Annotated in this window: 53 protein-coding genes and 5 pseudogenes (1 of these 58 running past the window's edge); 31 read left to right on the plus strand and 27 right to left on the minus strand. The window is 72.9% G+C overall.

Features of this window, described 5'->3' with window-relative positions:
* The first annotated feature begins 194 nt into the window (after nt 1-194).
* Complete coding sequence (locus tag ACIBBH_RS16270; protein WP_399404979.1) at nt 195-1,190, plus strand: O-antigen ligase family protein; 996 nt, start codon at nt 195-197, stop codon at nt 1,188-1,190.
* Nucleotides 1,191-1,255: 65 nt separating this feature from the next.
* On the opposite strand, the gene ACIBBH_RS16275 is transcribed toward ACIBBH_RS16270, so the two are convergent.
* Both ACIBBH_RS16275 and ACIBBH_RS16280 read right to left on the minus strand, forming a co-directional pair.
* Nucleotides 1,256-1,801: a hypothetical protein gene (locus ACIBBH_RS16275; RefSeq protein ID WP_399404981.1), complete on the minus strand. Its 546-nt coding sequence runs from the start codon at nt 1,799-1,801 to the stop codon at nt 1,256-1,258.
* A 107-nt stretch (nt 1,802-1,908) separates the two neighbouring features.
* A complete protein-coding gene (locus ACIBBH_RS16280) occupies nt 1,909-2,679 on the minus strand; it encodes a glutamate racemase (RefSeq protein WP_399405126.1) in 771 nt (256 codons plus the stop codon).
* A 54-nt stretch (nt 2,680-2,733) separates the two neighbouring features.
* On the opposite strand from ACIBBH_RS16280, the gene ACIBBH_RS16285 reads away from it, so the two are divergent.
* On the plus strand, nt 2,734-3,927 hold the full coding sequence (locus ACIBBH_RS16285) for a glycosyltransferase (protein WP_399405128.1): 1,194 nt from the start codon (nt 2,734-2,736) through the stop codon (nt 3,925-3,927).
* 15 nt (nt 3,928-3,942) lie between these two features.
* On the opposite strand, the gene ACIBBH_RS16290 is transcribed toward ACIBBH_RS16285, so the two are convergent.
* Nucleotides 3,943-5,250, minus strand: a complete 1,308-nt coding sequence (locus ACIBBH_RS16290) for a TerD family protein (RefSeq protein WP_399404983.1) — start codon at nt 5,248-5,250, stop codon at nt 3,943-3,945.
* Between the two features lie 306 nt (nt 5,251-5,556).
* On the opposite strand from ACIBBH_RS16290, the gene ACIBBH_RS16295 reads away from it, so the two are divergent.
* The 4 genes from ACIBBH_RS16295 to ACIBBH_RS16310 all read left to right on the plus strand — a co-directional run bounded on the left by ACIBBH_RS16295 (nt 5,557) and on the right by ACIBBH_RS16310 (nt 10,244).
* On the plus strand, nt 5,557-5,988 hold the full coding sequence (locus ACIBBH_RS16295; protein ID WP_399404985.1) for a DUF6643 family protein: 432 nt from the start codon (nt 5,557-5,559) through the stop codon (nt 5,986-5,988).
* A gap of 42 nt (nt 5,989-6,030) precedes the next feature.
* Nucleotides 6,031-6,930, plus strand: a complete 900-nt coding sequence (locus ACIBBH_RS16300; RefSeq protein WP_399404987.1) for an MOSC domain-containing protein — start codon at nt 6,031-6,033, stop codon at nt 6,928-6,930.
* 117 nt (nt 6,931-7,047) lie between these two features.
* Complete coding sequence (locus tag ACIBBH_RS16305) at nt 7,048-7,650, plus strand: hypothetical protein (RefSeq protein WP_399404989.1); 603 nt, start codon at nt 7,048-7,050, stop codon at nt 7,648-7,650.
* Nucleotides 7,651-7,808: 158 nt separating this feature from the next.
* Nucleotides 7,809-10,244 (plus strand): right-handed parallel beta-helix repeat-containing protein, encoded by a 2,436-nt coding sequence (locus ACIBBH_RS16310; protein ID WP_399404991.1) that lies wholly within the window; start codon nt 7,809-7,811, stop codon nt 10,242-10,244.
* Here ACIBBH_RS16310 and ACIBBH_RS16315 read toward each other — a convergent pair.
* Complete coding sequence (locus ACIBBH_RS16315; RefSeq protein ID WP_399404992.1) at nt 10,214-12,577, minus strand: hypothetical protein; 2,364 nt, start codon at nt 12,575-12,577, stop codon at nt 10,214-10,216. The genes ACIBBH_RS16310 and ACIBBH_RS16315 overlap by 31 nt on opposite strands.
* A 284-nt stretch (nt 12,578-12,861) precedes the next feature.
* Between ACIBBH_RS16315 and ACIBBH_RS16320 the strand changes: the two genes are divergently transcribed.
* Together ACIBBH_RS16320 and ACIBBH_RS16325 are read left to right on the plus strand one after the other, a co-directional pair.
* A complete protein-coding gene (locus ACIBBH_RS16320; protein WP_399404994.1) occupies nt 12,862-13,692 on the plus strand; it encodes a DeoR/GlpR family DNA-binding transcription regulator in 831 nt (276 codons plus the stop codon).
* A gap of 70 nt (nt 13,693-13,762) precedes the next feature.
* A complete protein-coding gene (locus tag ACIBBH_RS16325; protein WP_399404996.1) occupies nt 13,763-14,227 on the plus strand; it encodes an SRPBCC family protein in 465 nt (154 codons plus the stop codon).
* A gap of 144 nt (nt 14,228-14,371) precedes the next feature.
* On the opposite strand, the pseudogene ACIBBH_RS16330 reads toward ACIBBH_RS16325, so the two are convergent.
* Nucleotides 14,372-14,623 (minus strand): annotated as a pseudogene (locus tag ACIBBH_RS16330) (Imm7 family immunity protein); the annotation flags it as partial.
* A 48-nt stretch (nt 14,624-14,671) separates the two neighbouring features.
* Complete coding sequence (locus ACIBBH_RS16335) at nt 14,672-15,796, minus strand: PLP-dependent cysteine synthase family protein (protein WP_399404998.1); 1,125 nt, start codon at nt 15,794-15,796, stop codon at nt 14,672-14,674.
* Between the two features lie 429 nt (nt 15,797-16,225).
* Here ACIBBH_RS16335 and ACIBBH_RS16340 point away from each other — a divergent pair, with 429 nt between their 5' ends.
* Together ACIBBH_RS16340 and ACIBBH_RS16345 are read left to right on the plus strand one after the other, a co-directional pair.
* Nucleotides 16,226-16,549, plus strand: coding sequence for a hypothetical protein (locus ACIBBH_RS16340; protein ID WP_399405000.1), 324 nt, complete (start codon nt 16,226-16,228; stop codon nt 16,547-16,549).
* Between the two features lie 192 nt (nt 16,550-16,741).
* Nucleotides 16,742-17,293, plus strand: a complete 552-nt coding sequence (locus ACIBBH_RS16345; RefSeq protein WP_399405002.1) for an ATP-binding protein — start codon at nt 16,742-16,744, stop codon at nt 17,291-17,293.
* Nucleotides 17,294-17,380: 87 nt separating this feature from the next.
* Here the strand turns inward: ACIBBH_RS16345 and ACIBBH_RS16350 are convergent, their stop codons facing one another.
* Both ACIBBH_RS16350 and ACIBBH_RS16355 read right to left on the minus strand, forming a co-directional pair.
* Nucleotides 17,381-17,905 carry a DinB family protein gene (locus tag ACIBBH_RS16350; RefSeq protein WP_399405004.1) on the minus strand — a complete coding sequence of 175 codons (525 nt, stop codon included), beginning with the start codon at nt 17,903-17,905 and terminating at the stop codon, nt 17,381-17,383.
* A gap of 167 nt (nt 17,906-18,072) precedes the next feature.
* On the minus strand, nt 18,073-18,363 hold the full coding sequence (locus tag ACIBBH_RS16355; RefSeq protein WP_399405006.1) for an SHOCT domain-containing protein: 291 nt from the start codon (nt 18,361-18,363) through the stop codon (nt 18,073-18,075).
* 152 nt (nt 18,364-18,515) lie between these two features.
* On the opposite strand from ACIBBH_RS16355, the gene ACIBBH_RS16360 reads away from it, so the two are divergent.
* The 4 genes and pseudogenes from ACIBBH_RS16360 (at nt 18,516) to ACIBBH_RS16375 (ending at nt 21,018) form a co-directional block, all read left to right on the plus strand.
* Complete coding sequence (locus ACIBBH_RS16360; protein WP_399405008.1) at nt 18,516-19,079, plus strand: TetR/AcrR family transcriptional regulator; 564 nt, start codon at nt 18,516-18,518, stop codon at nt 19,077-19,079.
* A gap of 37 nt (nt 19,080-19,116) precedes the next feature.
* Nucleotides 19,117-19,512: a cupin domain-containing protein gene (locus tag ACIBBH_RS16365; RefSeq protein ID WP_399405010.1), complete on the plus strand. Its 396-nt coding sequence runs from the start codon at nt 19,117-19,119 to the stop codon at nt 19,510-19,512.
* A gap of 14 nt (nt 19,513-19,526) precedes the next feature.
* Nucleotides 19,527-20,111 (plus strand): DUF4865 family protein, encoded by a 585-nt coding sequence (locus ACIBBH_RS16370; protein WP_399405012.1) that lies wholly within the window; start codon nt 19,527-19,529, stop codon nt 20,109-20,111.
* Nucleotides 20,108-21,018: pseudogene (locus tag ACIBBH_RS16375) on the plus strand (phosphotriesterase). The gene ACIBBH_RS16370 and the pseudogene ACIBBH_RS16375 overlap by 4 nt, the downstream one beginning before the upstream one ends.
* A 19-nt stretch (nt 21,019-21,037) precedes the next feature.
* Here the strand turns inward: ACIBBH_RS16375 and ACIBBH_RS16380 are convergent.
* From ACIBBH_RS16380 to ACIBBH_RS16390, 3 genes are read right to left on the minus strand one after another with little or no spacing between them, the layout of a single operon-like run.
* Nucleotides 21,038-21,775, minus strand: a complete 738-nt coding sequence (locus ACIBBH_RS16380; RefSeq protein ID WP_399405014.1) for an NUDIX hydrolase — start codon at nt 21,773-21,775, stop codon at nt 21,038-21,040.
* Entirely contained in the window at nt 21,772-23,010 is a 1,239-nt protein-coding gene (locus ACIBBH_RS16385; protein WP_399405016.1) for an ROK family protein, read from the minus strand. The genes ACIBBH_RS16380 and ACIBBH_RS16385 overlap by 4 nt, the downstream gene beginning before the upstream one ends.
* A 24-nt stretch (nt 23,011-23,034) precedes the next feature.
* Complete coding sequence (locus tag ACIBBH_RS16390) at nt 23,035-23,709, minus strand: alpha-ketoglutarate-dependent dioxygenase AlkB family protein (RefSeq protein ID WP_399405018.1); 675 nt, start codon at nt 23,707-23,709, stop codon at nt 23,035-23,037.
* Nucleotides 23,710-23,795: 86 nt separating this feature from the next.
* Here ACIBBH_RS16390 and ACIBBH_RS16395 point away from each other — a divergent pair, with 86 nt between their 5' ends.
* Complete coding sequence (locus tag ACIBBH_RS16395) at nt 23,796-24,932, plus strand: methyltransferase (RefSeq protein ID WP_399405019.1); 1,137 nt, start codon at nt 23,796-23,798, stop codon at nt 24,930-24,932.
* On the opposite strand, the gene ACIBBH_RS16400 is transcribed toward ACIBBH_RS16395, so the two are convergent.
* Together ACIBBH_RS16400 and ACIBBH_RS16405 are read right to left on the minus strand one after the other, a co-directional pair.
* Entirely contained in the window at nt 24,919-25,824 is a 906-nt protein-coding gene (locus ACIBBH_RS16400; RefSeq protein WP_399405021.1) for a ketose-bisphosphate aldolase, read from the minus strand. The two genes, ACIBBH_RS16395 and ACIBBH_RS16400, sit on opposite strands and share 14 nt — an antisense overlap.
* 16 nt (nt 25,825-25,840) lie before the next feature.
* A complete protein-coding gene (locus ACIBBH_RS16405) occupies nt 25,841-26,722 on the minus strand; it encodes an SIS domain-containing protein (RefSeq protein WP_399405023.1) in 882 nt (293 codons plus the stop codon).
* A 126-nt stretch (nt 26,723-26,848) separates the two neighbouring features.
* On the opposite strand from ACIBBH_RS16405, the gene ACIBBH_RS16410 reads away from it, so the two are divergent.
* Nucleotides 26,849-27,628 (plus strand): DeoR/GlpR family DNA-binding transcription regulator, encoded by a 780-nt coding sequence (locus ACIBBH_RS16410; protein ID WP_399405025.1) that lies wholly within the window; start codon nt 26,849-26,851, stop codon nt 27,626-27,628.
* A 36-nt stretch (nt 27,629-27,664) separates the two neighbouring features.
* On the opposite strand, the gene ACIBBH_RS16415 is transcribed toward ACIBBH_RS16410, so the two are convergent.
* On the minus strand, nt 27,665-28,060 hold the full coding sequence (locus tag ACIBBH_RS16415; protein ID WP_399405026.1) for a luciferase family protein: 396 nt from the start codon (nt 28,058-28,060) through the stop codon (nt 27,665-27,667).
* A 112-nt stretch (nt 28,061-28,172) separates the two neighbouring features.
* On the opposite strand from ACIBBH_RS16415, the gene ACIBBH_RS16420 reads away from it, so the two are divergent.
* Nucleotides 28,173-28,952 carry a hypothetical protein gene (locus ACIBBH_RS16420; protein ID WP_399405028.1) on the plus strand — a complete coding sequence of 260 codons (780 nt, stop codon included), beginning with the start codon at nt 28,173-28,175 and terminating at the stop codon, nt 28,950-28,952.
* Nucleotides 28,942-29,592 (plus strand): Fic family protein, encoded by a 651-nt coding sequence (locus tag ACIBBH_RS16425; protein WP_399405030.1) that lies wholly within the window; start codon nt 28,942-28,944, stop codon nt 29,590-29,592. Before ACIBBH_RS16420 ends, ACIBBH_RS16425 begins: the two co-directional genes overlap by 11 nt.
* A 96-nt stretch (nt 29,593-29,688) precedes the next feature.
* Here the strand turns inward: ACIBBH_RS16425 and ACIBBH_RS16430 are convergent, their stop codons facing one another.
* Nucleotides 29,689-29,838 carry a hypothetical protein gene (locus tag ACIBBH_RS16430; protein ID WP_399405032.1) on the minus strand — a complete coding sequence of 50 codons (150 nt, stop codon included), beginning with the start codon at nt 29,836-29,838 and terminating at the stop codon, nt 29,689-29,691.
* A gap of 188 nt (nt 29,839-30,026) precedes the next feature.
* Between ACIBBH_RS16430 and ACIBBH_RS16435 the strand changes: the two genes are divergently transcribed.
* From ACIBBH_RS16435 to ACIBBH_RS16445, 3 genes are all read left to right on the plus strand, one after another.
* Complete coding sequence (locus ACIBBH_RS16435; protein ID WP_399405034.1) at nt 30,027-31,232, plus strand: MFS transporter; 1,206 nt, start codon at nt 30,027-30,029, stop codon at nt 31,230-31,232.
* 94 nt (nt 31,233-31,326) lie between these two features.
* A complete protein-coding gene (locus tag ACIBBH_RS16440; protein ID WP_399405036.1) occupies nt 31,327-31,548 on the plus strand; it encodes a hypothetical protein in 222 nt (73 codons plus the stop codon).
* A 202-nt stretch (nt 31,549-31,750) separates the two neighbouring features.
* Nucleotides 31,751-32,485 (plus strand): maleylpyruvate isomerase family mycothiol-dependent enzyme, encoded by a 735-nt coding sequence (locus tag ACIBBH_RS16445; RefSeq protein WP_399405038.1) that lies wholly within the window; start codon nt 31,751-31,753, stop codon nt 32,483-32,485.
* 10 nt (nt 32,486-32,495) lie between these two features.
* On the opposite strand, the gene ACIBBH_RS16450 is transcribed toward ACIBBH_RS16445, so the two are convergent.
* Nucleotides 32,496-32,888, minus strand: a complete 393-nt coding sequence (locus ACIBBH_RS16450; RefSeq protein ID WP_399405040.1) for a MarR family winged helix-turn-helix transcriptional regulator — start codon at nt 32,886-32,888, stop codon at nt 32,496-32,498.
* A gap of 85 nt (nt 32,889-32,973) precedes the next feature.
* Between ACIBBH_RS16450 and ACIBBH_RS16455 the strand changes: the two are divergent.
* Together ACIBBH_RS16455 and ACIBBH_RS16460 are read left to right on the plus strand one after the other, a co-directional pair.
* Nucleotides 32,974-34,484: pseudogene (locus tag ACIBBH_RS16455) on the plus strand (MFS transporter).
* A gap of 72 nt (nt 34,485-34,556) precedes the next feature.
* Entirely contained in the window at nt 34,557-34,841 is a 285-nt protein-coding gene (locus tag ACIBBH_RS16460) for a DUF6332 family protein (RefSeq protein WP_399405042.1), read from the plus strand.
* Here ACIBBH_RS16460 and ACIBBH_RS16465 read toward each other — a convergent pair.
* Together ACIBBH_RS16465 and ACIBBH_RS16470 are read right to left on the minus strand one after the other, a co-directional pair.
* On the minus strand, nt 34,802-35,467 hold the full coding sequence (locus tag ACIBBH_RS16465) for a response regulator (protein WP_399405043.1): 666 nt from the start codon (nt 35,465-35,467) through the stop codon (nt 34,802-34,804). The two genes, ACIBBH_RS16460 and ACIBBH_RS16465, sit on opposite strands and share 40 nt — an antisense overlap.
* Nucleotides 35,464-36,717, minus strand: coding sequence for a sensor histidine kinase (locus ACIBBH_RS16470; protein ID WP_399405045.1), 1,254 nt, complete (start codon nt 36,715-36,717; stop codon nt 35,464-35,466). The genes ACIBBH_RS16465 and ACIBBH_RS16470 overlap by 4 nt, the downstream gene beginning before the upstream one ends.
* 409 nt (nt 36,718-37,126) lie before the next feature.
* On the opposite strand from ACIBBH_RS16470, the gene ACIBBH_RS16475 reads away from it, so the two are divergent.
* Nucleotides 37,127-38,221 carry an alpha/beta hydrolase gene (locus ACIBBH_RS16475; protein ID WP_399405047.1) on the plus strand — a complete coding sequence of 365 codons (1,095 nt, stop codon included), beginning with the start codon at nt 37,127-37,129 and terminating at the stop codon, nt 38,219-38,221.
* On the opposite strand, the gene ACIBBH_RS16480 is transcribed toward ACIBBH_RS16475, so the two are convergent.
* Nucleotides 38,185-39,486, minus strand: a complete 1,302-nt coding sequence (locus tag ACIBBH_RS16480; protein ID WP_399405130.1) for a glycosyltransferase — start codon at nt 39,484-39,486, stop codon at nt 38,185-38,187. The genes ACIBBH_RS16475 and ACIBBH_RS16480 overlap by 37 nt on opposite strands.
* 96 nt (nt 39,487-39,582) lie before the next feature.
* Entirely contained in the window at nt 39,583-40,278 is a 696-nt protein-coding gene (locus ACIBBH_RS16485) for a TetR/AcrR family transcriptional regulator (protein ID WP_399405049.1), read from the minus strand.
* A 127-nt stretch (nt 40,279-40,405) separates the two neighbouring features.
* On the opposite strand from ACIBBH_RS16485, the gene ACIBBH_RS16490 reads away from it, so the two are divergent.
* On the plus strand, nt 40,406-40,861 hold the full coding sequence (locus ACIBBH_RS16490; protein ID WP_399405052.1) for a nitroreductase/quinone reductase family protein: 456 nt from the start codon (nt 40,406-40,408) through the stop codon (nt 40,859-40,861).
* Here ACIBBH_RS16490 and ACIBBH_RS16495 read toward each other — a convergent pair.
* Entirely contained in the window at nt 40,851-42,104 is a 1,254-nt protein-coding gene (locus ACIBBH_RS16495) for a geranylgeranyl reductase family protein (RefSeq protein WP_399405054.1), read from the minus strand. The genes ACIBBH_RS16490 and ACIBBH_RS16495 overlap by 11 nt on opposite strands.
* A gap of 133 nt (nt 42,105-42,237) precedes the next feature.
* On the opposite strand from ACIBBH_RS16495, the gene ACIBBH_RS16500 reads away from it, so the two are divergent.
* On the plus strand, nt 42,238-43,593 hold the full coding sequence (locus tag ACIBBH_RS16500) for a dipeptidase (RefSeq protein WP_399405056.1): 1,356 nt from the start codon (nt 42,238-42,240) through the stop codon (nt 43,591-43,593).
* Nucleotides 43,594-43,655: 62 nt separating this feature from the next.
* A complete protein-coding gene (locus tag ACIBBH_RS16505) occupies nt 43,656-44,372 on the plus strand; it encodes an MBL fold metallo-hydrolase (RefSeq protein ID WP_399405058.1) in 717 nt (238 codons plus the stop codon).
* A 96-nt stretch (nt 44,373-44,468) separates the two neighbouring features.
* Here ACIBBH_RS16505 and ACIBBH_RS16510 read toward each other — a convergent pair whose 3' ends face one another.
* Both ACIBBH_RS16510 and ACIBBH_RS16515 read right to left on the minus strand, forming a co-directional pair.
* A complete protein-coding gene (locus tag ACIBBH_RS16510) occupies nt 44,469-45,509 on the minus strand; it encodes an NUDIX domain-containing protein (protein ID WP_399405060.1) in 1,041 nt (346 codons plus the stop codon).
* 142 nt (nt 45,510-45,651) lie between these two features.
* Nucleotides 45,652-45,843 (minus strand): hypothetical protein, encoded by a 192-nt coding sequence (locus ACIBBH_RS16515; RefSeq protein ID WP_399405062.1) that lies wholly within the window; start codon nt 45,841-45,843, stop codon nt 45,652-45,654.
* A 317-nt stretch (nt 45,844-46,160) separates the two neighbouring features.
* Here ACIBBH_RS16515 and ACIBBH_RS16520 point away from each other — a divergent pair, with 317 nt between their 5' ends.
* Nucleotides 46,161-48,182, plus strand: coding sequence for an NPCBM/NEW2 domain-containing protein (locus ACIBBH_RS16520; protein ID WP_399405064.1), 2,022 nt, complete (start codon nt 46,161-46,163; stop codon nt 48,180-48,182).
* Nucleotides 48,183-48,223: 41 nt separating this feature from the next.
* Here ACIBBH_RS16520 and ACIBBH_RS16525 read toward each other — a convergent pair whose 3' ends face one another.
* Nucleotides 48,224-49,177 carry an ROK family protein gene (locus tag ACIBBH_RS16525; RefSeq protein ID WP_399405066.1) on the minus strand — a complete coding sequence of 318 codons (954 nt, stop codon included), beginning with the start codon at nt 49,175-49,177 and terminating at the stop codon, nt 48,224-48,226.
* A 205-nt stretch (nt 49,178-49,382) separates the two neighbouring features.
* Between ACIBBH_RS16525 and ACIBBH_RS16530 the strand changes: the two genes are divergently transcribed.
* Together ACIBBH_RS16530 and ACIBBH_RS16535 are read left to right on the plus strand one after the other, a co-directional pair.
* The gene (locus tag ACIBBH_RS16530) at nt 49,383-50,420 is read left to right on the plus strand and encodes a LacI family DNA-binding transcriptional regulator (protein ID WP_399405068.1); all 1,038 of its coding nucleotides are present in this window, start codon (nt 49,383-49,385) and stop codon (nt 50,418-50,420) included.
* A gap of 64 nt (nt 50,421-50,484) precedes the next feature.
* A pseudogene (locus ACIBBH_RS16535) lies at nt 50,485-51,116 on the plus strand (hypothetical protein).
* An 18-nt stretch (nt 51,117-51,134) separates the two neighbouring features.
* On the opposite strand, the gene ACIBBH_RS16540 reads toward ACIBBH_RS16535, so the two are convergent.
* The gene (locus ACIBBH_RS16540) at nt 51,135-52,439 is read right to left on the minus strand and encodes a DUF6986 family protein (protein WP_399405070.1); all 1,305 of its coding nucleotides are present in this window, start codon (nt 52,437-52,439) and stop codon (nt 51,135-51,137) included.
* 211 nt (nt 52,440-52,650) lie between these two features.
* Here ACIBBH_RS16540 and ACIBBH_RS16545 point away from each other — a divergent pair.
* Nucleotides 52,651-53,527 (plus strand): annotated as a pseudogene (locus ACIBBH_RS16545) (endonuclease/exonuclease/phosphatase family protein).
* A gap of 55 nt (nt 53,528-53,582) precedes the next feature.
* On the opposite strand, the gene ACIBBH_RS16550 reads toward ACIBBH_RS16545, so the two are convergent.
* Together ACIBBH_RS16550 and ACIBBH_RS16555 are read right to left on the minus strand one after the other, a co-directional pair.
* Nucleotides 53,583-54,545 (minus strand): electron transfer flavoprotein subunit alpha/FixB family protein, encoded by a 963-nt coding sequence (locus tag ACIBBH_RS16550; RefSeq protein ID WP_399405072.1) that lies wholly within the window; start codon nt 54,543-54,545, stop codon nt 53,583-53,585.
* A gap of 51 nt (nt 54,546-54,596) precedes the next feature.
* Nucleotides 54,597-54,742, minus strand: the 3' end of a protein-coding gene (locus ACIBBH_RS16555) for an electron transfer flavoprotein subunit beta/FixA family protein (protein ID WP_399405073.1). Its footprint extends 640 nt past the window's final position; the window shows 146 of its 786 coding nt (coding positions 641-786); the start codon falls outside the window, past its right edge; the stop codon is at nt 54,597-54,599.

The following is a 54,742-nucleotide window of genomic DNA, read 5'->3' on the forward strand; positions in this document are numbered from 1 at the left end:
GCAACTCGTCCACAAAAGGGTCATGAACCGTTACGGTGTGCCCCAGCCTCTGTCGTGCGGCCGGTCAGTGCCCGGGCGGCCGGGGTCTGCCACAGGTCGGGGGACCGGGTAACGGGGAGCGACGGGTGGGATCCACGCAGACGGCGTCCGCGGCGCGAGCGGAGACGGACAGCGACAGACGAAACGTTTCTGACGTGACCGGCGTGATCGTGCTGGGGGCCTGCGCCGCCTGGTCCCTGATCAGCGCGGCCGCGCACGGAGGCCGCCCAGAGGGCGCCCTCCTCGCGGTGCTCGCGGTGGCCGCCGGCTACGCCTCGGGCCGGATCACCGGCGCGCTCCTGCCGGTCGCGGCGCCCTGTGCCGGAGCCCTGGCCGGGCTCGGCCTGGCGGTTGCCGTGCCGCACCTCGCCGCAGGCCCCGAGGCCGCCACCCCGCTCGGTCACGCCGGCGCCACCGCGGCACTGCTGACCCTCGCCGTCGGGGCCGCCTGCTGTGCGGCCTGGGCCACGCCCGCTCCGGCGCTGCGCCTCGCCCTGCGGCTGCTGGCCGTCGGGATCGCGGTGACCGGGGCCGCCGTGGGGTCGGCCACCGGATGTGCCATCGGCTGCGCCGTCCTGCTGTGCTCGCTCGCCGTCGGCCGGATGCGTCACCGGGGCCTCGGCATCGCGGGCCTGGCTCTGGCGACGGCCCTGGTGACCGGGACGGTCTGGACGGTCGCCGGGAACGTCCTGCCGGCCGGGCTCACCGCGTCCCTCGAAGGCCGGCTCACTCCGCGCCGCATCCAGCTGTGGCACGACGCCCTGCACCTGACCTACCGGGACCCGGCTCTCGGCGTCGGACCCGGCCGGTTCGGCGAGCTGAGCCCCACCGCGCCGCAGACGCTCTGGCCCGACGGCAAGCCGCACTCGGCGCCGTTGCAGCAGGCGGCGGAACAGGGGCTGGTCGGCGTGCTGCTGCTCGCGGCGGCGTTCTGCTGGGTCCTGCACGCCCTGTGGCGCTCACCCCGCTCCACACCGGTCGCGCTCACCGCGGGCGCGGCCCTGACCGGGCTGGCCGCGATCGCAGCGGCGGGTGACGCGCTGAGCTTCACCACGGTCTCGGCGGGCGCGGGGCTGCTGGCCGGGCTGGCCACGGCCCGGCCGCTCGGGACCGACGGTCCGGAAAGCGACGAGGACGCCCTCGTACGGTGATCAGGCGAGCAGCCGCCGGCCGCGAGGCGGTCGGCCGCGGTGCGCCGTACCGGAGAGGGCCGGCCTCAGTGCGCCGTACCAGGGGTGGCCCTGCCCAGCCGGTCGCGGATGACGCGTACCGCCGACTCCGCGTCGTCCACGGTGATCGTGAACGTGTGACCGTCCCACAGGCGCAGCACGATGCCCTCACCCCGGCGCACGACGACGGCGGTGCCCTTCTCGGGCCGCCAGCGGTACCCCCAGCCGCCCCAGTGGCGCGGGGTGACGTGCGGGTCGAACTCGGCGCCGGCCACCTGGGAGAGCGGGATGCGGCGGCGCGGCACGCCGATGTGGCCGCAGCGCACCTCGAGGCACTCCTTGTCGACCCTCAGGGCGACGTGCACGAACGCCAGGGTGCCGAAGAGGACCAGCAGCCCCGCGGCGATGCACCCGACGACGGACATGACCAGCGGGGCGATGCCGGACGTCCAGGCGGAGTCGACGGCCAGCTCGATGCCGAGTGCCAAGCAGGCCGCGCCGGCCAGCGCCAGCAGCCACTGGACGCGGTTGGTGGCCCGGCCGGTCCAAACGTCGGCGTGGGGGGCGCTGTCGTCGTGGGGGTGGTGCCTCATGTCTATAGAGACTACTCAGGTTTCGCTGCGCGGGTACCGCGTCGCGCAGCGTGACCGGATCACGCACCCGGGCGGCGGACCGGACGCGTCCGACCCGTCACGGCCGGTCAGCGAGCCGGGCTGACGGCCTGCAGGAGCCGCCCCTCGGCGTAGTTCAGCGCGGCTGCGGGAAGTTCGCCCTCCCGGCCGCTCAGCAGCACCGTCAGCGTGCCCTCGGCCGGGGCCTCGAAAGCGGGCTGGGCACCGATCCGGCGCAGGGCCTGGGCAGCCACCGCGCCGGCGGAGCCGTGCAGGACGAGCGGTGCGGCGCCGGGGCGCTGCACGGCGGCGCGGATGCGTTCCGCCACCAGTTCGTAGTGGGTGCAGCCCAGGACGACGGTCGTCACCTCGTGGGGGGTGAGCTCGGCGGCCGCGGCGACGGCGGCGTCGATGGCGGCCTCGTCCGCGCGTTCGACGGCCTCGGCGAGCCCCCAGCAGGGCACCTCGGTGACGGGTACGCCGTCGGCGAAGTCGTCGATGAGTCCCCGCTGGTAGGGGCTGCCCGTGGTGGCGGGCGTCGCCCAGATCGCGACGGGACCGCCGCCGGCGGCGGCCGGCTTGATCGCCGGGACCGTGCCGATGACCGGGATGCCGGGTTCCAGGCGGGCGCGCAGGGCGGGCAGGGCGTGCACGGTCGCCGTGTTGCAGCCGATGATGAGCGCCTCTGGCCGGTGCGCCGCGGCGGCCTCGGCGACGGCGAGCGCGCGCCGGGTGAGGTCCTCGGGGGTGCGCGGCCCCCAGGGCATGCCGTCCGGGTCCAGGGAGAGCACGAGGTCCGCGTCGGGTCGCAGGCGCCGTACCGCGGCGGTGGCCGCCAGCAGCCCGATTCCGGAGTCCATGAGCGCGATCTTCACCCGGCTACGATAGACGATGCGCCCTTGCCGGCCCCTCCGGTGGGGCAGACTGCGCGCGTGAGCGCCATCGTGTGGACCGCCGCCGTATCCCTCGCCGCCTGGCTGTGGTTGCTGCTCTGCCAGGGCTTCTTCTGGCGCACGGACGTCCGGCTGCCGCCGCGCCGGGACCCCGGGGAGTGGCCCTCGGTGTGTGTCGTCGTACCGGCCCGCGACGAGGCCGCGGTCCTGCCCGCGAGCCTGCCGTCGCTGCTGGCGCAGGACTATCCGGGACGGGCGGAGGTCTTCCTCGTCGACGACGGCAGTTCCGACGGTACCGGGGACCTGGCCCGCGAGCTGTCCCGGCACCGGGGCGGGCTGCCGCTGACCGTGGACTCCCCCGGTGAGCCGCCCGCGGGCTGGACGGGCAAGCTCTGGGCCGTACGCCACGGCATCGCCCTGGCACGCGCGCGTGACCCCGCATACCTGCTCCTGACGGACGCGGACATCGCGCACGCCCCGGACAGCCTGCGCCGGCTGGTCGCGGCGGCCCGCACCGGCGGCTTCGACGTCGTCTCCCAGATGGCCCGGCTGCGGGTGGAGAGCCTGTGGGAGCGGCTGGTGGTGCCCGCGTTCGTCTACTTCTTCGCACAGCTGTACCCCTTCCGCCGGATCGGCGTACGGGGGTCGCGTACCGCGGCCGCGGCGGGCGGCTGCGTCCTGCTGCGCGCCGAGACGGCCGAGCGGGCGCGGATCCCGGACGCCATCCGGCACGCGGTCATCGACGACGTGGCGCTCGCGCGGGCCGTGAAGGCGGGCGGCGGCCACATCTGGCTGGGCCTGGCCGACCGGGTGGACAGCGTGCGGCCCTATCCGCGGCTGCACGACCTGTGGCGGATGGTCTCGCGCAGCGCCTATGCGCAGTTGCGGCACAACCCGCTGCTGCTGCTCGGTACGGTCACCGGGCTCGTCCTTGTGTACCTGGTGCCCCCCGCGGCTGTGGTCGCCGGCGTGGCGGCGGGGAGTACGGCGGTCGGGGTGACCGGCGCGGCGGCGTGGCTGGTGATGACGGCCACGTACGTCCCGATGCTCCGCTACTACCGGCAGCCGCTGTGGCTCGCTCCCCTGCTCCCCTTCACCGCGTTGCTGTACCTCCTCATGACGGTCGACTCCGCGGTGCAGCACTACAGGGGGCGCGGGGCGGCCTGGAAGGGCCGTACGTACACCCGCCCGGACGCCGTGCCGGACGAGGGCTGACCTCCCCTCTGCCCCTTACTTCCGGCCCGGCGTCCAGTTCATGCCCCACCCGTAGGCGCGGTCGACGGTCCGCTGGGGGCTCACCCCGCGCTCCGGCACGAGGTAGCGGGCCTCGCGCCGGACGACCAGGTCGCCGCCCGTGTTGGTGATCAGGGCGAGCGCGCACACCGGCGACGGGACCGTGCACTCGTCGAGCGAGAAGTCGATCGGGGCGCCGTGCTGCGGCTGGAGGGTGACCGTGGCGTGCAGGTCGGCGAAGGAACTGGCGCCCTCGTAGATGGTCACGAAGACGAGGATGCGCCGGAAGTCGCGCTGGTGGTCGAGGTTGACGGTGAGGTTCTCACCGCTCGCGACGGCGCCGGTGCGGTCGTCGCCGTCGAGGTGGATGTACGGCGGCCGGTGCAGGGACCCGAAGGCGTTGCCGAGGGCCTGTACGACTCCCTTGCGGCCGTCGGCCAGTTCGTACAGGGCACACAGGTCGAGGTCGAGGTCGGCGCCGCGCCGCCCGGCCCAGCCGGAGAACTGCTTGCGCGTCTGCCAGTTGAGGTTGACCCGCATGGCACCGGACGTGCCGCCCTGCTTGGCCAGGGACACGGACGGGGCGGCCTTGGTGAGCGTCACCTTGCCGAGGCGGACGGGCTGGGACGGCGGAGCCGGAGGTGGTGGCGCGGTCACCCGTGACGTCACGGGCGGGGCGGAGGGCATCGGCGGGGCGGCGGGAGGCGCAGGAGCGGTCGGCAGAGCCGGAGTTGCGGCCGCAGCCGGCGCCGCGGGCCGGGCGGCCGCGGGTGACGCCGGACGCTGCGGCTCGTCCACCGTGATGCCGAAGTCCGTGGCCAGGCCTTCCAGTCCGCTGCTGTAGCCCTGCCCCACGGCACGGAACTTCCAGCCGCCCTGGCGCCGGTAGAACTCCCCGAGGACGAAGGCCGTCTCCACGGTCGCGCCCGGGCTGTCGAAGCGAGCGACCACCGTGTCCTGGGCGGCGTCCCGGACCTCGATGCAGAGGCCGGGCACCTGCCCGAAGGTCCCGCCGTCCGCGGAGGCGGCGAGGACCACCCGTTCGACCGCGCCCTCCACGCGCGCGAGGTCCACCAAGAGAGTGTCGGTCACCCGCCCGCCGGCATTCCGCTTGCCCTCGTGCCGCACCGCGCCGGAGGAGTGCGCGGGCTGGTTGTAGAACACGAAGTCCCCGTCCGAACGGACCTTTCCCGCCGCGAGAAGCAGCGCCGAGGCGTCCGCGTCCGGGACGCCCGGTCCGGAGCGCCAGCCCAATTCGACGCGCAGGGCCGTCGTGGGCACCGGCGCATTAGATCCTTTCGGCATTGACATGTCCGCCCCCATCATGGGTCGCCACCGGGCCGCGTCCCGGCCCGTCCTTGCATCCCTGGGCCATCCCTACCCGGCCAACCTATTTCCCAGGGACGGTGAACGCCCACGAGGAACACAGGAAGGCCGTGTCCAACCACCGGTAACCCGCCCGGAACTCGGCTTTTACAAGATCAAAGCCCTGAGGGACGCCCCATTTCGCCGAGTTCGCTCGGATTGGGGGTGCCCAGTCACCGCCGACACGGAAAACAACCCTCTTATCGGTCTCCCCAACCAGCACATCGTGGGCTTAACTTATGTGCCATGACCTCCCCCCGCTCCACTTATGGTGGCGGCTACTACTCCGCCTCCTTCCCGGACACTCCGATCTACGACTCGCTCGTGGCCGAGCGGGGCACCCCGCAGATCGCCCCGATCCGGGTCCCCGCCGCGTACGACTCGGGCAGCCACCTGCCCGCGCTTCCGTCGGCCCTGCCCGCGCTTCCGTCGGGCCCGTCCCCGCAGGCCCCCGCCTACGGCTATCCGCAGGCGCAGCAGCACGCCCCGCTGCAGCAGGCGCCCACGGCCTACATCCCGCAGCAGGCCGGCGCGCCACGGGGCTACCCCGGCCCGCACCCGCAGCAGCCGCGCCCGATGGCGCAGGGCACCGGCTACGAGGCGATGCGCCCCGCGGCCCCGCGGCCCGCCGCTCCCTACCAGGAGCCGTACAACAACCAGCAGTACCGCGGCTACTGACCGGCCTCCCCGGTTGTCGGTGCCGCCTGGCACGATGACTTCATGGGGAATGCCGAACTGCAGTCGATCCACGTTCATCCGGTCAAGGCGTTCCGGGGCTTCTCGCCCCGGGAGGCCGCGGTGGAGCCCTGGGGGCTGGCCGGAGACCGGCGCTGGACGCTGATCGACGACGGGGGAAAGGTCGTCACACAGCGCGAACAGCCGCGCCTCGCGCTGGCCGCCGCCGAGCTCGTGCCCGGCGGCGGCATTCGTCTGTCCGCGCCCGGTCGGGCGCCTCTCACGGTGTCCGTGCCACCGCCGGCGGCCACGGTGACGACGGACATCTTCGGCACCAAGGTGGAGGCCGTGCCGGCCGACGACGCCGCGCACGCCTGGTGCGCCGGCTATCTGGGGACCTCCGTCCGCCTGGTGCACATGGACGATCCGGCCACCCGCCGCCCGGTGGATCCGGACTACGCGCTGCCCGGCGAGACGGTGAGCTTCGCCGACGGCTTTCCGCTGCTGGTCACCACCACCGCTTCCCTCGACGCCCTGAACTCCCTCGTAGCGCGGGGCGACCACGCCCACGAGGGCCCGCTGCCCATGAACCGCTTCCGGCCGAACGTGGTCGTGGCGGGCACCGAGGCCTGGGCCGAGGACGACTGGTCGCGTATCTCCATCGGCGAGGTGGTGTTCCGGGTCACCAAGCCGTGCGGGCGGTGCGTCGTGACCACGACCGACCAGGGAACCGCCGAGCGGGGCCGGGAACCCCTGCGCACCCTGGGCCGGTACCGCCGGTTCGGCAACCAGCTGGTCTTCGGTCAGAACCTGGTGCCCCAGGCCCCCGGCACCATCCGTGTTGGCGACCCGGTGCGGATCCTCGACCAGGACTCGACCGGGACTCCGAGATCGGGCCGGCGGGCGGGAACCGCCGGGCCGATCCGGGTCGTTGAAGGGCCGTGAGAAGTTCGTGAGAGGTCCCGGTCGGGGGCAGAGGTGATTTCGCTCTCTCTTCGACCGGGCCCGCGGGTGAACGGCTCCGCCGGGGGTTATCACGGAGCGGGAAGGGGGTGCGGGACGGTGCGGGCAATCGGCGGACTCTGGCGCTGGCGGAACAATCCGCTGCGCCGTACGACCGATCTGATCGAGGCCTGGGTGGCCCTCGTGGCCCTGCTGCTGATCGCGGTGGCCGCACCCGTGATCGGTTCGCTCGTGGGCGCCGTGGCCCAGGACTCCCTCCAGCGGTCCGTCCGCGAGCAGCGCCACTCCCGTCACCTCGTGACGGCAACGGTGACACGGAAGCTGGACCGCGCCGCGCTGGAGCCCGACCCCGACACCACCGCGCACGACACCCGCACCCGTGTCCTGGCCGCCTGGACCGCCCCGGACGGCACCCGTCAGCACGGCACCGTACTGATACCCCTGAAGTCCCCGCACCCCGGCGACCACTTCGGACTCTGGACGGACCAGCACGGGCACATGGTCACCCGCCCGCTGGACTCGGCGACGGCGACGACGCACGCCGTGCTCGCCGGGTTCGGGGCGGCGATGCTGACCGCGGGCGCGGTCGAGGGCGGCAGACGGCTGATCGTCTGGCGCATGGTCCGCCGCCGGTACGCGCGTTGGGACCAGGCCTGGGACCGGGCGGGCCCGGACTGGGGCAAGGCCGGCACCGGCAGCTGACGCCCTTCCGGCTCTGGTCAACCCACCGCTCGCCCGCACGCTACGGTGGACCGGCCGAACCCTTCGGCAACAACCCGCGTGCGAGCGACCTGCAGGGGCTTTGGCGCCCCGACGGCGAACGAGCCATCAATACGACGAGGTGGGGGCACAGCAACGCCATGGCACAGGGCACGGTCCAGGTGACGCACACCGGCACATCGCGGTGGCGGCGCCGCACGGGTGAGTACGCGTCGCTCGCCGCCGCCCTGGAGGCCGCGGCCGACGGTGACGTCCTCACCGTCGCCCCCGGCACCTACCGGGAGAACCTCGTCGTCCAGCGGGCGGTGACGCTGCGCGGCCCCGAGGGCTCGCCCGGTTCCGTGCGCATCGCGCCACCGGACGGGGTGCCGCTGACCGTGCGCGCCTCGGCGGTGGTGCGGGACCTGCACGTGGAGGGCCAGGACGCGGCCTCGCCCGCGCTGCTCGTCGAGGAGGGCACGCCGGAGCTGATGGACGTCCGGGTCGTCACCCGGTCCGCCGCGGGGATCGAGGTGCGCGGCGGTGCCCGCCCGACCGTGCGCCGCTGCACCGTCGACAACCCCGCCGGCGTCGGCATCGCCGTACTGGACGGCGGAGGCGGGGTGTTCGAGGAGTGCGAGGTGGTCGCGGCCGGCCAGTCGGGCGTGTCGGTGCGCGGCGGCGGCCACCCCCGGCTGGAGCGCTGCCGGGTGCACCACTCCTCGGGCCCGGGCCTGACCGTGACGGGGGACAACTCCGCGCTGGAGGCGGTGGGGTGCGAGGTGTACGAGGTGCGCGGCTCCGGGGTGCAGGTGACGGCACGGGCCACCGCGCATCTGACCGACTGCGACGTGCACCGCACCACCGCGGACGGCGTCACGCTCGACACGGACGCCGTGCTCACGCTCGCCGACTGCCGGATCCACGACATCCCGGAGAACGCGGTCGACCTGCGCTCGCGTTCGGTGCTGACGCTCACCCGGACGACGGTGCGTCAGTTCGGGCGCAACGGCCTGTCGGTATGGGACCCGGGCACCCGTGTGGACGCCAACCAGTGCGAGATCTTCGACAGCACGGGCGACTACCCGGCGGTGTGGGTGAGCGACGGCGCCACCGCGGTGCTCGACTCGTGCCGGGTGCACGACGTGCCGGACGCGCTGTTCGTCCTTGACCGCGGCTCGCGCGCGGACGTGGTCGACAGCGACCTCACCCAGGTGCGCAACACGGCCGTGTCGGTGAGCGACGGGGCGACCGCGCAGCTCGACGACTGCCGGATCCGGGAGGCGGCGACCGGCGCCTGGTTCCGTGACCACGGCAGCGGCGGCACGCTCAACAACTGCACCGTGGACGGCACCCAGACGGGTGTGATCGTCACCAAGGGCGCCGACCCCGTCATCGAGCGCTGCACGGTCGACTCGCCCGCGGAGGCCGGGTTCTACGTGTCGGCCGGGGGCCGGGGCAGCTTCCTCGGCTGCCGGGTCACCGGCAGCGGCGGGTACGGCTTCCACGTCATCGACGGCTGCCGTACGACGCTGAAGAAGTGCCGCACGGAGAGGTGCGCGCGCGGCGGGTACGAGTTCGCGGACGGCGGGCCGGACGCCGTGCCCGGCAGCGGTCCGGTCGTGGAGGACTGCACCAGCGACGAGAGCGGCGGTCCGAGGCCGCCCGCGACGCGCGAGGCGGCCGTACAGGCGGCGGGCCAGTCCCCCGGCCTGCTGGGCCTGATCCCCGGGCAGCGCACCGGCGACCCGGAACCGCCGTCGGCCGCGGCATCGGAGCAGCCGGCCCGGACGTCCAAGGCCGTGCTCGGTGAACTCGACGCCCTGGTCGGCCTGGAGAGCGTCAAGCGGGAGGTCCGCGCCCTCACCGACATGATCGAGGTGGGCCGGCGCCGGCAGCAGGCGGGCCTGAAGGCGGCCTCGGTCAAGCGCCACCTGGTCTTCACCGGCTCCCCCGGCACCGGCAAGACCACGGTCGCCCGGCTCTACGGCGAGATCCTCGCCTCCCTCGGGGTGCTGGAAAAGGGCCACCTCGTCGAGGTGTCCCGGGTCGACCTGGTCGGCGAACACATCGGCTCCACGGCGATCCGCACCCAGGAGGCCTTCGAACGGGCCCGGGGCGGGGTGCTGTTCATCGACGAGGCGTACGCGCTGTCGCCGGAGGACGCCGGCCGTGACTTCGGCAAGGAGGCCATCGACACGCTGGTGAAGCTGATGGAGGACCACCGGGACGCGGTGGTGGTGATCGTCGCGGGCTACACGGCGGAGATGGAGCGGTTCCTCTCCGTCAACCCGGGTGTGGCCTCGCGTTTCTCTCGGACCATCACCTTCAGCGACTACGGCGCCGACGAGCTGCTGCGGATCGTGGAACAGCAGGCGGACGAGCACGAGTACCGGCTGGCCCCGGGCGCGCCGGAGGCCCTGCTGAAGTACTTCACCGCCCTCCCGAAGGGCCCCGCGTTCGGCAACGGCCGTACCGCGCGCCAGACCTTCGAGGCGATGGTGGAGCGGCACGCGAGCCGGGTCGCCCAGCTGGAGGAGCCGACCACCGACGACCTGACCCTGCTCTACGCGGAGGACCTGCCCGAGCTGCCCTGAGCTTCGCCGTCCACGTGCCGCGGGCCCGGCAGGTCGGGGCGCAGCCGGGCGAGCAGCCGCGCCCGTTCCTCGGCGAACACCGGGTCGGCCTGGTAGTCGGAGTGGCCGAGCAGGGGCGCGGGCAGTGGGTGCTCGGGGGTGCGGCCGTATGCCAGGGGGTCGTCGAGCGGGGTGTGATCCACCGCGGGGCCGCAGTCGCCGGGCAGGCGGATCGGGCCACCGATGGGGTCGGTGAGCCGGTAGAGGTTGCGCCAGCAGGCGACCTCGCGGTGCAGTGAGGCGAGCGCGGCCGGGCCGAACTGGGCCGGGAACCAGCGGCCGTACAGGCGCTCGAGCGGGGAGCCGTACGTGAGCAGGGCGACCCGCCCCCGGGCGGCGGGCGGGAGCTGCCAGGCCGCGGCGGCCGCGAGCACGCTGCCCTGGGAGTGCCCGGACAGCACCAGACGTCCGCCGGTGCGCCGCGTCCAGGTGTCCATCCGCCAGGTCAGGTCCGGTACGGCGCGCTCGGCGTAGCAGGGCGGTGCGAAGGGGTGGGCGGCGCGCGGCCAGAAGGTGCCGACGTCCCACAGGATGCCGATGGTGCGCCTGGCCGAGGCGTCCTTGTACGCGCGCCGTCCCCAGGTGACGAACAGGATGAAGCCGAGGCCGACCAGCCAGGAGCCCAGTGCCTGCGAGGTCTCGGCCGCGCCCCGGACCACGTCGTACGCCCGCCGCGCGGCCTCGCCGGGGGGCCGGTCGGTGACCTGGGCGCCGACCAGGGCCCCGGCGCCCAGTAACAGGGTGGCGGCGCAGAGGACGCCGACGATCAGGGGTGCCCGGTCGGTGAGGGCGGCCATCGCCCGGGCGCGGGCGATGCGGCGGGTGCGTGCCGTGTCCTCCGGCTCTCCCCGGTGCTCGCGCTCGACCCGGCCCCGCTCGGCGCGGGCGAACCGGCTGGTGCGCCGGGCCAGCCGGGCGGCCAGGGCCAGCAGCACCAGCAGGAGGGGCGGGATCACGGACGCCTGCCAGGTCAGCAGCACGGGTGGACCGTCGAGGGCGACGCCGGTGCCGTCCAGCCAGTCGGCCACGCGCTGGGCGACGCCGCCCGAGATCACGCCGCCCAGCGCACAGGCGAGCAGCGCGACCGCCGGTCCGCCGAGGCCGTGCATGGCCGCGCGGGGGTCGGGTGCCGTGCGGTGCAGCAGGTACGCCACCACGCCGAGGGCGACGACCAGCAGGCCCTGGGCCAGGGCGAGACCCGCGAAGGCCGTGTCGCCGGGCAGCCGGCCGGAGGAGTGCCAGTCGGGCCGGGACCAGCCGGCGTACAGCAGGGCGAAGCCGAGCAGGAGGAGGGCGCCGAGGGGCAGGCGTCGGACGAGGTGCTTGTCGAGCTCCTGGTCGAGGCGGTCCTCGCTGCGGCCACGGCGACAGACCACGGCCACCGTGGCGGCGGCCCAGGCGAGCAGCGCCACCGCCAGCAGCCGGCCCAGCGTGTCCAGGGCGGCGGGCCCGCCGGGCCGGTGGTCGAAGCGGGCCGCCGGGACCAGCACCGCCGTGGCGACCGTGAGCAGACCCGCGGCGGTGTGGGCGGCGCGCAGCCGGGCCACCAGGCGGCGCCCGTACCAGAAGCCGGGGCGGCCCAGCGAGGTGGGGCCGGTCTCCGCGTCGGGCTCGGGCGCGCGGTCGAGCGGCTTCTGGGACTCGTACGCGCTCCAGGTGCGGTGCGAGAGGTACCAGAGCAGGGTGGTCAGCGCGATCGGCACCAGGGCCGCCACGGCGAGCCGCCGCCCCGGTTCGCTCCACCAGCCTCCGCCGGAGACGGCGGGCGAGAGGAAGCCCAGCCAGGAGTGGCGCCGGGCGCAGGGGCCGACGCCCGCGCACTGCCAGGCCGCCAGGTCGAGGGCGACCTCGCAGGCCGCCGCGACCATCAGCACCGTCAGGGTGAGGCCGGCCAGCCGCACCAGCAGCCCGTACAGGCGCACCGTCCGGGTGCGGCCGGGTGCGGCGGGGCGCATCCAGTGGGCGAGGTTGGCCACCATGAAGGGGAGTAACAACAGCCACAGGGCGCGGGCGCCGTTGCCGGAGGTGAGGTTGCACCAGACGTACGCCTCCGGGACGGGTCCGCCCCGGCGGTCGTCGGGTCTCGCCTCCGCGTCGAGGTCCTGGGCGCGCCGGAAGACGGCCGCCGTGTCGTCGCCGGTGATCCGCACCGTGCGCGGATCGTCGAGCATCTTCCCGGGTGTGGTGCCCCCGACTCCGTGGACGAGGAGTTCCAGGGCGGCACCGGTGTCCTCGGGCCGCGCGGTGAGGCCGTTGCCCCCGCCCGCGGTGGCAGGTTCCTGTGCACGTTCCACTGTTCGCACTTCCCCCGTGACGCGCCGACGGCATGTGTCCGTGCGAGCACCAGGATCACCGTTTGCGCTGTGACGTACACCACTCCTCACGGAATCTCCCCGATCCGTGTGAATACGGCGGCACCCGCGGTGCCCGGACGGCATGTGCGCGTCCGTGCGGGCACTGGCGCGACCTGGGCCCTCCCGTGACAAGATGGGACGCCCCCGCATCGGGGACGGACGGAACATCCTGGTCGGAGCCGGTGCGAAGGGCGGACGGCTGACGCGAAAGGACCGGAGCGTACGTGAGCGAGAATCAGAACCTCCTCGCGGAGCAGCGGCGCGCCCTGATCCTCGACGAGGTCCGGCGCCGCGGCGGTGTGCGGGTCAACGAGCTGACCCGCAAGCTCGGCGTGTCGGACATGACCGTCCGCCGCGACCTGGACGCCCTGGCCCGCCAGGGGGTGCTGGAGAAGGTGCACGGCGGTGCGGTGCCGGTGGTCGAGGCGAGCACGCACGAGCCCGGCTTCGAGGCGAAGTCGGGTCTGGAGCTGACCGCCAAGGAGGACATCGCACGGGCCGCCGCCGAGCTGGTCACACCGGGTACGGCGATCGCGCTGTCGGGCGGTACGACGACCTACGCGCTGGCCCACCACCTGGTCGAGGTGCCCGATCTGACCGTGGTGACGAACTCGGTGCGGGTCGCGGACGTCTTCCACGCGGCGCAGCGCTCCTCGGGACAGAGGCAGGGGGCGGCCACGGTCGTGCTGACCGGCGGGGTGCGCACCCCGTCCGACTCGCTGGTGGGGCCGGTCGCCGACCAGGCGATCGCGGCGCTCCACTTCGACCTGCTGTTCCTGGGCGTGCACGGGATATCGGTGGAGGCCGGGCTGTCGACGCCGAACCTCGCGGAGGCCGAGACCAACCGGCGGCTGGTGCAGTCCGCGCGGCGGGTCGTGGTGGTCGCCGACCACACCAAGTGGGGGACGGTGGGCCTCAGTTCGTTCGCCGCGCTGGAGCAGGTCGACACGCTGGTGACCGACGCGGGCCTGCCCGCCGAGGCGCGGGCGGAGATCGCCGAGCACCTGCGGCGGCTGGTGGTGGCGGGCGAGCCCGACGAGGGTGCAGACATCTGACAGGTCGTCAGCTAGGGTGACGGGCCTACAGCCCGTTGCCTCTCGTGCTGTCACAGGGGGTTTGTCGTCCATGGCTCACCGTCTGCGCCCGGTGGGGACCGACTTCGTCGGGACCGCCCCCGTACGGCTGGTGTTCGCGCGGGAGATGGCCGCCGCGCCGGAGGCTGTTTTCCACGCGCTCGCCGAGGACGTCCCGGGCTGGGCGCAGTGGTTCTCGGCGGTGACGTCCGCCCGGCCCACCGAGGGCGGGCGGGAGATCCGGCTCAGGGGCGGCACGCGCTTCGAGGAGTCGGTGCTGGCCGCCAGGGCGCCCGAGGTGTACGCCTACCGCGTCGACGTGACGAACGTCCCGGGAGCCCGGGCCTGGGCCGAGGAGTGGCGGCTGGCCCCTGCCGGGGGCGGGACCCGGGTGCGGATGGCCTTCGCTCTGGACGGAACGGCCGCGTTCCGCCTCGTGTGCGTCCTCGCCCGCCCGGGCGTCGGCCGCGCCTTCCGCGACGCGGTCACGGCACTGGACCGTCGGCTGGCCGGCTAGGACCCGGTTCGCATACGAGGGGGTCCTCGAGCGTGGGGACGCACGGTGACAGCAGCGTTTCCGTGTGCTCGGTGACCCTGCCCCGGCGAGTCGGAGGACGCGGACCTCGTTGCCGTGACCCGGATCCTCGTCGTCGCGGATGTGGACGAGCCCGTAGGACCCGGATGCCACCGCTCCCACGTGCGCCAGGAGGTCACCGACGTCGCCGGAGCGGTGGTTGGCGTGGCCTCCCAGGTGGATGAACACCTCTCCGTTCATCCACCGCAGGTCGAGGAGGTAGGGGCTGGCGAGCTCGGCCACGTGGGCCCGGAGCCCGTCGACGATCCGCCGCAGCCGGACCTCGTCGTCGTCGCCGGTGCTCTCCCGGACGGTGATCCAGCCGTGGTATTCGAACACGTGGTGATCCTACGGCGTCGTCCTTCCTGCCCCGGGGCGGCGGACGGGTCAGTCCGGCCACACGCCCGTCAGCAGCAGCGATTCGATCACCGCGGCGTACGGCGTGATGTCCAGGCCCTGCTCCGCCAGCCAGGCGTCCGAGTAGTACTTGTCGAGGTAGCGGTCCCCGGGGTCGCACAGCAGGGTGACCACGCTGCCCGTGCGGCCCTCGGCCACCATCTCGGAGACGATCTTCAGGGCGCTCCACAGGCCGGTGCCGGTGGAGCCGCCCGCCTTACGGCCGATGGCCCGCTCCAGGGCCCGTACGGCGGCGACGCTGGCGGCGTCCGGGACCTTCATCATGCGGTCGATGGCGCCGGGCACGAAGCTCGGTTCCATGCGGGGCCGGCCGATGCCCTCGATGCGCGAGCCGCAGTCGCAGGTGACGTCCGGATCGCCGGTGGTCCAGCCCTCGAAGAAACACGAGTTCTCCGGATCGGCGACACAAATGCGGGTGTCATATTGCATGTAGTGGACGTAGCGCGCGAGCGTCGCCGAGGTGCCGCCGGTACCCGCGGTGGCGACGATCCACGCCGGCTCCGGGAACCGCTCCAACTCCAGCTGGCGGAAAGTGGATTCGGCGATGTTGTTGTTGCCGCGCCAGTCCGTGGCCCGCTCGGCGTAGGTGAACTGGTCCATGTAGTGGCCGCCGGTGTCCGCCGCCAGGCGGGCGGACTCCTCGTACATCGTGCGCGGGTCGTCGACGAAGTGGCACCGCCCACCATGGAACTCGATCAGGCGGATCTTCTCGGCGCTCGTCGTGCGTGGCATCACCGCGATGAAGGGCACGCCGATCAGCTTGGCGAAGTACGCCTCGGAGACGGCCGTCGAGCCGCTGGACGCCTCGATCACCGGGCGGCCCGGACGGATCCAGCCATTGCACAGGCCGTAGAGGAACAGGGAGCGGGCGAGGCGGTGCTTGAGGCTGCCGGTCGGGTGGGTCGACTCGTCCTTCAGGTACAGGTCGATGCCCCACTGCTCGGGCAGCGGGAAGCGCAGCAGGTGCGTGTCGGCCGAGCGGTTGGCGTCGGCCTGGACCTTGCGGACGGCCTCTTTCAGCCAGTCGCGGTAAGCGACATCGCTCCGGTCGACGTCGAGGGTGGCGCCGGTCCGGGTACGTGGGGTGGTGCTCACGGCGGGGCTCCTTACGCTTCGCGCCGACGGCGCCTCGCGCGGCCGGTACACCGATCATAGGCACCTTCCGCACCGCTTCCCACCTGCATAAACGCATCTTTGAGCCGCCCAAAGGGAGCCCTGGGGCAGGCCCGTCGAACGTTTGCGAGCCGATGGGGGCGCATTCACGCGAGTGCTCCGGGCGCCGGTCGCACGCGCCCCGTGCGTACTGGTGCTCAGCGCCGCACGCGGGCAGACTGCACCGGACGGAACGGGCCTGTCGGGCATGCGGCGAGCCGGGCGCCGCCGGAAGGCGGGAACCCGACGACAGGCCGAGGTCCCGGACGGGGGCACACTGGCTCACACGGATGCACGAAGGGCAGGGCTGGATTCACGACCCGGTGGGACGGGGGTCCGGCCCGAGCGACGCGCACAAGGGGGCGGCGAAGGATGGCGGAGCCGGAGTTCACGGCCACGGGCGTGCGGATCGGGAAGCGGCTGCGTTCGCTCACCCGGGCCGGACAGGTCCGGATCAGCGACGGCAGGCTCGAGTTGCTCACCAGTTACGGCAGCGAGATCGACAGCGCGCCGGTACAGGCGGTGCGCGCCTCCAAGCCCTGGTTCGCCCCGGACGACCGGGCCCTGGCCGACCTCAACGGCAAGCGGTACCTGCTGACCCTCGGCGAGCACGACCCCGCTCCGGGCGAGACGGGGCCGCCCGCGGCACGCCGGTTCATCGAGGCCGTACGCCGGGCCGCCGGGCACGGCGGCTGAGCCGCGGCGAGTTGCGGGACCACGCCCCCTGGGTCACTCTGGTTCCACGTCACTCTGGGTTTACCGGCGATAACGCTGCGAACCAGCCCGCCGGCCACGACAGCAGGCGGACGTTTGGACGCAAGCACCCTGCTGGATCCGTTCTCCGTGTTCTCCGGGTTCCTCCGGACCTCACATCGGGGAGTCGCAGCCGTGATCAGTCAGCCAAGGCACTGCACGGTGGAGCTCCAAGCCCTGCCGTCGCGGATCGGCCAGGTCCGCAGAATCGTATCTGCGCAGTTGCGCTACTGGCATCTGGACCCGTTGATAGACCGAGCCGCGCTCGGTGTGACGGAGCTGCTGAGCAACGTTCACCGGCATGCCCAGCCCGACAAGACGTGCACGGTGGAGATGGAGTTGCTCCTCGACCGGCTCATGGTGTCGGTGCGCGACCACGATCCGCGCCTGCCCGTTGTGGGGGACATGAAGGACATCGGGCCGCTCGCCACCTGCGGGCGTGGGCTCGCGATGGTGGCCGCGGTGAGCGAGAGCTGGGGGGTGCGGCCGGACGGCGACAAGGGCAAGGTCGTGTGGTTCACGCTGCCGGCGCCGTCACCGGCCGACAAGCAGCCGGCCCGTCCGCCCCGACGCGCGACCACCGAGGTGACCGCGCGCCGCTTCGAGGAGATCGAAGTGGAGCCCGCGGCCTGTGCGCCCGCACCCGCTCCGGCCCGCAGCCCCGCCCGGTCGGCCGTTGCCGGGTGACCGGGCGGGGCGGGGCGCCGGCGGGCGGCTCGGGCGGGGCTCTGCTCGGGGCAGCGGTGGGCAGCGGGACGCAGGCGCCGAGGGCGGTCAGCGTTGAGCCGTGGTGCTGGCCCCGTCCAGTGCCTCACGGATGATGTCCGCGTGCCCGGCGTGCTGGGCCGTCTCTCTGATCAGGTGCAGCAGGATCCGTCGTGCCGGCCAGTAGACCGTCTCCGGCGGGGACCAGGGAGTCCTGGGAAGAGGCACGCTCGTGTCCAGGTCCGGCAGGGCGCTCACGGCCTCTTCGGTCGCCCGCGCCGCGATCGCGTACTGCTCCAGCAACCCCGGGAGCGTTTCCCCCTCGGCCATGCGGTACTGCCCCGTGTCGAGCATGCCTTCCGGCAGCTCACCGTCTCCCTCGGCAAGGATCCGCGTCCACACCTGCTCACCCCGGGCCATGTGCTTGACGATCCCGCCCAGGGTGAGCTCGCTCACGGTCGTGCGCTGCCCAGCCTGTGCGCTGGTGATACCGCGGACGGTGATGAGCAGCAGTTCCCGCTGCTCGGCGAGTGCGCGCAGCAGTTCACCGCGCTCGCCCGGAAGAGATAAGGAGCTTTCCTGAGAAGTGGTCATGCACGCAGCGTAGGGGCCATGTAGGCCAGCTCGCGTCCTCAATGACCAGAAGGCAAAGGCGAAGTCCGCGCCCACCCCGTCCAGGGCTCGTACGGCGATGTCGCCGGCGCCGTACACCCTCACGGCGTCGACGACCCGCGCGGCGGCCCGTACCGCGGTCGCGGTGCTCACGCGGCACCGCCCTTGCCGATCCGGCCGAACTGCTCCTCCAGGACGGACAGCCGGCGCCAGTACTCGTCCTCGTCGATCTCGCCGGAGGCGAAGCGGCGGCCGAGGACGGCGATCGGCGAGTCGCCCGCCGGGCGTGGGCCGTTCATCGCCCGCCAGGGTCCGCCGCGCCCGCGCCAGGCGGCGCGGCGCAGGAGGGTCACGGCGCCGATGACGACGACCGCCCAGATCAGCGGGAAGAACAGGATCCACGGGCCGGGGCCGCCGTCCCAGTTCGCCAGGGTCTGCATCTCGGTTCATCTCCCAGTCGGAAAACGTGTCGTGCGGTGATGCTTCGAGACTGGCGCCGGGGAGGGGTCCGGGTCGTCGTACGGGCAGCGGCAGTGGGCGTACCTCCCCCGTAGTACTCGCGTGTGTAACTACTAGTATGTACAGTGGGTGCATGAGCACCTCGGAGCGACTGATCGAGTCCACCCGCGAGCTGCTGTGGGAGCGCGGGTACGTGGGCACGAGCCCCAAGGCGATCCTCGAGCGCGCGGGCGCCGGCCAGGGCAGCATGTACCACCACTTCAAGGGCAAGCCGGACCTGGCCCTCGCCGCCATCAGGCGGACGGCCGAGGAGTTGCGGGCCACCGTCGAGGGAGTACTCGGCGGCCCCGGCACGCCGTACGAGCGCATCGAGGCGTATCTGCTCCGCGAGCGCGACGTGCTGCGCGGCTGCCCGCTCGGCCGGCTGACGATGGACCCGGACGTGATCGCCAGCGACGAACTGCGCGCCCCGGTCGACGAGACGCTGGACCGGATCCGCGGGCGGATCGCCGGAATCGTCGAAGAGGGCAAGGAGCAGGGCCAGTTCGCGTCCTCGCTGGACGGCGCGGAGATCGCCGCGGCCGTCATCGCGACCGTGCAGGGCGGATACGTCCTGGCCCGCGCCTCCGGCTCCCCCGCCGCCTTCGACACGGCGGTGCGCGGGCTGCTGGCCCTGCTGGCCCCGCAGTCCCCGTGAGCCTCAACCACCTTTCCACGTAGAGGAGTTCGAGTACGTGCACATTACGAGAAGGCGCCCCGACACCCTGCCGGGCCCGGCGGAGAACTTCACCGGCACGGTGTGGCTCGACGAGGTGGCCGCCCCCGGGCCCCCGTCCCAGCTGCGGATGTTCAACGTGCACTTCGCGCCCGGCGCGCACACCGCCTGGCACCGCCACCCGCACGGCCAGGTCCTGCACGTCCTGGAGGGCGAGGGACTGGTCCAGCGCAGGGGCGGGGCGGTGGAGTCGATCCGCGCGGGCGACACCGTGTGGATCGAACCCGGCGAGTGGCACTGGCACGGTGCGGCGCCCCGCGCCTTCATGACGCACCTGGCGGTCGTGGAGGCAGCGCAGGACGGCACCACGACCGAGTGGGACGCGCACGTGGCCCCCGGCGACTACCCGGCCTGAGGAAGGATCCCGGCATGCACGCGCTGCAGTACGAAGTGACGTTCCCCGCAGACTACGACATGGACATCATCCGCGCCCGGGTGGCCCGCATCGGGCACCTGCTCGACGACTGGGAGGGCCTCGGCTTCAAGGCGTACCTGATGCGCGAACGCGGTGCGCACGGCTCGCCGGTGAACCAGTACGCGCCCTTCTACCTCTGGAACACCGTGGAGGGCATGAACCGCTTCCTGTGGGGCGGTGCCTTCCAGGGGCTCGTCAACGACTTCGGGCGGCCGGCGGCACGGCAGTGGTCGGGGCTGGCGTACGAGGAGGGCGGCGCCGCGGGTGCCCGGCCGGCCGTCGCCGTGCGCCGGCGTGAGCCGGTGCCGGACGGGGCGGAGTTGTCCGGCGTGGCGGAGGAAGCGGTGCGCGAGGCCGGGCGGCTGGCCGCCGAGGACGGTGCCGTGCTGGCGGCGGCCGCCGTGGACACGCACCACTGGGAGCTGGTCCACTTCTCGCTCTGGGAGCACGACACGCCCAAGGCGGAGGGGGACGTGTTCCAGGTGCTGCACCTCTCGGCCCCCGGACGGCACCGGCTGCCGCGCGGGCGGCAGTGGTGAGCGCCGCCGTCCGGACGGTGCTCGGAGACTTACGCCCCGAGGAGCTCGGCGTGTGCGACGCGCACGACCACCTCTTCTTCCGCAGCCCCCGACTCGCCGGGCAGGAGCTGAACGACGGTGCCGCCGCGCGCGCCGAGTTGGAGGCGTTCCGCGCGGCGGGCGGTGCGGGCGTGGTGCAGTGGACGCCGTACGGGCTGGGGCGCCGGGCCGCGGATCTGCCGCCGCTGTCCCGGACCGCCGGGGTGCACGTGGTCTGCGCGAGGGACTGCACCAAGCGGCGCACTACGCCCCGCAGTTGCTGGACCGACTGCGCGGCAGGCTCGCCGAGGTCTTCGTCACCGAACTGACCGAGGGCATCGGCACGTCCGGGGTCCGCGCCGGGCTGATCAAGGTGGCGGGCGGCTTCCATGCCCTCGACGCGCACGCCCGCTGGACGATGGCCGCCGCGGCCGAGGCCCACCACGCGACGGGCGCGCCGATCGCCGTACACCTGGAGCTGGGCACGGGCGCGCTGGACGTACTGGACCTGTTGTGCGGCGAGTTGGGCGTCCCCCCGCACCGGGTGATCCTCGGGCACCTCAACCGCTCCCCCGACTCCCTGGCCCAGCGGCAGGCGGCGGAGTCCGGGTGCTGGCTGGCGTTCGACGGGCCGTCCCGGGCCCACCACGCCACCGACTGGCGCATGCCGGACGCCGTACGCGCCCTGGCCGAGGCGGGGTTCGGGCACCGGCTGCTGCTCGGCGGGGACACCGTGGTGGCCGGGGCGCGCTCGGTCGACGGCGGTCCCGGGATACCGTATCTGCTGCGCCGGGTGAGGCCGCGGCTGGAGGCGGTGCTCGGCGCGGAGTCGGTGACGCGGATCCTCACCGACAACCCGGGGTGTGCCTTCGCCGTCGACTGGCGGTGAGTGCCTCGCCCCCGACGGGTCAGGCTCTCGCCTCCGCGAAGTGCCGGACGACCGGCTCCAGGTAGTCCACGTGCGGGCCGTCGAGGGCCGCCAGGTCGCCCGGTGAGCCGACCAGGGCGATCCGGTCGAACTCGGGGTCACCTCCCTGAGCCGTCTCCATGGCCACCAGTGCCGCGTACCGCTCGTGCAGCACGGACGCCGGGCGGGGTGGGGCCAGGAACAGGACGCCCACGGATCCGTGGTTGCCGCGGGTGGCGAGCCGCAGGGTCAGCGCGTCCGGCGCGGTGTCCGCGCCGGTCTCCTCGGCCAGTTCGCGCGCCGCGTGGAGGCGCAGAGCGGACAGGTCCAAGCCGACGTGGACGTCCGGCGGTTCGACGGTGCCGCCGGGCAGCTGCCAGCGGCCCGGGGCGGCCGTCCACGGTGCCATGCGGCCCACCAGCAGGCGCCCGTCGTCGGTCGGCTGCGCGACGGAGACGAACAGGGACGGCAGCCAGGAGGTGGCGCCCGGGACCCGGCGCAGGGCGCGCAGCCGGTAGGTGGTGCGGGTCCAGGACAGGACCAGGCCGTACGGCTCTTCCCGTCGCACTCCCGTGAGCGCGGCCATGGGGCCGTCGAACAGGGCCGGGTTGGCCCGGACCGCCTCGTCCCAGGCGCGGTTCATCGCCGACCGCTCATCCAGGGTGAGCTCGGGCGGGGGCGTCTCGACCAGGCGGACGCGGTGCGCCCGCAGGAGTTCGACGGCCGGCGGCACCGTCACCGCAGCGCCCCCAGCGGATCGTCCAGCACCGGCTGCCAGGCCAACTCGGCCGCGCCGACGAGGCTGTTGTGGTCGAGGGTGCACGGCAGGATGGGGACGCCCCCGCTCTGGCCCCACAGGCTGCGGTCGGCGACGACCGCTCGGAGCCGGGCCGGGTCGGCGTCGAGCAGGGTGCGGTGCAGGCCGCCGAGGATGATGCGGTCGGGGTTGAGGATGTTCACCAGGCCCGCCAGGCCCAGGCCGAGGCGGTCGATCAGGGCCTCGGCGGCGGCGCGGACGGTCGGGTCGGCGTAGTGGTTGCGGATCAGGTCGTTGGCCTGCTGGAGCAGGGACACCTCGGGCCCGGGGTCGCGGCCCGCCTCGCTGAGCAGCGCCAGTGGGTCCGCCTCGACGTCGAGGCAGCCGCGGCTGCCGCAGTGGCAGGGGCGGCCCTCGGGGTTGACGGTGAGGTGGCCGACTTCGAGGGCGAGACCCGAACTGCCCGTGTGCAGGCGCCCGTCCAGCACCAGGGCGCCGCCCACGCCCCGGTGCCCGGTGGCCACGCACAGCAGGTCCCGGGCGCCCCGGCCCGCGCCGTGCCGGTGCTCGGCGAGCGCGGCGAGGTTGACGTCGTTGCCCGCGAAGGCGGGCCCGGTGATGCCGGCCGCGCGCACGCACTCGGCGAAGATCCGGCGGACCGGCGCGCCAACGGGCCAGGCCAGGTGGAGGGGGTTGAGGGCCAGGCCGTCCGGTTCGGCCACCGCGGACGGCACGGCGAGGCCGGCGCCGACACAGCGCCGGCCGGTGTCGCGCAGCAGCCCGGCGCCTGCCTCGACGACGGAGCCGAGCACCTTCGCGGGGTCGGCGTCGACGGTCTCGCAACCGGGCGCGGTCGCCACCATCCGGCCGCCGAGGCCGACCAGCGCCGCCCGGAAGCCGTCGGCGTGCACCTGCGCGGCCAGCGCGACGGGCCCGTCATCGGCGACCTCCAGCCGGTGCGATGGGCGCCCCTGGGAACCGGCCGCCGCGCCGGGCCGGGCGTCGACCCGGATCAGGCCCAGCGCCTCCAGTTCCGCGGCCACCGCACCGGCGGTCGCCCGGGTGACGCCCAGTTCGGCGGTGAGCACCGCCCGGGTCGGGGCCCGTCCGGTGTGCACGAGCTCCAACGCGGGCCCGAGCGCACCGCGCCCCCGGTCCAACCGCGTCCTCGAGGTGGTCCCTTCCCCCGCCGTCCGGGGGTCCGCCTTGCCGCTCATGAGGGCGAGTCTCCCATGATCCGTTCACCGGGTGACCGGCGCCGCGAGCGGGAAGCCGCCCACGCGCAGGGTGATGTTCAGCCGCCCGGTCAGTCCCAGCGCGGACGGCGCCGTGCCCGCGTACACCCGCGGTACGCCGTGGTACGCGAGCCGGGCCGGCCCGCCGAAGACGAACAGGTCGCCGCTGCGCAGCTCGACGTCCGCGTAGGGCCTGCTCCGGGTCTCGGTGTTGCCGAAGCGGAACACGCACGTGTCGCCGAGGCTGAGCGAGACCACCGGCGCGTCGGACTTCTCGTCGCTGTCCCGGTGCATGCCCATCCGGGCGTCGCCGTCGTAGAAGTTGATCAGCGCGATGTCGTACGAGGCGCCCGTGGCCGCCTCCGGGCCGAGCGCGTCGGCCACCGCGCGCCGGCCCAGCTCGCCCAGCCACGCCGGGAAGGGCTTCACGGGGGCGCCGTCGCCGTCGACGGCCGTGCGGGCATAGGCGTACGGGTACCAGTGCCGGCCCAGGCAGACCTGCCGGGCGGTCATCGTGCCGCCGCCGGGCGTGCGGACGGTGCGCAGGCCGGCCGGTGGGCGCGCCCACCGGCGGCAGGCCGCCAGCAGCTCGCGCTGCGCGTCGGGGTCCAGCCAGTCCGGGACGTGCACGGCGCCCGGCACTACCTGGGTGCGCCCCCTGGGGAACAGCTCCGCCTCCATGCCCTCATCCTGCCCGACCGTGCCGGACCGGGCGTGAGCTGCGGCCCGGGCGGGCCCTATAGCCTGGACGCACGATGAACGACCGTATGACGACTCCCTGGGGCGAGCTCGAGCTGTCCCGCTTCCCCGAGGATCCGCGCGACCGGCTGCGGGCCTGGGACGCCTCCGACGTGTACCTGCTCCGGCACCTGGCCGAGGAGCGGATCCCCCTGTCCGGCACGGTCGTGGTCGTCGGGGACCGCTGGGGTGCCCTGGTCACGGCGCTCGCGGCGCACCGGCCGACGCAGATCACCGACTCGTACCTCGGCCAGGAGGCGACCCGGGCGAACCTGGCGCGGGCCGGCGTGGAGCCCGGCGCGGTGCCTCTCCTGACCACCCAGGACCCGCCGCCGGGGCGCGTCGACGTCCTCCTGGTCCGGGTGCCGAAGAGCCTGGCGCTCCTGGAGGACCAGCTGCTCCGGCTGGCCCCCGCGGTGCACGAGGGCACGGTCGTCGTCGGCACCGGCATGGTGAAGGAGATCCACACCTCGACCCTCCAGCTGTTCGAGCGGATCCTCGGCCCGACCCGCACCTCTCTGGCCCAGCAGAAGGCCCGGCTGATCTTCTGCACTCCGGACCCGTCGCTGGAGCGGCCCGCCAACCCGTGGCCGTACACCTACGCCCTCCCCGACGGCATCGGCGCGGCCTCCGGTCGCACGGTCGTCAACCACGCGGGCGTGTTCTGCGCCGACCGGCTCGACATCGGCACCCGGTTCCTCCTCCAGCACCTGCCGGCCGCCGACGGGCCGCGCCGGGTGGTGGATCTCGGCTGCGGCAACGGCGTCGTCGGTACGGCGGTGGCGCTGGCCGAACCGGCCGCCGAGGTGCTGTTCGTGGACGAGTCGTTCCAGGCCGTGGCCTCGGCGGAGGCGACCTACAAGGCCAACGGGGTGTCCGGGCACGCCGAGTTCCGGGTCGGGGACGTGCTGACCGGGGTGGCGCCGGGCAGCGTGGACCTCGTCCTCAACAACCCGCCGTTCCACTCCCACCAGGCGACGACCGACGCGACGGCCCGGCGGATGTTCACCGGTGCGCGCCGCGCGCTGCGGACGGGCGGCGAGCTGTGGGTGATCGGCAACCGGCACCTGGGATACCACGTGACGCTGCGGCGGCTGTTCGGCAACAGCGAACTGGTCGCCAATGACCCGAAGTTCGTGGTGCTCAGGGCGGTCAAGCGGGGTTAGCAGATCGCGGCTCGCCCGGCCGGGTGAGGACGCCGATGAGCCGCGCGACCTCCCGGGCCATCGCCTCCCGGCCCACGCTGAGGTACTCGCGGGAGTCGACGGCCTCCGGGTGGGCGGCGAGAAAGTCCCGGATCGCCCCCGTCATCGCCATGTTCAGGGCGGTGCCGACGTTCACCTTGGCGATGCCGCCCCCGACCGCCGCGACCAGGCCCTCGTCCGGTACTCCGGAGGAGCCGTGCAGCACGAGCGGGACGGGCACGGCGGCCGACAGCCGCTTGAGGAGGTCGTGGTCGAGAGCGGCGGTGCGGGTGGTCATGGCGTGGACGCTGCCGATGGCGACGGCCAGCGCGTCCACGCCGGTGCCGGCGACGAAGGAACGGGCCTCGACGGGGTCGGTGCGGGCGCCGGGCGCGTGGGCGTCCAGCGGCGGCCCGGCGGCCCTCTCCCGCCCGCCCTGCCCGGGCTTGCCGCCGATGGATCCCAACTCGGCCTCGATCCAGAGTCCTTGGGTGTGTGCCCAGTCGACGGCCGCGCGGGTCGCGGCGAGGTTCTCGGCGTACGGCAGCCGCGCCGCGTCGTACATCACGGAGCTGAACCCGGCGCCCTGTGCCTGCCGCAGCAGGTCGTCGCTCTGCACGTGGTCGAGGTGCAGGGCGACCGGTACGCGGGCGCGGTCGGCGGCGACGGCGGCGGCGCGGGCCAGCGGGAGCAGCCGTCCGTAGCGGAACTTGACGGCGTTCTCGCTGACTTGCAGGACCACGGGCGCGTCGGCCGACTCGGCGCCGGCGATGACGGCCTCGACGTGTTCCAGGGTGATGATGTTGAAGGCGGCGACGGCGGAGTGCGTGGCGGCGGCACGGGTGACCAGCTCACCGGTGGCTGCGAGGGGCACGGGCTGCCCTTTCCGTTCAGGGGGCGAGGATCACCGAGCGGGTGAGGTGGCGGGGCCGGTCCGGGTCGAGGCCGCGGGCCGCGGCGACGGCGACGGCGAGGCGCTGGGCGCGGACCAGTTCGGCGAGCGGGTCGAGACGGCCCTCGATCCACAGTCCGCCGGCGGCGCGCACCTGTTCGGCGAGCCCGTCGGGTGCCGTGCCGAGCATCCAGGCGGCCGTACCCCCGGTGGTGATGCTGATGGGGCCGTGCCGGTACTCCATCGCCGGGTAGGCCTCGGTCCAGGACAGGGAGGCCTCGCGCATCTTCAGCGCGGCCTCGCTGGCCAGTCCGACGGTCCAGCCACGGCCCAGGAAGGTGAACTGCGTGCACTCGGCGAGCCCCGGCGGCAGGGGAGTCGACAGGGCGGTACGGCCGTCGGCGACGACCGTACCGGTGTGCAGGCCGAGGTGGGCGCGGAACAGGGTGAGCGCGCTGGTGGCGAACCGGGTCTGGACGACGGACCGTTCGTCCGCGAAGTCCAGCACGACGACGTCGCCGGCCACCGACGTCACGGGTGCGTCCGGGTCGGCGGTGATCGCGGTCGCGCGGACGCGGCCCCTCAACTGTCCCAGCAGATCGAGTACCTCGGTGGTGGTGCCGGACCGGGTGAGGGCCACGACGCGGTCGTACCGGCGTGCGTGCGGGAACTCGGACGCGGCGAAGGCGTCCGTCTCGCCCGCTCCCGCACCCTCGCGCAGGGCGGCGGCCGCCTGCGCCATGAAGTAGGAGGTGCCGCAGCCGACGATCGCCACCCGCTCCCCCGGCACCGGCAGCGCCCCGCCGTGCCGCGCCGCCTCCTCGGCCGCCCGTATCCAGCACTCGGGCTGGCTGTTCAGCTCGTCCTCGACATGGGTCATGCCGCACCCCTCCGGACCGCTTGATTGTTCTTGCAAGATAGAGGCTTGTTTCGAGCATAATCAAGCATTAAGGGGCCAAGCGTGCTGCGTTAAGGTCGCGGAGGGACTGAGGAACGGAGGCCGCTGATGTCGCGCGACGCCCGCTGGCAGGCGCTGCTGGAACTGCTCGTCGAACGCGGTCGCCTGGAGGTCGAGGATGCGGCGGCCGAGCTGGAGGTGTCGGCCGCGACGATCCGCCGGGACTTCGACCAGCTCGCCGAGCAGCAGATGCTGGTGCGCACGCGTGGTGGCGCGGTGGTGCACGGGGTGTCGTACGAACTGCCGTTGCGCTACAAGACGGCCCGGCGCGCCTCCGAGAAGCAGCGCATCGCCAAGGCCGTCGCGGACCTCGTCGCGCCGGGCGAGGTGGTGGGCCTGACCGGCGGCACGACCACCACGGAGGTGGCACGCGCCCTGGCCGTACGCGGCGACCTCGCCTCCGGCTCGCCGGCGTTGACCGTCGTGACCAACGCGCTCAACATCGCCAACGAGCTCGCCGTACGGCCCCAGTTCAAGATCGTGGTGACCGGCGGGGTCGCCCGCGCGCAGTCGTACGAGCTCGTCGGCCCGCTCGCCGACGGTGTGCTCGGCCAGATCACCCTCGACGTGGCGGTGCTCGGGGTGGTGGCCTTCGACGTCACGCACGGCGCGGCGGCGCACGACGAGGCGGAGGCCGCGATCAACCGGCTGCTGTGCGAGCGCGCCGAGCGGGTGGTCGCCGCCGCCGACTCCAGCAAGCTCGGTCAGCGGGCCTTCGCCCGCATCTGCGCGGCCGAGTCGGTGGACACGCTGGTCACGGACACGGGGGTGGGGCAGGACGCCGTGCGCCGGTTCGAGGAGGCGGGGGTACGGGTCGTCGCCGTGTGACCCCGGGCCCGCTCCGTGTGACCACCCGGTACGCCGTCAGCTCCCGCCCGTGCTCGCCCGTACGAACCCGGCGCCCCGCTGGTCGTTGCAGCCGACCGTCGGCCGGTCGGCGGGATCCTGCCAGGTCTGCTGGGCCTGGAGGGCGACGCTCACCAGGGTCAGCAGGAGGTCGACGTCGCTCGCGGCGTCGAGCCGTATCGTCACCCACTGCGAGCCCGGCACGACACGGATCGCCCCCGAGCCCCTGAGGTCCTTGTCGAAACGCCGGATGGCACGGTCCGTCAGACGCAGGTCGACATCCCGGTCCGAGTGGAAGTGGGCGATCTCGCCCCGGGCCGAACTCACCGCCTGCCCCAGGCCGCAGCTCGGCGCGGCCTGTCGCAGGTCCGGCCAGGTCGCCAGTTGCGCGAACGCGCGCGAGGCCAACGTCATGGACCCATCATGGCGCGCTCACTCTGCCGCAACCAGCTCGTGAGCAAGCATTAACCGGTTTGTATCGGTGATTTGTCCGCGCTCGGGGTCTTTTCCGCCGAGGGAAATGCGGATGACAACGCCGCCCGAGTCGGCGATCATCGGCCGGCCGCACCCGCCCGCCGCTTCCCCCCGGAGGTATGTCACGTCCCGCAATCCCGAGCTGTACCCCTACCGGCTCACCTGGTCCGCCGTGGATCCGGACCGCCATCCCCTTGCCTGGGACGCGGAGGAGGAGGCGGAACTGACGGCGCTGATCGCCTCGATGGCGACCGCCGCACAGGCCGAGGCGGACACCAACGCCGAGGGAAACCCGAAGTGGCGCTTCTACCACGAGGTCACCGAACTGCTGGCGGCCCGGTACGGCCGCTGGACCTGTGGCTGGCACTGGGCGATCGGCGAGGGTGGTGGGGGCGGCGTGGTCAGCAGCTGGTGCTGCGTGTCCCACTCGGTGAACGAGCCCGGGGCGACTGCCGCTCGGATCGTGGCCTCGCTGCTGGAATGGCGCGACTGGCTGGAGGAGCTGGCCGAGCGGTTCGCCCGGCTCGCCCCGCCGCCCGGCGCCTCGACGGAAGACCGCAGCTGGCACCTGGAGCGGGCGGCTACCCGGCTGGTGACCCTGGTCGTGGACCGGACGGGCACCGAGTGCGGCTGGTACGGCATGTGCAGCAAGGTGCTCACCTGGTTCCTCACCTCGGCCGGACTGTCACCCCAGGAGGCCGAGCAGGCGGTTGACGCGGCGATCGGCGGGCGGTTCGCCAGCTGGACGATGCCGAGGCAGACCCTGGTGGACTCGGTGGCCGAGGACCTGGCGGCCGGCCTCACGGGTCGGCGGCCCTACCGTGACGTCTGAGCCGTACGAGCCCTCCGACGCGCTGCTGACCTGGTGCCGCATCCGGCGGCAGGTGGACTGGTCCTCGGCGGTCCGCGGCGAACCGGCGGCCCCCGTACAGCCGTACGTCGACGGTCTCACCGCCTGGTACGACGGCCCGGTCCGCCGCCGCGGCCCCGAGCGCGCCGGCCGTCTGCTCGCGGCGCTGGACCGCGCCCGATGCGACGCCGCCCGGGGAGAGCCCCTCGGCCCGGACCTCCTGGCCGCCTGGCAGCGGCTCGTCCTCGGCGTGCCCGAGGCGCCGCCCCTGCGTGACGGCGACGCCTTCGCCAAGGGCGGCCGGGAGCGCTACGGTCTGACCCCGCACACCTGGCAGGACTTCGCGGCCTGTCTCCGCCAGAGCGCCGACCCGGCCGTCCCCCTCGCCGCCCGCGCGGCCCGTGCGTACCTGGACGTCGCCTTCTTCCATCCCTTCGCGGACGGCAACGCCCGGCTGGCCCTGCTCGCCCTCGCGCACGTGCTGGACCTGGAGGGCGTACGGCTGGACGAGGTCGGGCCGCTGCAGACGACGCGGTACGCGGACGACCCCGAGGGTGCGCTGGACCTGGCGGTGCTGGTGGCGGTGCTCATTCGTGCGACGCGGCGCCGGGGGATCCGGTGAGCGGCCGGCAGCGGCTCCGCCGCCCTGACCCGGCCGCGCGGGGCACGGCCGGTCGCGGGGTGCGGGCACCGCGGCCGGCCGGTCTCGAAGGACGGCTCAGGGCCTGACGGGCTTGCCGCGCCCCCAGCCCCAGGCGAGCCGGCAGGCGCCGGACTGGCTGGTGGTGGCCGGCCAGGGCCGTGCGGCGTCGCCGGTCAGGGGCTGGAGCGAGTAGGTGTCGTCGGTGCGCAGGCCGGGCCAGTACACGAACCCCTCCCGAGCTTGCGGAAGGTGTCGGTGTCGACCCGGATGTATGGGGTTGTTGTCGGGAGCCGGCTTGTCGTGGTCGAGGCCCGTGGTCATCGGGGCGCCGCCGGGCCGACGGAGGAGCGGGTGACCTCCGCCCCTCGCCGAACCCCCTTGCCCGGCCTCTCACACCCCCCTACGCTGCATTTGTGCCGCTAATAAACAAAACCCGAACGCACAACGCCGTGCCGGGCTACGGCAACCCCCTCACCCGACTCCGCGTCGCCCTCACCACCTTCTTCGCCCTCGACGGCTTCGTCTTCGCCGGCTGGGTCGTCCGCATCCCGGCGATCAAGCACCAGACCCACGCCTCCGCCGGCGCCCTTGGCCTCGCCCTCCTCGGCGTCTCCGCGGGAGCGGTCGTCACCATGACGCTCGTCGGACGCCTGTGCCGCCGCTACGGAAGCCACCCCGTCACCGTGGTCTGCGCCGTCCTGCTCTCCCTCAGCGTCGCCCTGCCCCCGCTCACCCACTCGGCACTGGCCCTCGGCACCGCCCTCCTGATCTTCGGCGCCGCCTACGGAGGGATGAACGTCGCGTTCAACAGCGCGGCGGTCGACCTGGTGAGAGCCCTGCGTCGGCCCATCATGCCCGGCTTCCACGCCGCGTTCAGCCTCGGCGGCATGATCGGCGCCGGCCTCGGCGGACTCGTCGCCGGGGTACTGTCCCCGACGCGGCACCTGCTCGGCCTCACCGTGATCGGCCTGCTCGTCACCGCCGTGGCCGGCCGTACCCTGCTGCGCCTCCAGCCCCCGGGATCACCCGAGAGCTCACCGGACGAGGAGACCGCGCCCCGCCGCCCGGACACCCGCACCCGCGGTCTCGTCGTCACGTTCGGTCTCATCGCCCTCTGCACGGCATACGGCGAGGGAGCCCTGGCCGACTGGAGCGCCCTGCACCTGGAGCAGGACCTCGACGCCGCACCGGGCGCGGCGGCCATCGGCTACTCCTGCTTCGCGCTCGCCATGACCATCGGCCGGGTCACCGGCACCAGGCTGCTCGAGCGCCTGGGCCAAACCCGCACCTTGACATCCGGCGGCACGACCGCCGCGGCCGGCATGCTGCTCGGCGCACTCGCTCCCTCTCTGTGGGCGGCGCTCCTCGGCTTCGTGATCACCGGGCTCGGTCTCGCCAACCTCTTCCCCGTCGCCGTCGAGCGCGCCGGCGCGCTGGCCGGCCCCGACGGAGTCGCGATCGCGTCCACCCTCGGCTACGGCGGCATGCTCCTGGGACCACCCGCCATCGGCTTCATGGCGGACTGGTTCTCCCTTCCCGCCGCCCTCACCAGCGTGGCGGCACTGGCCGCCACGGCAGCCGTCATCGGATTCGTCACACGACGTGCGACAGAGCGCTGATTCCCGGCCCCTGGCACCGCCTCCGGGCCTGAGCCGAACAGCGGAAGCGGACGGCCCGCCGCCAACGGCCACGCGCTGGCGCATACTGGTGGCAATGACAAAGCCAGCCGCACCTAAGCGCCATTTGCCCACCAGCCCCTTCAGGGCCCCGGTCACGCCGCCTCCCAAGCACTTCGCCCTGGGCGACCGGGTCACACACGACATGTACGGCCTCGGCCGGGTCATCGGCATCGAGGACGGGATCGCGGTCCTCGTGGATTTCGGTTCGAAGCAAGCGCGGATCATGAGCCCGTACGGCAAGATGAGCAAACTGTAGGACCGCCGTGCCCGGCCGGAGAACGAGACCTTCCTGCTCAAGGATGCGCAGGCACCCGTCTCGGGCATGGGCACGGCTCAACCCAGGGCAAGCGGGCTCCGACTCCCCGGCCCGGGGCAGGCCAACCGCTCTACTACGAAGTACCCGATGCCGGCGTTGCCGCCGGTGACCAGGAGCCCGCCCCATCCGGCACACTCAGCCCATGGACACTGCCGAGTACCTTCGAACGCTGGACAGGGAAGGCCGCCTGCTCGCCGCGGCCGCCGCCGAGGCCGGCACCGCCGCCAAGGTGCCCACCTGCCCGGAGTGGCAGGTACGCGACCTGCTGCGGCACACCGGCGCGGTGCACCGCTGGGCGGCAGGCTTCATCGCCGACGGGCTCACCGAGCCACGCCCGATCGGGGACGCCCCCGACCTCGACGGGGACCAGCTCGTGACCTGGTACCGGGACGGTCACCGCCGCCTCGTCGACGCCCTGGCCGACGCGTCGCCCGACACGGCGTGCTGGACCTTCCACCCGGCACCCTGTCCCTCGCCCCTGGTCTTCTGGACCCGGCGGCAGGCGCACGAGACGACCGTCCACCGGTACGACGCGGAGTCGGCGCGCGACGGTACGGCGTCCCCCATCGCCACCGAGTTCGCCGTCGACGGCATCGACGAGTTGCTGCGCGGCTTCCACGCCCGCCCCAGGAGCAGGGTCCGTACCGAGGCGCCGCGCGTCCTGCGGGCGCGCGCCCTGGACGCGAACGCGGTGTGGACCGTCCGGCTGTCCGAGCGGCCGCCCGCGACCAGCCGGGACGAGTCCGGCGAGGCGGAGACCGAACTGGCAGGTCCGGCCGACCGCTTGTACCTCGCCCTGTGGAACCGGCTTCCCGTGCCCACCGTCACCGGCGACACCGCGCTCGGCGCGCTGTGGCGCGAGAAGTCGGCGATCTGAGCCCCCGGGCTCAGCCGGCCAGCATCCGGGTCAGCACCGCGCGCTGCACCGGCAGCACCTCCCCGTGCAGCGCGCGCCCCTTTCCGGTGAGGGCCACGCGTACGCCCCGCCGGTCCTCCGCGCACATGGCGCGCTCGACGAGGCCGTCCTTCTCCAGGCGGGCGATCAGGCGGGACAGGGCGCTCTGGCTGAGGTGGACGCGGTCGGCGATCTCCTGGACGCGGTAGGCGCAGCCGCCGTCCGCCGCGGAGTCCTCGGCGAGAAGGTCGAGGACCTCGAAGTCGCTGGCGCACAGGCCGTGTCCGTGCAGGGCGCGGTCGAGTTCGCACTGGGTACGGGCGTGCAACGCCAGGATGTCCCGCCACTGGTTCACGAGCTCCTGCTCGGCCTTCTTCGCCGCCATGTCGGCACCGTAGCAGAGGAACGGCTTTGTTGCATCGTAATTAAATGCACTTGCATCTCATGCAGACGCATGTAGTGTTTGCGGCATGACCTCTCCGCTCACCACCCCTGCCTCCGAAGGGCGTTGGACTCCCCGGCTGTGGGGCACCCTGCTGGTGCTCTGCGCCGCGATGTTCCTGGACGCGCTGGATGTGTCGATGGTCGGTGTCGCCCTGCCGTCCATCGGCTCCGACCTCGACCTGTCCACCTCGACGCTGCAATGGATCGTCAGCGGCTACATCCTGGGATACGGCGGGCTGCTCCTCCTCGGCGGCCGGACCGCCGACCTGCTCGGCCGGCGCCAGGTGTTCCTGGTCGCCCTGGGCGTGTTCGCGCTCGCCTCGCTGCTCGGCGGGCTCGTCGACTCAGGGCCGCTGCTGGTCGCCAGCCGGTTCATCAAGGGGCTGAGTGCGGCCTTCACCGCCCCGGCCGGCCTGTCCATCATCACCACCACCTTCGCCGAGGGACCGCTGCGCAACCGCGCCTGTCCATCTACACCACCTGCGCGGCCACCGGCTTCTCGATGGGTCTGGTGCTCTCCGGTCTGCTCACGGAGGCCAGCTGGCGCCTGACCATGCTGCTGCCGGCGCCCATCGCGCTGATCGCGCTGCTCGCCGGACTGAAGCTGCTGCCGCGCAGCCCACGCGAGAAGGACCACCACGGGTACGACATCCCGGGCGCCGTCCTCGGCACCGCCTCGATGCTGCTGCTGGTCTTCACCGTCGTACAGGCGCCGGAGGCCGGCTGGGCGTCGGCCCGTACGCTGCTGTCCTTCCTGGCCGTCGCTGTGCTGCTGACCGTCTTCGTCGTCGTCGAGCGGCACTCGCCCGGACCGCTGATCCGGCTCGGCGTGCTGCGCTCCGGCCACCAGGTGCGGGCCCAGCTCGGCGCGATGGCGTTCTTCGGCTCGTACGTCGGCTTCCAGTTCCTGGTCACCTTGTACATGCAGTCGCTGCTCGGCTGGTCGGCCCTGCACACCGCGCTCGCCTTCCTGCCCGCCGGCGCCCTGGTGGCGGTGTCCTCCACGAAGGTCGGCTCGGTCGTCGACCGGTTCGGCACCCCGCGGCTGATCGCGGTGGGCTTCGCGCTGATGGTCGCCGGGTACGCGCTGTTCCTGCGCGTCGACCTCGACCCGGGGTACGCGGCGGTCATCCTGCCGTCGATGCTGCTGATCGGCGCGGCCTGCGCGCTGATCTTCCCCTCGCTCAACATCCAGGCCACCAACGGGGTCGAGGACCACGAGCAGGGCATGGTCTCCGGACTGCTCAACACCTCGGTCCAGGTGGGCGGCGCGATCTTCCTGGCCGTCGTCACGGCGGTGGTCACCGCCCACGCCCCGGCCCACGCGGCCCCGCAGGCCGTCCTCGACAGCTACCGTCCCGGGCTGCTCGTGGTGACGGGTATCGCCCTCGCCGGGCTTCTCATCACCCTCACGGGACTGCGCGGCCGTCGTACCGACCGGCGCACCGTCGTGGTCGCCCGGTCCACCGTGGAGACGCAGACCCAGGCAGCGACAGAGACGGAGGCGGACGTGGAGCGCGTCGCGGTCCACGACTAGGGGAGCGCCTCCCCGCGTGCGCCCGGCCGGAGTCGGTTGCTCCGCCGGGCGCACGCCTGTGACACTGGGCGCATGGATGGGTACGGGGGACGGCGGACCAAGGCCGAGCAGGACGCCATGACCGTCGAGATCGGGTACGCGCTGGTCAGCGCGGTGTTCGCGGCGGCGGTCGTGTTCGGGGCGGTCGGCGGACCGGCGTTGCTGTTCGATCTGCCGCGTCTGCTGTCGGCGGCGCTGCTGCGCGTGGGCGGCTCGCTCGCGGCCGTCGTCTTCGTTGCCCGGGTGGTGAGCGTGCTGCTGCGCTTCCGCCAGGCGGATCAGCCCAGCCAGCCCGGCCGGACCAGCCCCGACTCGTAGGCCAGGACCACCAGTTGGGCCCGGTCCCGGGCGCCGAGCTTCACCATGGTGCGGCTCACGTGGGTCTTCGCGGTGAGCGGGCTGACCACCAGGCGGCGGGCGATCTCCCCGTTGGACAGGCCGATACCGACCAGGGCCATCACCTCCCGCTCCCGTTCGGTGAGCGCGGCGAGGGCGTCGGCGGCCGCCGGCTCCTTGGAGCGGGCCGCGAACTCGGCGATGAGGCGGCGGGTCACACCCGGCGAGAGCAGCGCGTCGCCCTCGACCACCGCCCGTACCGCGCGCAGGAGTTCCTCCGGCTCGGTGTCCTTCACCAGGAAGCCCGAGGCGCCGGAGCGGATCGCCTCGAAGACGTACTCGTCCAGTTCGAAGGTGGTGAGCATGACCACCTTGACGTCCTTCAGCTCCGCGTCGGCGGTGATGCCCCGGGTCGCGGCCAGGCCGTCCAGCAGGGGCATCCGGATGTCCATCAGGACGACGTCGGGGCGCAGTTCGCGCACCCTGCGCAGGGCCTCCTCGCCGTCCGCCGCTTCCCCGGCCACCTCGATGTCCGGCTGCGCGTCGAGCAGCGCCTTGAAGCCGGCCCGTACGAGCGACTGATCGTCGGCGAGCAGTACACGGATCACCGGTCCTCCTTGGCCTGTGACGTGCCCTGCGACTCGACCCGCGTCCCGGACCGTGACGGCAGTACGGCGAGCACCCCGAAGCCGCCGTCGGGGCGCGGGCCCGCCTCGATCGTGCCACCCAGCGCGGCGGCCCGCTCCCGCATTCCCGCCAGCCCGTTACCGCTGCCGCCCGCGTCCGCGCCGGTCGCGGGACCGTCGTCGTCGATCCGCAGCCGCAGTACGCCGCCCTCGTGTTCGAGGCGCACGCGCGCGTGCCGCGAACCCGAGTGCCGTATGACGTTGGTGAGGGCCTCCTGCACGATGCGGAAGGCGGCGAGGTCGGCGCCCGGCGGCAGGCGCGGGGGCTCGCCCTCGACCTCGATGGTGAGGCCGGCGCTCGCCGCCTGTTCCACCAGTTCCGGCAGCCGGTCCAGGCCGGGCGCCGGGGCGCGCGGTGCCTCCCCGGGGGCGCGCAGGGTGTCGAGGACCTGGCGCACCTCGCCGAGCGCCTCCTTGCTGGCGGCCTTGATGGTGGTGAGCGCCGCGCGCGCCTGCTCGGGGTCGCTGTCCAGGAGCGCGAGGCCCACGCCTGCCTGCACGTTGATGACGGAGATGCTGTGCGCGAGGACGTCGTGCAGCTCCCGCGCGATGCGCAGCCGCTCCTCGTCCGCGCGCCTGCGGGCCGCCTGGGCCCGGTCGGCCCGCTCCCGGGCCCACTGCTCGCGCCGTACCCGGCCCAGCTCCGACAGCGCGACGATGGCCAGCACCCAGGTGGCGACGACGATCTCCTGGCCGACGCCCGCCCCCTTGTCGTGCGGCGGCGGCAGCCAGCGGTACAGCCAGAGCGCGACCAGGACGTGCCCGGCCCACAGCAGCCCCAGGGACGCCCAGGCGGCCCGGCGGTGCCCGGTGACGACCGCGCTGAAGCAGCTCACGACGACGGCCAGGAGCACCGGTCCGTACGGGTAGCCGGCGGCCAGGTAGACCAGGGTGGCCGTCGCGGTGCCGAACGCCACGAACACCGGGTGCCGCTGCCGCCACAGCAGCAGCGCCAGGGCCACGAGCAGCAGCACGCGCGCGGGGACGTCCAGCGGCTCGCGGCCCGGCTGCTGGTGTCCGGCGAAGTTGGAGGCGATCAGTGCGAAGGCGGTGAGCACAACGGTCGAACGCCACGGCAGGCGCTCTCCCCGCGCCTCGGTGCCGTCCAGGGGTTCCCACCGCCCGCGCCCGCTCCGCCGCCGCGACCGGACGCGCCCGCACTGCTCTTCCATGACGGCCACGCTAGACGCCGGCGAACCGCGAGGGCGTCAGCCGGGCGCGGTGATCACGCGTACTCCCCTGGGAGTACGCCCGGGAGTACGCCCGCCGGCGCCTTCAGCGGCCGCCCGACAGCTCGTGCGCCTCGGCGCCGGACAACCGCCGGCTTGGTGGCAGTCGGCGTGGGATCCTCGCTTGCACCGACCGGGCGAACCGCCGCCGAACGAGTCAATTCTGTGATTGTCGGCAAAATCGACAGAGCTGTGGGGTCAGGTGGTGCGACGATGCCCTCTGAGGCCTCCGTGACGGAAACCCGGCCAGCATGATCAGGCAATGGGGGCTCTCGTTCCGTCCGCACAGGGGTGAGGAGCAAACCTGTACCCCTTTTTTGGTTTGCTGACATTCCAAGGCGGTCCTCAGCCCATGCCATACGTCAAAAGAAGCGTTGGCCGAGCAAAGCTGATCAGCTATTGCACTCTTGTCCTGATCCTTGTCACGTTGCCGTTCGTCGCCGGGCCGACCGCGTCCGCCTCCGGCCACTGGCCCCCGCCGGTCACCGGCGCCCGGATCACGGCCGTGACAAGACTCGATGACCGGATGCTGGATCTGGCCGTGCGGTCACCGGCCATGCGTGGCACGGTGCCTGTCCGGGTCATCCTGCCCAGGAGCTGGAGCGCCTGGAGAAGGCCTGGCTACCCCACGCTCTACGTGCTCCACGGCGGGGAGGACGACTACACCTCCTGGACCCGCGAGACGGACATCGAGGATCTCGCGAAGGATTCCGAAGCGCTGATCGTGATGCCTGACGGCGGCAGAAACGGTCAGTACTCCGACTGGTACGTCGGCTGGCCCCGTTGGGAGACCTTTCACACCCGCGAGCTGCCCCGTCTCATGGAACGCGAGTTCCGGGCGAATTCCACCCGGGCAGTCATCGGTCTGTCAATGGGGGGACTCGGCGCGCTCAACTATGCGGGCCGGCACCCGGGCATGTTTCGCTACGCGGCCAGCCTCAGCGGAATCGTCGACCTCGACGATCCTTCGACTCACACCTTCCTTTGGGTCTACAACGCTCTCCATGACAACGAGCTCATCCGCATCTGGGGTGACCCGGCACGGCATGCGGACATCTGGGAGTCGCACAACCCGTCCGCCATGGTGACCGCCTACCGCGGCACGAAGATCCACCTGTGCGCGGGAACTGGCGAGGTGGGACCTCTGGACGCGGGCCGGGACTTCGCCTCGGTACTCGCGTCGGCGTCGGAGGGAATTCTCACGTCCAGCCAGGAGCGGTTCGCCCGGTCACTGCGTGCGGCAGGTGTAGACGTCACGACGCACGTCTACAAGCCCGGGACGCACTCATGGCCCTACTGGAAACGCGAACTGCACCTCATCTGGCCCACGGTGATGAACGAACTCAGTCACCAGGCCGGCGTTGGGAAATGGCCTGGCCATCGGGGTTCCGGTCGCGCGGACGTGGGCCGTCACCGGGTCAGTTGGTCAAGAGCGCGGCAGGCATGAGCCACCCCGTCCTCGGCGCTGAGTACCCGGCCCAGCCGTAGGGCACTGTCGGTGTACTCGCTGTTCCCGGTGACGGCGCGCAGCCGTTCGGTAAGCACCGGAACCGTGAGGTGCCGGGCCGGCAGCGGCTTTGGGCCCGCGCCCAGACGGTGCACCCGCTCGGCCCAGTAGGGCTGGTCTCCGAAGAAGGGGCAGACCAGGGACGGCACTCCGGCCCGCAGCGCAGCGGCAGTGGTGCCCGCTCCGCCGTGATGCACCACCGCCGCCATGCGCGGGAACAGCCAGCTGTGGGGAACGTCTCCGACCACGAGGACGTCGTCATCGCTCGTCGCAGGCTCTCCCGTCAGCACGCCTCGCAGTCCGGCACGCCGGAGTGCCGCCCGTACGACGCGGCCGGTGGCCTCGGAATCACCGGTGCTCATGCTGCCGAAGCCCACATAGACCGGCGGCGGCCCACTGTCCAGGAAGGCGAGGAGATCCGGCGACGGAGTCCAGGATGGCTGCTCATGGAACCAGTAGCCGGTCACATGGACGTTCGATCCCCAGTCGCTCGGCCGGGGTACGACAACGGGGCTGAACGCACACAGCACGGGGGCGGAACGGGCGTGGCGAAAAGGGCCGAGCGGGGACATGGGGGAGAGACGGAGGCTTTCGCGTCGCCAGGTGTTGACGGCTTGGCGGCATGCCAGCCAGGAGGCCAGATCGACCGCGTAGAAGCTGAGACGGTTGCCAAAGCCTCCCAGGAACCGCGCAGCGGGAAGGAAGGGATGCGGGAACGCCGCGCAGGGGTGGCTCGGCTGGAAGTGGATGACCGCGTACGGGACCTCCAGGTACTGACTCAGATGAAGGCCCAGAAAACTCAGGCCGGGGGTCAGGACGAGATCGGCTCCGGCAACGCCGGTCTGCACCTCCGAGAGCATGCGGGCAATCAGCGGCCCCAGAATCCGGTGCACCCCACGAATGAATTTCATCGCGCTGCGTCCACCCGCGAGCAGTTCCTTCCCCTCGGGCGACGCGATGATCTCGGCGGGATCCAGCGAGAGCGAATGGAATTCCAGGCCCGCCTCTGTGATCAGGCCGTGATAGCGGTGGCTGGCGATCACCCGCACGACATCGCCCTGCCGCTTGAGCCCTCGACCCAGTGCCAAACACGGTTGGACGTCCCCGCGGGAACCCGCGGCAAAGATCACTACGGTCCGGCCCATATCCACCCTCGGTATGTGCGGGGAAAAGCCTCCAGGATTACACCGCACGAGCGCCGCCATCCCGGCAATCGCCTGACTCACCGCGTGTCGCTCCCTCCGACTCGAAAACGACTCAACACAAGGAGCCGGCGGACTACGGGGGTTCGGCGACAGGACCTACTGGGGGACGACCAGGCCCACGCCTTCGGCGAGCCGGGTGACCGCGTGACGGAAGAAGGCCTCGCGGTCCTCGACCACCCGGTTGAACTGCCCGAACAGTTCGAACCCGACCAGTCCGTACAGCTGCGCCCAGGCCGCGACCAGGGCCGCGACCACCTCCGGCGGCAGGTCGGGCGCCAGGTCGGCGGCCATGCGGCGGGCCTCCGGCTCCAGTTCGGCCGACACGGAAGTACGGGCCACCCCGTTCCGCCGGTGCGCGTCGCGCACGATGCCGATGAAGAGGACGCCCACCCGGGACGCGGCCGGAACGGTCGCCTCGGGCGCCGAGTAGCCGGGAACCGGCGAACCGTAGATCAGCGCGTACTCGTGCGGATGCGCGAGCGCCCAGCCGCGCACCGCCTCGCACACGGCGACCCAGCGCTGAGCCGGGGCGACGTCACCCACCCCGGCGTCGGCTGCCTCGGCGGCTTCGCCGAGGGAGTCGTAGGCGTCGATGATGAGCGCGGTCAGCAGGTCGTCGCGGCTGGGGAAGTAGCGGTAGAGCGCGGAGGAGACCATGCCTAGTTCGCGGGCCACCGCGCGCAGTGACAACTTGGCGGCACCCTCCGCCGCGAGCTGTCTGCGCGCCTCGTCCTTGATGGCCGCGGTGACTTCGATCCTGGCTCGCGCGCGGGCGCCCTGTGCGGTGCTCATGGACAGCAGTGTGCCACGAAAGAAGAGCACCGCCCACAAAAGAGAGCACTGCTCTTGCTTGGAGCACCCGCCTCCTCCACACTGGAGTCAAGCGAGAGCACCGCTCTCCCAACCCGTGGGGGTCACCATGTCCTCGTCCTCGCCGTACTACCTCAAGGGCAGCCCGGTGGCGGTCCGCCTCAACAACGTCGTCGGCTGGCTGGCCCGGCACGGCCTCAGCATCGCCGGCACCGCGGAGATGTCCGTGCGGGGCCGCAAGAGCGGCAAGATGCAGCAGATCCCGGTCAACCCTCACACGTACGGGGGCGAGCAGTACCTGGTCTCCGCCCGGGGCCACTCCCAGTGGGTGCGCAACATGCGCGTCGCCGGCGGCGGGGAGCTGCGCGTCGGCCACAAGGTGCGCGAGTTCACCACGGTGGAGCTGCCCGACGCGGAGAAGCTCCCGATCCTGCGGACCTACCTGGAGAAGTGGGGCTGGGAGGTCAACCAGTACTTCAAGGGGGTCACGGCCAAGTCCTCCGACGAGGAGATCATCGCGGCCGCCGCCGACCACCCGGTCTTCCGGATCACCGTCAGGAAGTGACGGTCTCCTCCCGCGCGGCGGACCCCGGCGCGGTGGTCCGCCGGTCCAGCGCGGTCAGGGCGCGCTGGGCCATGGGATGGGTGCGGACGATCTCGCCCAGGGACGTGGAGCCCTGCGTGATGTCCTTGAAGGCCTTCCAGACGGGACGGAAGCCGGTGAGGGCCGCGTGGAACAGGCCGGGCCTGCGCTCGAACACGGTCAGCATCCGCTTGCCGACGCTCATCTCGATACCGAGCCCCGCCTTGATCGCGAACGCGTAGTTCAGGGCCTGCCGACGGGTCTCCACCGCGTCGTGCGCCTCGGCGATCCGGACCGCCCACTCCCCCGCGAGCCGCCCCGACCGCAGGGCGAAGGAGATGCCCTCGCGGGTCCACGGCTCCAGCAGCCCGGCCGCGTCCCCGCACACCAGGACCCGGCCGCGCGAGAGCGGGGAGTCGTCGGCGCGGCAACGCGTCAGGTGCCCGGAGGAGATACTGGGCTCGAAGCCGGCGAGGCCGAGCCGGGCGACGAAGTCCTCCAGGTACCGCCTGGTTGCGGCGCCTTCCCCGCGCGCCGAGATCACGCCGACCGTCAGCGTGTCGCCCTTGGGGAAGACCCAGCCGTAACTGCCGGGCATCGGACCCCAGTCGATGAGGACCCGGCCCTTCCAGTCCTCGGCGACCGTCTCCGGCACCGGGATCTCCGCCTCCAGACCGAGGTCGACCTGTTCGAGCTTCACTCCGACGTGCGCTCCTATGCGGCTGGCGCTGCCGTCGGCGCCGACCACCGCGCGCGTGAGCAGCGTCTCGCCGCCCTGCAGGACGACGGCGACCGTACGGCGGTCCGGCACCGCCGAGCCGTGCTGCTCGACCCGCGTCACGGTGACGCCGGTGCGCAGCTCGGCGCCGGCCTTCCGCGCGTGCTCGACCAGCTGCTGGTCGAACTCCGGCCGGTTGATCAGCCCGAACAGCATCTGCTTGGAGCGGCGGGTACGGGTGAAGCGCCCGTTGTGCGAGAAGGTGACCGCGTGCACCCGGTCCCGGAAGGGCAGCTCGAAGCCGGGCGGCAGGGCGTCGCGCGAGGGGCCGATGATGCCGCCGCCGCACGTCTTGTAGCGGGGCAGCTCCGCCTTCTCCAGCAGCAGCACGCGCCGTCCCGCGACCGCCGCCGCGTAGGCGGCCGACGCCCCCGCGGGTCCCGCGCCCACCACGACGACGTCCCACACCCGCTGCACGTCGTCCGCCGAAGAGTTCTCGCCGCTCACGATGGTCCGCTGCTCCGATCAAGCCGTCTGCCGCACCTGTCCCTCCGCATCCTACGGCGGACGTCGCCGCAGGCCACTGTGGGAGGATCGGTGCACTCGCAGGTACAACGTCGCACCCACAAGGAGCGTGCCCATGTCGTCGAATCCGCTCGCCGAGACCGTCGCCGCCCTGATGCCCAGGGCGAAGGCGGAGCTCACCGAGCTGGTGGCCTTCAAGTCGGTCGCGGACTTCGACCAGTTCCCCAGGAGCGAGAGCGAGGGCGCCGCGAACTGGGTCGCCGACGCGCTGCGCGCCGAGGGCTTGCAGGACGTGGCACTGCTCGACACCCCGGACGGCACGCAGTCGGTGTACGGGTACCTGCCGGGCCCGGAGGGCGCCAAAACGGTTCTGCTCTACGCCCACTACGACGTGCAGCCGCCCCTGGACGAGTCCGCCTGGACCACCCCGCCCTTCGAACTGACCGAGCGCGACGGCCGCTGGTACGGCCGTGGCGCCGCCGACTGCAAGGGCGGCGTGATCATGCACCTGCTCGCCCTGCGCGCGCTGAGGGCGAACGGTGGCGTCCCGGTGAACGTCAAGGTGATCGCCGAGGGCTCGGAGGAGCAGGGCACCGGCGGCCTGGAGCGGTACGCCGAGCAGCACTCCGACCTGCTGGCGGCCGACGCGATCGTGATCGGCGACGCGGGCAACTTCCGCGCCGGCCTGCCGACCGTCACCACGACCCTGCGCGGCATGACCCTGGTCCGCGTGCAGATCGACACCCTGCGGGGCAACCTGCACTCGGGCCAGTTCGGCGGCGCCGCCCCCGACGCGCTGGCCGCGCTGATCCGCGTCCTGGACTCACTGCGCGCGGAGGACGGCTCGACCACCGTCGACGGGCTCGAGCCCGACACCCGCTGGGAGGGCCTGAGCTACGACGAGGAGCAGTTCCGCGCCGACGCCAAGGTGCTGGACGGGGTCGGGCTGATCGGCGAGGGCCCGGTCGCCGACCGCATCTGGGCCCGCCCGGCCGTGACCGTGCTCGGCATCGACTGCCCCCCGGTCGTCGGCGCCACCCCGTCCGTGCAGGCGAGCGCCCGCGCCCTGATCAGCCTGCGGGTGCCGCCGGGCGTGGACGCGGCCGAGGGCGGCAAGCTGCTCCAGGCCCACCTGGAGGCGCACACGCCGTGGGGCGCGCGGGTGCAGGTCGAGCAGGTCGGCCAGGGCCAGGCCTTCCGCGCCGACACCACCAGCCCCGCCTACCGGGCGATGGCCGACGCGATGGCGGTCGCCTACCCGGGCCAGGAGATGCAGTACGCCGGACAGGGCGGCTCGATCCCGCTGTGCAACACCCTCGCGGCCCTCTACCCGCAGGCGGAGATCCTGCTCATCGGCCTGAGCGAGCCGGAGGCCCAGATCCACGCCGTCAACGAGAGTGTCTCTCCCGAGGAGTTGGAGCGCCTGTCGGTGGCGGAGGCGCACTTTCTGCGCCTGTACGCGGCGGGCTGAACCGGTCTGCCCACGGCAGAAGGCCCTCGCTCGCCGGCGGGGGCCCTGCCTACGGTCGGCGCATGGACGTCATCGAACTTCTCCCCCGGCTCCATCTGCTGCGCTTCCCGGTCGGCCAGGCCTACCTCTGGTCCGACGCCGACGAGTTGACACTGATCGACGCCGGGGTGGCCGGTTCCGGCGGGGCGATCGCCGGCGCGGTCACGGCCCTCGGGCGGGACCCGTCGGCCGTACGGCGGATCGTGCTGACCCACTTCCACGAGGACCACGCGGGCGGGGCGGGCGAGTTCGCCGCGCTGAGCGGCGCCCAGGTGCTGGCGCACCGCCTGGACGCACCGGTCGTCCGGGGTGAAGTCTCCGGCCCGCCACCGGTGTTCGAGGACTGGGAGCGACCCATCCACGCGGAGGCCCTACGGCACCTGCCCCGGGCCGAGCCCGTCCGCCCGGAGCACGTCACCGAGGTGTCCGACGGCGACGTCCTCGACTTCGGCGGCGGCGCGCGGATCGTCCACGCCCCCGGTCACACCCACGGCAGCATCGCCGTCCATCTTCCCGAGCACGGCGTGCTGTTCACCGGCGACGCGGTGGCCGCGTCGCCGGTCACCGGGACCGTGATGCTGGGCGTGCTCAACCTCGACCGGGCCCAAGCCGTCGCGTCCTTCCACCGGTTGGCGGACCTCGACGCGGACCTGGCCTGCTTCGGCCACGGCGATCCGGTGACCGGGCAGGCCGCGGCCGTCCTGCGCAAAGCGGCGGACACGTACGGCATCCCGCGCTGACCCCGCCGTCCTGGCCGGGCACTTCCCGGGCTTCCCGCCGCCGCACCACTGGCGGGTCCTGCCCGAAACGTCCCCGCAAGCCGGGCCGGCGGCGCCTCAGCCGACCGGAACACCTGCCTCCAGATACAGCGCCGCCCCGCGCTCACGGGCCCGCAGGGCCCAGCGCAGCCGCTCGTAGCGGACGGGCGGGAGCATGACGGCGGCCTCCTGCTCGGTGACGAAACGCCAGTCGCGCAGCTCGGGCCCCGGCAGCAGCAGCCGGCCGGTCTCGGCGGAGTCCAGCCGCCCGCCGTCGAACAGGAACCGCAGTCCTCCGTAGCCGGGCGGCGCGGGCCGCTCCCAGTCCACGACGAGCAGCCGCGGCACGTCGTCCAGCCGTATCCCGGTCTCCTCGGCGACCTCGCGCATACCGGCCCGGGCGGGTGCCTCCCCGGGCTCGACGACCCCGCCGGGGAACTCCCAGCCGGCCTTGTAGGTGGGGTCGACGAGCAGCACCCGGTCCCGCTCGTCGAACAGCAGCACCCCGGCGGCGAGGGTCTCGGCGGTGGGCTCCGGAGTCTGCACGATGTCGCAGACCGGCACCTCCCCGCCACCGACGGCCTCGGCGAGCCGGACGGCTGTCTCGTACGGGGTGAGGTCGCTGGTGTCGACCACGTAGGCGTCGGCGGTGAGCCACGCGGCCAGGGCGGCGCGGTAGGGCTCGATGTGGTCGTACGACCACTGCCGCACCCGCATCTCGCCGTCGGGCAGGTCCTGCGGAACCTCCCGCCCGGCTATCCGCTCACGCAGTATCGTTTCAGCCGGAGCGAGGAGAATGTGCCGGACCGGGATGCGGCGGGCGGCGAGGCCGCCGAAGATCTCGTCGCGGTACTCCTGGCGCAGCAGGGTCATGGGGACCACGAGCGTCCCGCCGAGCTCGGCGAGCATCGCGGCCGCCGTGTCGATCACGAGCCGTCGCCAGATCGGCAGGTCCTGGAAGTCGCCGACCTCGGCGAGGCGTTTGGGCGGCAGCAGGCGCGTGAGCCCTCCGCCGATGACCTCGGGGTCGAAGAGCGTGCTGTTCGGGATCAGTTCGATCAGTTCCCGTGCGGTTGTGGTCTTCCCCGCACCGAACGCACCGTTGATCCAGACGATCACGGTTCCCCCTCTTCTGTTGGCCCCCTGTGGCTTGCCCGCTCCACACTGCCACGGAAACCACTCCCAGTAGAGGGCGCCCTCACAGCGGTGCCGGTGGCCCCTCGGCGGGGACACCGGCACCGGACTGGAAGGGTCGGCGGTGTTACTTCTGCGCCGGGGCCTCGTCGTCCGTGGCGAAGCTGTCCTTGCTGATGATGCTGTCGGCCGGGCCGAGCGTGTCCGATACGTGCAGGTCCCCGGGGACGTCGTGGTCCGCCGCGTGGGACGGAGTGAGGGCGGCCACGACGAAACCGGTGGCAAGGGAGGCGATGGCGAGCATGCTGCGCTTCTTCATGCCCGGATCAACTACGGAAGCGGGCCGGGGTCACGCGGGATGCGCCCAAGCGGTGCGAGGCCGTTCCCGGCGGGTCCCTGACCGGGACCCTGCCCGAGACGATTCCTGAGCTCTGGGTGCCCGCCGAGGAACCGGACGAGTTCAACGCCCACATCGTCGGCACGATCCGGGTGGTCCACGAGTTCCGGTGACCGGACATCCGATGACCTGCTGGGCTTTGGTCCTCCACCACGGGTCGACACGGTCTAGCGTAAGCGCGCACAGTTGACGCGTCCATGCCGACATCCCGTCTCTGCGCGAGGACGGAGGACGTAACGATGCGTCACCTTCCCACCCGCCGCCCCCACCGAAGAGCCGTCGGAGCCCTCACCGCAGGCCTGTTGTTCACGTTCGGGCTCACCGCGCCGGCCGCCGCGGCGGCCCCGGCCGCACCGGTCTCTCCCGCCCTCGACGACGGCCTCGCCCTCACCCCGCCGATGGGCTTCAACAACTGGAACTCCACGCACTGCCGGGCCGAGTTCAACGAGTCCATGGTCAAGGGGATCGCGGACATCTTCGTCGACAAGGGGCTCAAGGACGCCGGATACCGGTACGTCAATCTGGACGACTGCTGGGCCCTGCCGAACCGGGACGCGGACGGCAGACTCGTCCCCGATCCCGTCCGTTTCCCGGGCGGCATCAAAGCGGTCGCCGACTACGTGCACTCCAAGGGGCTCAAGCTCGGCATTTACACCAGCGCGGGGACGAAGACCTGCGACAGCGCGGGATTTCCGGGCGCCCTGGGACACGAGTACAGCGACGCCCAGCAGTTCGCCGACTGGGGCGTGGACTACCTCAAGTACGACAACTGCAACAACCAGGGCGTGGACGCCAGGCAGCGGTACACGACCATGCGCGACGCCCTGAAGGCGACCGGCCGGCCGATCGTCTACAGCATCTGCGAATGGGGGCAGAACAAGCCCTGGGAATGGGCCGCGGACGTCGGCCATCTGTGGCGCACCACCGGGGACGTCAGCGACAACTGGGCCTCGACGCTGTCGATCCTGAAGAAGAACCTGCCCCTCGCGCCGTACGCCGGCCCCGGCCACTGGAACGACCCGGACATGCTGGAGGTGGGCAACGGCGGCATGACGGACACCGAGTACCGCTCGCACTTCTCGATGTGGTCGGTCATGGCCGCGCCGCTGCTCATCGGCACCGACCTGCGCAGGGCGTCCCGGGCCACCTTCGGCATCCTGGACAACAAGGAGGTCATAGCCGTCGACCAGGACCCGCTGGGCAAGCAGGGCACGGTCGTCTCCTCCGAGGGCGGGCGCTGGGTCGTCGCCAAGGCGATGCGGGACGGCAGCCGTGCGGTGGCGCTGTTCAACGAGTCGTCCACCACCCAGCGGATCGCCACCACAGCCCGGGCCGTCGGCCTGCCGGACGCTCCCGCCTACACGCTGCGGGACCTGTGGCAGCACCGGAGCTACAACGCCGCGGGCACCATCGCGGCGACCGTCCCGGCCCACGGCACGGTCCTGGTACGGGTCAGCGTCGGTCCCGGCTGGGCCGCGCACCCGCCTGCCGTCGAACTCGGCGTGCAGGGCAGCCCATTGGTCCAGGCGGACAAGACCGCCACGCTGACGACCGCGGTCACCGACCTGGGGCGGACGCCGGCCACCCGGGTCTCTGTGTCGCTGACCGGCCCGGACGGATGGACGGTACGCCCCGATTCGCCGGCGCGCACACCCGTCGTACCGCCGGGCAGGACGCTGTCCACCCGGTGGGCGGTCACCGCGCCACCGGGGACGCCCACAGGGTCGTACGACCTGACGCTCAGGGCGAGTTACCGCTCCCTGGCCGGTGCGCGCGGCGGCAGTGCGCTGCCGCTCACGGCGTCCGTGGTGGTGCCGCCGCCCTCGGGGACCTCGTACCTCGGGGACCTGCCGTGGCTCACGGCCGCCAACGGTTGGGGGCCGGCGGAGCGCGACACCAGCAACGGCGAGAGCGCGGCGGGTGACGGGCACCCGATCACCCTCGGCGGGGTGGTGTACGCCAAGGGGCTCGGCGTGCACGCGGAGAGTTCCGTGGAGTACTACACCGGCGGGGCGTGCCGGACGGTCACCGCGGACGTCGGGGTCGACGACGAGAAGGAAGCGAAGGGCACCGTCGCCTTCGAGGTCTGGGCGGACGGCGCGAAGGTCGCCTCGACCGGTGTCCGCACGGGCGCGATGCCCGCCCAGCCGCTCACGGCGGACGTCACCGGCGCCCCGGTCGTGCGGCTCGTCGTCACCGACGGCGGGGACGGCATCGACTCCGACCACGGGGACTGGGCGGACGCGCGGGTGAGCTGCTGAGCGAGCCCGAGTGAACGTTCCTGCTGACGCCGGGACCCGGGTCAGACCCCCGCCGCCGTCGCGTCCGGTCTGCGGGCCAGCGCGGCCGCGGCGGCTCCCACCAGGCCCGCGTCCGTGCCCATCTGCGCGGGCACCACGGTCAGCCGCTGGACGAAGGACAGGGTCGCGTAGTCGGTGAGGGCCTTGCGCAGCGGCGCGAAGAGGATGTCGCCCGCCTTGCCCACACCCCCGCCGATCACCGCGACGTCGATCTCGACGAGGGTCGCGGTGGCCGCGATGCCGGCGGCCAGGGCCTGCGCGGCGCGTTCGAAGGAGGCCACGGCGACCGGGTCGCCGACGCGGGCGGCGGCGGCCACCGCGGCGGCCGAGGTGTCGCCGTCCGAGCCCGGCCGCCAGCCGTTCCCGAGCGCGCGCCGGGCGATGTTCGGGCCGCTCGCGATGCGCTCCACGCAGCCGCGCGAGCCGCAGGGGCACGGGTCGCCGTCGAGGTCGACGCTGATGTGGCCGATGTGGCCCGCGTTGCCCGTCGGTCCGGGGTGCAGCCGCCCGTTCAGGACCAGGCCGCCGCCGACGCCCGTGGAGACCACCATGCACAGCGCGTTGTCGTGGCCCCGGGCGGCGCCCTGCCAGTGCTCGGCCGCGGTGATCGCCACACCGTCGCCGATCAGCTCCACCGGCAGGCCGCCGGTGGCCGCCCGTACCCGGTCGACCAGCGGGAAGTCGCGCCAGCCCGGCACGTTCACCGGGCTCACCGTGCCGGTGGAGGCGTTCACGGGACCGGCGCTGCCGATCCCGAGGGCGCCCGCACGCGCCCACAGGGGCGACCCGGTCAGATCACCGAGCACCTCCTCCACGGCCCGCATCACGGTCTCCCCGTCCTCCCGCGCGGGCGTCGCGCGCTGCGCTCGCACCAGGATTCCGCCGTGGGCGTCCACCAGCGCTCCGGCGATCTTGGACCCGCCGATGTCGAGGGCCGCCACGAGGTCGGTGTGCATCAGTGTGATATCTCCCCGTCAACCAGGTGAAAAAGGGCTGGCCGGTCGCGGTGGGGGCGCAGGCCGGAGATTGCGGTGGACAGTCTCTCGTGCATATGACAACGTTGTCCAGGCTCTATGCTCGACGCCACATCCTCATACAAACCCATGGACCGACGCATCCCCGTGGGGGATCCCCGTGGACGACAGGACAGGACAGCGCATCGTGCCCGAGACCATCCGGCGGCCGGAGAGCCGTTACGGCAACCGTCCGACCATGAAGGACGTGGCGGCACGGGCCGGCGTCGGTCTGAAGACGGTCTCCCGCGTGGTCAACGGCGAGCCGGGGGTCACCCCGGACACGGAACGCCGCGTCCAGGAGGCCATCGACGCGCTGGGCTTCCGCCGCAACGACAGCGCCCGGGTGCTGCGCAAGGGCCGCACCGCGAGCATCGGGCTGATCCTTGAGGACCTCGCCGACCCGTTCTACGGTCCCCTCAGCCGCGCGGTGGAGGAGGTGGCCCGGGCCCACGGCGCCCTGCTGATCAACGGCTCCAGCGCGGAGGACCCGGAGCGCGAGCAGGAACTGGCGCTGGCGCTGTGCGCGCGGCGCGTGGACGGGCTGGTGGTCATCCCGGCCGGGGACGACCACCGCTATCTGGAGCCGGAGATCAAGGCGGGTGTCGCGACCGTGTTCGTGGACCGCCCGGCCGGCAGGATCGACGCCGACGTCGTGCTGTCCGACAACTTCGGCGGCGCCCGGGGCGGCGTCGCCCACCTCATCGCCCACGGCCACCGCCGGATAGGGTTCATCGGCGACATGCCCCGCATCCACACCGCGGCCGAGCGGCTGCGCGGCTACCGGGCGGCCATGGAGGACGCGGGGATACCCGTGGAGGACTCCTGGATGTCCCTGGGCGCCACCGATCCGCAGCGGGTGCGCCGGGCGGCCGAGGAAATGCTCTCCGGGCCCTCCCCCGTCACCGCCGTCTTCACCGGCAACAACCGGGTCACGGTGACCGTGATCCGCGTCCTCGCCGAGCACGGCCGCCGCGTCGCCCTGGTCGGCTTCGACGACATCGAGCTCGCCGACCTGCTCCAGCCGGGCGTCACCGTCGTCGCCCAGGACGCGGCCGCCCTCGGCCGCACCGCCGCCGAACGCCTCTTCCGCCAGCTGGACGGCACCCTCGTCACCCCAGAGCGCATCGAGCTGCCGACCCGGCTGATCACCCGCGGCTCGGGCGAGCTGCCGCCGGCGGACTGAGCCGCGGACGACGGGCCGCACACTGGAGGAATTCGGCCTCGCCGAGGCACCGCGCGACCACCCGCTGACCTCTCCGGGCGCCCGGCCCGCCGGCTCCGGGCTTCTGCACGGGGACCGGATGCTTCCGCTGGACCGCCTGGTTCGAGGACCGGACGCCGGTCGTGGCGGTCGGCTCCAACGCCCGCCCCGGCCCACTGCACCACAAGCTGACCGAGTCCGGCATCACCTCGGTCGTCCCCCTGGTGAAGGCGCGGGTGACCGGACTCGACGTGGGCGTCTCCGCGCGCGTCAGCCGCCTGGGCTACGTCTCCACCTCCCCGGTCGACGCGCCTCAGCCGTTACGCGAGTTCTTCATCATCCGGCTGGACGCGCGGCGACCGGCCGTGATCGTCGCCGGTGAGAGCAACTTCGACCGTGCCTGGCTGCCCGGCGCTACCCGGTGCGTACGCGTGCGTCAACCGGCACGGCGTCCTGCACGAGGGCACCGGCACGCCGCGCGGACACCCCGACAGCGTGCGTGCGCTGCTCACCGAACTGCTCGCGGTGTCGCCCGAGTTGCGGGAGCTGTCCGGCGTCACACCCGAGCAGTTCTGCGCCCGGACACGCGCCGACGCCCGCTTGTGCGCGCGGGGCACGCGGCTGTTCGCCGAGCACAGGTGGGTGACGGCGTCCGGGCTGGAACGGTGTGTCTCCTGAAGCGGGCGGCCCGCGGGTCTATGTGGCCGACACCGTCGGATCACCGCGCCGCGGCGCCGCGAAGCCCTCCAGGCCGGCGCGGGTCAGGCCGGTCAGGCGGGCCACCTCGGCGATGTCGAGGGCGCCGCAGTCCAGGCCGCGCAGCAGGTAGCCGCTGAGGGCCTTGGCGGTGGCGGGCTCGTCCACGACGTCGCCGCCCGTGCGGTTGGCGTACCGGGCCAGGCGGGCGGCGGCTTGTTCGAAGCCCTCGCGGTAGAAGGCGAAGACGGCCGCGTAGCGGGTGGGGATGTGGCCGGGGTGCATGTCCCAGCCCTGGTAGTAGGCGCGGGCCAGGGCGCGGCGGATGAGGCCGTAGTGCAGGCGCCAGGCGTCGTGGACCTTCGCGGTGGGGCCGACGGGGAGGACGTTCGTCGAGCCGTCCGAGACGCGTACGCCGGTGCCGGCCGCGGCGACCTGCATGATCGCCTTGGCGTGGTCGGCGGCCGGGTGGTCGCCGGCCTGGTAGGCGGCGGAGATGCCGAGGCAGGCGCTGTAGTCGAAGGTGCCGTAGTGCAGTGCGGTGGCGCGGCCCCCGGCGGCCTGGATCATGCGAGCGACGGTGGCGGTGCCGTCGGTGGCGAGGATGGACTGGCTGGTCTCGATCTGGATCTCGAAGCCGATCCGGCCGGGTTCCAGGCCGCGTGCCTTCTCGAAGGCCTCGAGGAGGCGGACCATGGCGGTGACCTGCTCGGGGTACGTGACCTTGGGAAGGGTGAGCACGAGTCCGTCGGGCAGGCCGCCGGCCTCCATCAGGCCGGTGAGGAAGATGTCGAGGGTGCGGATGCCCCGGTCGCGTACCGGCGCCTCCATGCACTTCATGCGGATGCCCATGTACGGGGCCCCGGTCCCCTTCTCCCAGGCCTCGGCGGTCAGCCGGGCCGCGCGGGCCGCCGCCTCGTCCTCCTCGGCGTCCGGGCGGGGGCCGTAGCCGTCCTCGAAGTCGACGCGCAGGTCCTCGATCGGCTCCCGCTCCAGCTTGGCGCGGACGCGGTCGTAGACGGGGGCGGCGAGTTCGTCGCCCAGGCCGAGGACGGCGGCGAAGGACGCGGCGTCCGGGGCGTGTTCGTCGAGGGCCGCCAGGGCCTGGTCGCCCCAGCTGCGGATGGTGTCGGCGGCGAAGACGTCACCGGGGACGTACACGGTGTGGACGGGCTGGCGGGTGCCGGGGTCTCCGGGGTAGCGGCGCTCCAGCTCGGCGTCGACCGGCGCGAGGGAGGCGCTGATCTCCTCGCTGACGGCGCCCGCGAGGCTCGTCGACACCTTCTCCTGCTGGCCCTGGCTCATTCCGCACCTTCCGCAGATTTTCCGCTTTACGGAATCAACAATCCGTAGAACGAAGTTATCCGTGCGGCTTCCCGCCGGTCAACACCCCGTCCGCAGCCGGAGCCGCCGCGTTCGCTCCGGACGCCGAGGACCCCAGAGGCCTCTTCCGTACAACGGTTCGCCCCGTCATCCTGATTCGCCGGGAGGGAATCACGTGCCGGACACCACCAGAATGACCCGTCGCACGGGCCTGAGAACGGCACTGGCGACCGCGGTCACCGTGCCGTTGCTCGAAACGGCGGCGGCCTCCGCCGCCAGGAGGACGGGCCGCCGCCTGGACGTCATGACGTTCAACCTGCGCTTCGCGAGTACCGCCGAGCCCCACAGCTGGGCCGTACGCCGCCCGGTGATGCGCACCCTGTTACGCCAGGAGGCGCCCGACGTCATCGGCACCCAGGAGGGCCTCTACCAGCAACTGCGCGACATCCACACCGACCTCGGACCGCATTACGACTGGATCGGCACCGGCCGCGAGGGCGGCAGCCACGACGAGGCCGTGGCGGTCTTCTACCACACCCGGCGCCTGGCTCCGTGTCGAGCACGACACCCTCTGGCTCTCCGACACGCCCCGGGTGATCGCCTCGAACACCTGGAACGCCGCACTCCCCCGCATCGCCACCTGGGTCCGGTTCCGCGATCTGCGCGACGACGGGCGGGAGTTCCATCTCCTCAACACCCACCTCGACCACCGCAGCCGGTACGCCCGCGAGCGTGCTGCCGCGCTCATCGGCCAGTGGATCGCGGAACCCGGCCTCTCCCTGCCGTTCCTGGTGACCGGTGACTTCAACGCGGCGGCCCACAGGAACCAGGCCTACGACACCCTGCTGGGCGCAGGCCTCGTCGACACCTGGGACACGGCCGCCGAGCGGAGCGAGCTGTACGCGACCTTCCACGGCTACCAGCCGCTGACTCCGGGCGGCGACCGCATCGACTGAATCCTGGCCACGCCGGGCGTCACGGCACACCGGGCGACCATCAACCCCTACGCCCGCGACGGCCGGTTCCCGAGCGACCACCTGCCTGTGCAGGCGTCCCTGACCCTGGGATGAACCGAGGCCCCCGTGACCGGCGCGGTCACGGGGGCCTCGTACAGCCTGGCGGCGATCAGCCCTTGCGGGTCTTGATCTCCTCGGTCAGCTGCGGGACGACGTCGAAGAGGTCGCCGACCACGCCGTAGTCGACCAGGTCGAAGATCGGGGCCTCGGGATCCTTGTTGATGGCCACGATCGTCTTCGAGGTCTGCATACCGGCGCGGTGCTGGATGGCGCCGGAGATGCCGGAGGCGATGTAGAGCTGCGGCGAGACGGACTTGCCGGTCTGGCCGACCTGGTTGGTGTGCGGGTACCAGCCCGCGTCCACCGCGGCACGCGAGGCGCCGACGGCCGCGCCGAGGGAGTCGGCGAGCGCCTCGATGATCGCGAAGTTCTCCGCGCCGTTGACGCCACGGCCACCGGAGACCACGATCGCGGCCTCGGTCAGCTCCGGACGGCCCGTCGACTCACGCGGCGTACGGCCGGTGATCTTCGTGCCGGTCGCCTTCTCGGAGAAGGTCACCGACAGGGCCTCGACCGCGCCGGCGGCCGGGGCGGCCTCGACGGCGGCCGAGTTCGGCTTGACCGTGATGACCGGGGTGCCCTTGATCACGCGGGACTTGGTGGTGAAGGACGCGGCGAACACCGACTGGGTGGCCACCGGGCCCTCGTCGCCGGCCTCGAGGTCGACGGCGTCGGTGATGATGCCGGAGCCGATGCGCAGCGCCAGACGCGCGGCGACCTCCTTGCCCTCGGCGGAGGACGGGACCAGCACGGCGGCCGGGGAGACGGCCTCGACGGCGGCCTGGAGGGCGTCCACCTTCGGGACGACCAGGTACTCGGCGTACTCGGACGCGTCGTGGGTGAGGACCTTGACCGCGCCGTGCTCGGCGAGGACGGCCGCGGTGTCGGCGGCGCCGTTGCCCAGCGCGACGGCGACGGGCTCGCCGATGCGGCGGGCCAGGGTCAGCAGCTCAAGAGTGGGCTTGCGGACGGCACCGTCCACGTGGTCGACGTAGACGAGGACTTCAGCCATGGGATTGCTCTCCTGCGAAACGAAGTGAGGGGCGGTCAGCGACTGCTGGGCTCAGATGAACTTCTGGCCCGCGAGGAACTCAGCGAGCTGCTTGCCGCCCTCGCCCTCGTCCTTGACGATCGTGCCGGCCGTGCGGGCCGGGCGCTCGGCCACGGTCTCGACCTTGGTGTAGGCGCCGTCGAGGCCGACTTCCTCGG

Source organism: Streptomyces sp. NPDC051636, assembly GCF_044453765.1.
GTDB lineage: Bacteria > Actinomycetota > Actinomycetes > Streptomycetales > Streptomycetaceae > Streptomyces.

Excerpts from the sequence above, each read along its gene's own strand:
- ACIBBH_RS16275 (WP_399404981.1), bottom strand. The coding sequence starts at position 1,801 with ATGAGGCACCACCCCCACGACGACAGCGCCCCCCACGCCGACGTTTGG.
- ACIBBH_RS16280 (WP_399405126.1), bottom strand. The coding sequence starts at position 2,679 with ATGGACTCCGGAATCGGGCTGCTGGCGGCCACCGCCGCGGTACGGCGC.
- ACIBBH_RS16290 (WP_399404983.1), bottom strand. The coding sequence starts at position 5,250 with ATGCCGAAAGGATCTAATGCGCCGGTGCCCACGACGGCCCTGCGCGTC.
- ACIBBH_RS16295 (WP_399404985.1), top strand. The coding sequence starts at position 5,557 with ATGACCTCCCCCCGCTCCACTTATGGTGGCGGCTACTACTCCGCCTCC.
- ACIBBH_RS16300 (WP_399404987.1), top strand. The coding sequence starts at position 6,031 with ATGGGGAATGCCGAACTGCAGTCGATCCACGTTCATCCGGTCAAGGCG.
- ACIBBH_RS16310 (WP_399404991.1), top strand. The coding sequence starts at position 7,809 with ATGGCACAGGGCACGGTCCAGGTGACGCACACCGGCACATCGCGGTGG.
- ACIBBH_RS16325 (WP_399404996.1), top strand. The coding sequence starts at position 13,763 with ATGGCTCACCGTCTGCGCCCGGTGGGGACCGACTTCGTCGGGACCGCC.
- ACIBBH_RS16340 (WP_399405000.1), top strand. The coding sequence starts at position 16,226 with ATGGCGGAGCCGGAGTTCACGGCCACGGGCGTGCGGATCGGGAAGCGG.
- ACIBBH_RS16350 (WP_399405004.1), bottom strand. The coding sequence starts at position 17,905 with ATGACCACTTCTCAGGAAAGCTCCTTATCTCTTCCGGGCGAGCGCGGT.
- ACIBBH_RS16355 (WP_399405006.1), bottom strand. The coding sequence starts at position 18,363 with ATGCAGACCCTGGCGAACTGGGACGGCGGCCCCGGCCCGTGGATCCTG.
- ACIBBH_RS16360 (WP_399405008.1), top strand. The coding sequence starts at position 18,516 with ATGAGCACCTCGGAGCGACTGATCGAGTCCACCCGCGAGCTGCTGTGG.
- ACIBBH_RS16370 (WP_399405012.1), top strand. The coding sequence starts at position 19,527 with ATGCACGCGCTGCAGTACGAAGTGACGTTCCCCGCAGACTACGACATG.
- ACIBBH_RS16385 (WP_399405016.1), bottom strand. The coding sequence starts at position 23,010 with ATGAGCGGCAAGGCGGACCCCCGGACGGCGGGGGAAGGGACCACCTCG.
- ACIBBH_RS16390 (WP_399405018.1), bottom strand. The coding sequence starts at position 23,709 with ATGGAGGCGGAGCTGTTCCCCAGGGGGCGCACCCAGGTAGTGCCGGGC.
- ACIBBH_RS16395 (WP_399405019.1), top strand. The coding sequence starts at position 23,796 with ATGACGACTCCCTGGGGCGAGCTCGAGCTGTCCCGCTTCCCCGAGGAT.
- ACIBBH_RS16405 (WP_399405023.1), bottom strand. The coding sequence starts at position 26,722 with ATGACCCATGTCGAGGACGAGCTGAACAGCCAGCCCGAGTGCTGGATA.
- ACIBBH_RS16410 (WP_399405025.1), top strand. The coding sequence starts at position 26,849 with ATGTCGCGCGACGCCCGCTGGCAGGCGCTGCTGGAACTGCTCGTCGAA.
- ACIBBH_RS16415 (WP_399405026.1), bottom strand. The coding sequence starts at position 28,060 with ATGACGTTGGCCTCGCGCGCGTTCGCGCAACTGGCGACCTGGCCGGAC.
- ACIBBH_RS16420 (WP_399405028.1), top strand. The coding sequence starts at position 28,173 with ATGACAACGCCGCCCGAGTCGGCGATCATCGGCCGGCCGCACCCGCCC.
- ACIBBH_RS16440 (WP_399405036.1), top strand. The coding sequence starts at position 31,327 with ATGACAAAGCCAGCCGCACCTAAGCGCCATTTGCCCACCAGCCCCTTC.
- ACIBBH_RS16445 (WP_399405038.1), top strand. The coding sequence starts at position 31,751 with ATGGACACTGCCGAGTACCTTCGAACGCTGGACAGGGAAGGCCGCCTG.
- ACIBBH_RS16450 (WP_399405040.1), bottom strand. The coding sequence starts at position 32,888 with ATGGCGGCGAAGAAGGCCGAGCAGGAGCTCGTGAACCAGTGGCGGGAC.
- ACIBBH_RS16460 (WP_399405042.1), top strand. The coding sequence starts at position 34,557 with ATGGATGGGTACGGGGGACGGCGGACCAAGGCCGAGCAGGACGCCATG.
- ACIBBH_RS16470 (WP_399405045.1), bottom strand. The coding sequence starts at position 36,717 with ATGGAAGAGCAGTGCGGGCGCGTCCGGTCGCGGCGGCGGAGCGGGCGC.
- ACIBBH_RS16475 (WP_399405047.1), top strand. The coding sequence starts at position 37,127 with ATGCCATACGTCAAAAGAAGCGTTGGCCGAGCAAAGCTGATCAGCTAT.
- ACIBBH_RS16480 (WP_399405130.1), bottom strand. The coding sequence starts at position 39,486 with ATGGCGGCGCTCGTGCGGTGTAATCCTGGAGGCTTTTCCCCGCACATA.
- ACIBBH_RS16485 (WP_399405049.1), bottom strand. The coding sequence starts at position 40,278 with ATGAGCACCGCACAGGGCGCCCGCGCGCGAGCCAGGATCGAAGTCACC.
- ACIBBH_RS16490 (WP_399405052.1), top strand. The coding sequence starts at position 40,406 with ATGTCCTCGTCCTCGCCGTACTACCTCAAGGGCAGCCCGGTGGCGGTC.
- ACIBBH_RS16500 (WP_399405056.1), top strand. The coding sequence starts at position 42,238 with ATGTCGTCGAATCCGCTCGCCGAGACCGTCGCCGCCCTGATGCCCAGG.
- ACIBBH_RS16505 (WP_399405058.1), top strand. The coding sequence starts at position 43,656 with ATGGACGTCATCGAACTTCTCCCCCGGCTCCATCTGCTGCGCTTCCCG.
- ACIBBH_RS16515 (WP_399405062.1), bottom strand. The coding sequence starts at position 45,843 with ATGAAGAAGCGCAGCATGCTCGCCATCGCCTCCCTTGCCACCGGTTTC.
- ACIBBH_RS16520 (WP_399405064.1), top strand. The coding sequence starts at position 46,161 with ATGCGTCACCTTCCCACCCGCCGCCCCCACCGAAGAGCCGTCGGAGCC.
- ACIBBH_RS16525 (WP_399405066.1), bottom strand. The coding sequence starts at position 49,177 with ATGCACACCGACCTCGTGGCGGCCCTCGACATCGGCGGGTCCAAGATC.
- ACIBBH_RS16540 (WP_399405070.1), bottom strand. The coding sequence starts at position 52,439 with ATGAGCCAGGGCCAGCAGGAGAAGGTGTCGACGAGCCTCGCGGGCGCC.
- ACIBBH_RS16550 (WP_399405072.1), bottom strand. The coding sequence starts at position 54,545 with ATGGCTGAAGTCCTCGTCTACGTCGACCACGTGGACGGTGCCGTCCGC.